This window comes from Caulobacter sp. BE264, from assembly GCF_031457805.1.
Taxonomy (GTDB): domain Bacteria; phylum Pseudomonadota; class Alphaproteobacteria; order Caulobacterales; family Caulobacteraceae; genus Caulobacter.
The window spans coordinates 115,344-168,289 of record NZ_JAVDXI010000003.1; the positions used below are offsets into that span (position 1 = coordinate 115,344).

Sequence of the window (52,946 nt, forward strand, 5' to 3'; positions counted from 1 at the left end):
GAACCAGCTGAGCGCCAGCAGGGTCAGCGGCGTGAACACCGACCAACCGACCAGCACCCCGGCCCAGAAGTCGGGGATCCGCATCAGACTTCCCCGATGGCCGACATGTAGAGGTCGAGGATGGCGTCCTCTTCCTGGCGCTTGGCGCGGTCGATCTTCCGAAGGCGAACCACCTTCTTCATGACCTTGGTGTCGAAACCCGAGCCCTTCGCTTCGAGGTAGATCTCGCCGATCTCCTCGCTGATCTGGGCCTTGTCCTTCTCCAGGCGCTCGATGCGCTCGATCAGGCTCTTCAGTCGGCCCTGGGCCTGACCGTTCAGGACGTCTTCGCCCGTGTGCTTGTCGTCGGCCATCAATGCAGCTCCCGCTTGCCGCCGCTGGCGGGCTGGGTCGGCGGATCGCCCGGCAGGACTTCCGCGTCGGGTTCGAGGAGGGCGAAGGCGGCTTGCACGCGGGCCAGGCGCTCGTCGCAGCAGTCACAGCGGCCCGGCTGATAGTCCTCGCCGCCGATGCTGTTGATGATGTCGCCGAGCAGCGTCTTGGCCGCGAGTTCGGCGCCGGCCGGGCTGGCGCCGTGGACGCTGTAGGCCGCGACGCCGTCGGGCTGCTCGTCGATGACGATGGCGACCATGGGCTTGCGGGTCTTGTCGGCCAGGGCGTGGGCGCCATCGCGCCAGCGGCTCAGCCAGGTCTTGGGAGCGCGGCCCATCAGGCGGCCCTCCGCAGCGGCTTGCCGGCGGCGCGGATCGCGGCCTGCAGCTGGGGGCCGTCAGCGTGGGGAAGGACGACGGTGGCGATCCAGTCGGTCGGCCCGCCGGCCCGGTCGCCGACCTTGATGTTGAAGCCTTGGAAGGTCTCGGACGTGTCGTAGGCGCCGACGCACGGCGCCACCGACAGGGCCTGCTTGCCGCGTAGAGCCTGGATGCGCAGCGCGACGGCTTCCAGCGACGGGTGTTCCTCGACGCCGACGCCGAGGCCCCGGATCAGGGTGAACGGAGGGATGGCTTCGCGAGGCATCAGGCGCGCCCCGCTTCCAACTGCGCCGCCTGGGCGAACGCGGCGGTGGCGGCGCGGGCCATCCGGCGGGCCGGATCCCGCAGCGGCTTCTGGCGCAGCGCGGTGGCGGCGTCGTTCAGCTGGCGCGCGGCGGTGCCGGCGGTGGCCGGGGCCAACGTCCAGCGGACGCCGCCGACGGCCACGTCGACAACAACCTGAGCCTTACGACCGGCTTTGACGTCGACGCGGTGTGAGATGGTCGCCGCCGCAGGGTGCGGCGACAACATGAGGCAGTCGACGAGCGTGTCGACGACGGATTGACTGGTGCGCATAGCGTCCTCTCCCGACTTCGGACCGAAGCAGGACGCTACGTAGTGGACTATTCGTCCTAATTGTCAATGTGGTGTCTAGGACTATCGAGGACCGATCGTCATGGACGGTTCGTTAGCATGGCCAATCAGTCATAGACGGCAGAACACCGTATGAAGGGCCTTCACGCTGGTCGCAGGGTAACGAAGTTCGCGGTCTTCGTTGTACTGGTGGGCGAAAACCTGGCCGTCGCGCTGGCCCTTATAGGTCTTCACCACGCCCGAACCGTCGTTGAACTCAATGAGCGCATCGCGGTCGCGGGTTGGCGGGACGTTACGCTGAATGACCAGCGACTCGCCGTCAAAGATGCGCGGCTCCATGCTGCTGCCCAGGGCGCGGACCACAAAGACCTCCCCGCGAGGAGCCATGCCCATGGGCAGCTCCATCCAGTCGATGATCTCGCCGGTATTGAAGGCGATGCGGTCTCCGCCGGACGCTGCTGCGTAGCCGTACACCGGTACTCGCAGGTGGGCCGGCTCGTCGCGAACGGCCCTGCTATCGGGCGTAAAGGTCATAGCCTCAGCGCTAGCAAAGGCCTCGTCCGGGCTGTCGAGAAACTCCTCGATCGCCTGACTTTCTTTGATGGTCAGGCCGCCACCTTTCCCGAGCTTGCGGGCTAGGTAGCTGGGATCCATCTTGAGGTGTTTCGCCAAGCGGTGCTTGGCCCCGCGCTTCATCTGCACGAGGCGGTCAGCAACGTCATGCCAGTCCGTAAGGTCGCTCATAAGAGCGACTATCGGCGGACGCATCGCAACGGCGCTATTGACGGATAGTCCCAAATCAGTCCAGCCCAATAGGACGACAAGTCATAGACGGATCGTCCTTATGCAGGAAGGCGCTACCTACGGCAATGCTTCGACAGCGGAATCACCTGTCGAGCGAGTGATGCGCGTGTTCGGCTCGGCGCGCGCCACGGCCATCGCAGGGCTCACCACGGGAGCCTTGATCAAATGGAACCGCGCCTTGAGCAAGGGCGGCGGCGGTGGCCTCGTGCCGGCGAAGTACCAGGGACGGTACCTCCGCGCGGCGCAAGAGGAAGGCCTTCCCCTCACGGCGGAAGACTTCATTGCGGAGCCGCGTCCATGACCCGCACGCCTCACGCCACGTCGGCGGATATCGCCAAGTGGAAGCGCCTGGCCAAGGAAGCGGCCCGCGCCAGTGGCGACGCCTCCGTGCCGCTGGGCGATCTGGAGAAGGCGACCGCCGCCGCCCGGCGCGCGATCGTGCCCGTTGGGGTGATCGACAAGAACAACCCGTTTGTCCGCCTGGTTCGCACCTCGCAGCGGTATCTCGCCAGTGACCGCGACCGGGTCGAGCTGGCTTCGGACTTGGCGGTGCTGTCGCAGACTTGCGAGGCCCAGCTGGTTCCTCCCCCCGATCCCTCGGCCCTGGCACGCGAACCGCGTTCGCGTCTGCCTTACGCTGACGAGTAAGCGCCATGACGGGGGGCGCTCACTTCAGCTGGACGGTCGGGGCGCTCGAAGATCTGCGCGCCTTCAACCGTATCGACGGCGATCTGAAGAAGCTCGCCCACATCATGGGCTGCACCTCGCAGGACGTGGACCAGGCGCTCTGGTTCCTCCTCGGCCGCAGCCCGGAAGAGGCCCTTGAGGCCATGCATCATCACAAAATGGGGGCCTGCGCGTGAGCTGGGGCAACGATCAAAACCTTCGCATCGAAGACCTGCCCGACTTCGCCACGCGCGCGCGGGGGATCCTCCGCCACTCTGGTGCCACCACGCTTGCGGACGTCGCCGCCAATCGTGGCGCTTGGCGAGACCATCCGCTGGCGACCAAGACGGTGATCGCCCATGTCGAGGACGTACTCGCCGAGTACGGCGCGCCGGCATGAAGGCCGCCCCGTCAGGAAGCACCGCGGTTATGGCCCGCCGGGTCGCCGGGGCCGATGACGAGGATGCGCAGCGGAAGCTGTGGCGCGCGCTGGACTTCTATCCGACCCCGCCCTGGGCGGCGCGCGCCGGCGCCGAGCTGATCAAGCGCATCGACCCGCAGGCGCAGTCGGCGTGGGAGCCGGCCTGCGGCGAAGGCCACATGGCCGAACCGCTGGGCGCCTACTTCGACACGGTACACGCCAGTGACATCCATCCGCACGGCTATGGCGCGGTGTACGACTTCCTGGCCGCCGGGCCGGGCGAGCGGTTCCCGGTCGATTGGGTAATCACGAACCCGCCCTTCCTGCTGGCCAGCGAGTTCCTGCAGCGCGGCCTGGAGGTGGCCTCGCGCGGCGTCGCCTTGCTCTGCCGCCTGGCGTTCCTGGAGTCCGAGACCCGGTATCAGTTGCTGTATGGCGACACGCCGGTGACGATCGTTGCCCCGTTCACCGAACGGGTGGCGATGCAGCTGGGCTCTTGGAACCCGAAAGGCGCGACGGCCACAGCCTACGCCTGGTTCATCTGGGTCAAAGGCTCGACGATGCGCGCCCAGCTGGATCCGATCCCGCCGGGCGCCAAGCGCCGGCTCAGCCGGACGGCCGACGTTCAGCGCTTCGCCCTGATGAGCGACGCGCCGCTGCTCGATGGCGGCGAAGCATGAGCCAGTTTCTGCGCGCCGCCATGGACTATGCCCGCAGGGGGATCGCGGTCTTTCCACTCCAGCCGCGCGACAAGGCGCCGTACGGCCGCACCATCGGCTTCAAGCAAGCCGCGCATATGCCGGGCCTAGTCGAGGACTGGTGGACCGGCCGGCGCTGTCTCGAGTTGAAGCCCGACGCCAAGAACAAGGCGCCGGTGCGCGCCCGCATCGACAGCAACATCGGCATCGCGACCGGCGCGATCTCGGGCTTCTGGGTTCTGGATCTCGATGGTCCCGAGGCCGAAGCGGCGATCGCCCGCCTGGAAGCCCTGCATGGCCCGCTGCCGAAGACCGTCCAGCAGGCGACGGGGCGCGGGCGTCACCTGTGCTTCGCCTGGAACCCGGCCTTTCCGGTGCGCAACATGAGCAAGCGCAGCCAGGAGCGGATCGGCGCGAAGATCGATGTGCGCGGCGACGGCGGCTACATCGTCGCGCCGCCGTCGGTACACCCAGGCAAGCCCGAGGAAGGAATTCCGCCGGGGCGGATCTACGCCTGGACGCCGGGCTGCTCGCCCCAGGAGCTGGCTTTCGCCGAGGCCCCGGCCTGGCTGCTGGAACTGGTCTGCCCGCCCCCGGAACCTGAACCCGTCCGCGCACCCATCAAACCTCGGGCGCCGGCGGCTGGTCGCGCGAGCGCCTATGGCGAGGCCGCTCTCGACGGCGCGGTCCGGACGATCCACGGCGCGCGCGTCGGAAGCCGCGACACGACCCTTTATCGCGCCAGCTGCTCGATCGGCTGTCTGATCGCCGGTGGCGAGATCGACCACGATTACGGCCGATCGGTGCTGATCGAGGCCGGGCGGGTCCACGTGCCCGACGCCATGACCGTCGCCCAGCTGGAGCGCCAAGTGGACCGCGCCCTGGCCTGGGGTGAGAGCCGCCCGCGATCGGCGGGCGAGCGCCCGCGCCAGCGCAGCGTCCAAACCGAACGGCAGGCGTCGGCGACCAAAGGGGTAGAAGCCATCCGGGAGGATGGGGCGACCGAAGCGGCGCGACTGTGGGACTCGGCGCGATCGGCCTGGTGCAAGGCGACGACGCACTGGTTCGAGGCGCGCGGCCTTGCAGGCACACCCTGCGGCGCGACAGAGGTGCTCAATCGCTTCCGCGTCCATCCGAACGCGCCGATCGGCGGCGGGCGCACCGGGCCGTCGCTGATCGCCCCGCTCGTGCGTCAGGACGGCGACCCGATCGAGGCCCTCGCGGTCCTGCCGTTCGAAGCCGACAGGATCACCCATCTCGTCGGCGACAGCGACGGGCGCGTCGTCATGCTGACGCCTCTGCGCCCCGGCCATGAGCCGGAAAGCCTGATCGTGGCCCTGGATCTCCAGGACGCTTGGTATCTGCTGACCCAGGCTTGGCGCGAGGAGATCTCGGCCGGCGCGGTGATCGCGCCGCGTCTCTCGACCTTCGCGGGCGGGGCGCTGGGTGACCGCTGGGGGCGTATCGACCCCGACGCGCCCGCCCATGACCCGACACGGCCGCCCTGGCGCGCGAGCGATCAGCGCAGCGTCTGGCTGGCCGTTCGCCGTGACATTCGCGGTCCCGAGATGCGGGCGCGCGCCTTCGGCGGCGGCTCTCGGCCGGTGCGCCTGGAAGGCGACGAGGCTAGCCGGTTCTACGGCGGCCTCGCGACCCAGGCCTGGCAGCGGCCGGCCGACGACTTCAATCCCGCGAACCGGGTTCGCGTGATCGGCCCGCTCGGAACGGGCGGCTTCAATGTGGGAGGACAGGTGTAGTGGCCGACGGTGAGTTTCCGGGCGCGGCGCCCATGAGCGCTGGCCCCTCGGCAGCTGAATTGAGCGGGTACCCGCTGAATGACTTCGGCAACGCCATGCGCTTCATTCGCCTGGTGGGCGGCGAGGTCGACAAGGACGGCGACGTCCGCGAGCTGTCGGCCGCGACGGTGCTTTACGTGCGCAACCATGGCTGGGTCGGCTTCAACGGCCGGCATTGGGATCTCAAGGCCGGCGAGGGCCTGGCCCGGAAATGGGCGGCGAAGGTCGCTCGCGGCATGCACGCCCAGGCCGAGATCCTCTCGCAGCAGATCTCGGCGACGGGCACGGCGTCCAAGAAGGACATCGAGGCGCCCTACGACTTCGCCGAGAGCTGCGGCAACAGCGGGCGCATGGACGCCATGCTGAAGGTGGCCAAGACGTACCTGGAAGTCGAGCTTGAGGCCTTCGATCGCGATCCGCTGGCGCTCAACGTCAGGAACGGGACGCTGTTCTTCCGTCGAAAGCGCGACGCCAAGGGCAAGGTGGTCGGCGCGGACTACGAGTTCCGCGAGCGCCACGACCCATCCGACCGCATCACCCGCATGGCAGAGGTCAGCTATGACCCGAAGGCCCAAGCCCCGACCTTCCAGGCGGTGCTAGCGACGTGGCAGCCGCAGGAAGCGCTGCGCCGCTATCTCCAGGTGCTGACCGGCTACGGCTTCACCGGCGACACGTCCGAGCAGATCTTCATCATCTTCCAGGGCCTGGGGCGCGACGGCAAATCGACCTTCATGAACATGCTGCGGAAGCTGGCCGGCAGTTACGCCGCGACCGCCGACGTGAAGACCTTCCTGGAGCAGTCGGCCAAAGGCGGCGGCGACGCCAGTCCCGACCTTGCGCGCCTGGCCGGTGACACGCGGCTGATCTCGACCGCAGAGCCGCCCAAGAACGCCAAGCTGTCGGACGATCGGATCAAGAGCTTCACCGGCGGCGGCAACATTACGGCCCGCCATCTGCGCGAGGGCATCTTCGAGTTCGAGCCGGTCGGCAAGGTCTTCATGGAGTGTAACGGCAGGCCCCAGCCCCAGGGCTCCGACGAGGGGATCTGGCGACGGCTGAAGCTGCTGCTCTGGGAAAACCAGATCCCCAAGGGGACCGAGGACAAGGAGCTGCCGGGCAAGCTGGCGGCCGAGTGGCCCGGCATCCTCAATTGGATCGTCGAGGGCATCGTCCGATGGCTGACCGAGGGCGTGAAGGATCCGCCGCGCGTGCTCGAAGCGATCGAGGATTACCGCAAGGGCTCGTCCAGCTTCGCCGAGTGGGTCAGCGACAGCCTGGTTCTGGACAAGCAGGCGGTGACGCCGGCCAAGGAGTTGTACGACAGCTACAAGACCTTCATCACCGACCGTGACGAGAAGCCGATGAGCCAGACGGCCTTCGGCCGGGCGCTCGCGGACCTTCAGGTCATCCGAGGCAAGCGTGACAGCGTCGGCCGCGTCATGCGCAGCGGTGGCCGTCTGAAGACCGACGCCGAGCGCGCGGCCGAGACAGCGGCCCTGTCGGAGGATGGCGCCGGCGGCTCTTCGGGTATGGGCCTTGGCGGCGCGTCGGGCTTCGACATCCCGCCAGACGAGGACGATGACGACGGCCCGTTCCCCGATGGATAGGCGGCGCGGGCTGAACAGTCCTGAACAGTTTGAACAGTTGAGCGCTGGGGCAGAGGCCCCGCCGAACAGTTCGAACCCTTCGGCGGCGGCGGACTGTTCAAATACTAAAGGACTGAAAAGACTGTGTTTCTGAACAGTCCGAACAGTCCGAGGAGTTTTCGCTAGCCGGGGCCTTGTGAGGCGAGTGCGGGCAGGCGTGGCGTTTGTGGGTGTGTGAGGCGGGTATCTGTTCGGCGTGTTCGGTGGGTGTGTCGAGGCGTCGTTTTTTGGGTCGGGAGAGGTTGAGGTGATCAAATCCATCAAGAAAGAAACCAAGGGTAAGGCTGGCCGGAAGGCCAGCGGGCTGCGCGACCTGTCGCCTGAAGCCGCTCGCTTGGCGATCAGCCGCGCCGCGCTGCGGGCGATCGAGACGCCGCTGCCCGCCGACCTGTCGGTGGCGGCGCAGCAGGCCCGCCGCGCGGAGATCGCTCGGGTTGGCCTGAAGCGCGAAGCGAACCTGGTTCGCGGCGCGGTCGCCCTGCAACAGACCGCCATCAAGGCCACGGGCATGTCGGGCGGCGTCCCGACCTTGGAGCGCCTGCTGCGCGACGACGTCTCGATGGCCAGCTTGCAGACGGTCGAGGACGGCGAGTTCGCTATCCGGCCGGTCATGCGCAGCAAGACGATGCAGGAAGTGCTCGTCGGCTGCGGCGTTGAACGGGCGGTCGCCTGGGCGGGCGAGGAATTCATCGCCGATGTCGAGCGCGCGACGATTGGACGCCTGACCGCCAGCTATGGCGAAGGCCTCGGCGGCGCGGCGACGGCCGAACCGCTGCGCGTACTTCAAGCCCTGGACCGTCTCGGCCGAGCGCAAGAGCGCTTGACCCGTAAGGAGCGCGTGGCGGTGTGGGGCTTCCTGGTGCTCGGCATGTCGGCGACCGACGTAGGCTGGGCCTTGGTGGGCAACGCGCTGGCCAAGCCGAAAGGCGGCGAGCGGGACATGCGCACGGCCACGGCCTTGGTCGTTGAAGCGGCCCTCGAACGGATGGCGGTCTTCTACAAGTCGGTGGCTTGACAAAAACGGCACTTTAATCGCATTGATTTCCTCACGCACAGAGTTGCGCCTGAAGCCCGCCCGGCCCCGAGCCCGGCGGGCTTTTTCGTGGCCCGACGCTGGCGCGTGCGTTCCCCTCCCAAGATCCTGCGGCGCTCGCCCTGATCCAGGGCGGGCGTCCTTCTTGGAGCGCCATGCCCTCTCAGCCCCGCATCTTCCGGCCTGGCGGCTCGCGCTCGCGGGCCGATGCTCGCCGCGCCTACGACGCCACGCGGCGGGATCGTCATGCCTGGCGCGCTTGGTACGGCCTCGCCCGCTGGCATCGCATCCGCGCCCGCCAGCTGCGCGACCATCCGCTCTGCGCCCTGTGCGAAGAGGACGGCCTCGTCGTCCCCGCCACGGTCTGCGACCACGTCGAGCAGCACGGTGGCGACGAGGAGAAGTTCTGGTCGGGTCCGTTTCAGTCGCTGTGCAAGCCCTGCCACGATCGCCGAAAGCAGGCCGAGGAGGCCGCCGCCCGGCGGGCCGCCCCCCGGCCGCGCGCCGGTGGGGGGGCATCGAAAGTCTGAGGCCGCCCGTCCCCCACACCGGCGTCCCAAGCACGCGCATTTCTCCGCGATATTCTGCAGAACATTTTTTTAGAGGGAGGGGCGCATGGGCCGACGCCCTGATCCCGCGAGCGTCCAGCACGCGAAAGGCAATCCCGGCAAGCGGCTCTCGAAGGCCGAGCGCCAACGTCTGGAGTCGGAGCGCCTGGCGGGCCTGATGGCCGCCGCCCCGGCGGCCGGCGCGGACCCGCTATCGCCGCCCGCGTTCCTGGACGAGCGCTTCGGCCCGGCCCTGGCGATCTGGCGCGAATATGCGCCGAAGCTGGCGGCCACGAACCGCCTGGGCGAGCTGCACCGCCATACCTTCGCGCTGTTCTGCGTCTACATGGGCGAGTGGGTGGCCGCGAACGAAGAGATCGTCACCAAGGGCGCGACCCAGCGGATCAAGAACGTCTCGGGCTCGTACCGCGAAGTCGACCGCCCGGCGGTCTCACGCCGCGCCACGGCGTTCGCCGCCGTCATGGAGCTGTCGGAACACTTCGGCTTCACGCCGCACGACGAGTACGCGCTGATGAAGGACCAGGTGGCGATGGGCCAGCTGGGGCTCTTCGGCAACGCGAAACCTGCCGCCGGCGCAGCGCCGCAACCCGAACAGCCTGCGGCGGCCACCCAGGCTGAAGACCCGATCGGCGCCCTCGGCCGCATGGACTCGGCGCCGCCGCGCCCGCACTGACCATGACGCGCGACGAGGCGTCGGCCGGCGCCTCGCCGGACGCGATCCAGTCCAGCCACGGCGAGGGACTGTGGCCTCTGCCCGACTGGCTGAAGTCGGTCGAGGAGGATCCGACCTACGCCTGGGTGATCACCCAGTGGAAGCGCGCGGCGGGGGTGCCTGGTGCGTGGTTCGACTACGCCAAGGCCCAGGGCGCGGTAGACCTCTGGCCGAAGATCTTCACGCTCACCGAGGACCGCTTCGCCGGGAAGCCCTTCCGGCTGGTGCTCTGGCAAGAGCTGATCGTCCGCATGCTCGTCGGCTGGAAGGTCCCGGTGGACCTGCTGGACGAGGAGACCGGCGAGCCCAAGGTCGAGCAGGTTCGGCTGTTCCGCCGGCTGATGCTCTGGATCCCGCGCAAGAACGGTAAGAGCGAGTTCCTGTCGGCGCTGGCCCTGCTGTTCTTCGTGCTGGACGGCACCGTCGCCGGCCAGGGCTTCGCCTTCGCCCGCGACGAGAAGCAGGCCAAGATCGTCTTCGACAAGATGAAGGCGATGGTCTTCGGCGAGCGGTCGGACGGCAAGCCGCCGCCGCTGGCCAAGGGCATCGTCGGCTTCAAGAAGTCGCTCTGGATCCCGAAGATCCGCGCTCTGTTCGAGTTGCTCACCGGCAAGGCCGAGGGCAAGCACGGCAGGTCGCCCACGGTCATCGTCGGCGACGAGATGCACGAATGGGAGAGCCTGGATCTCTCCACGACGCTGCGCCAGGGCACCGGCGCCCGCCTGCAGCCGATCGAGCTATACGCCTCGACCGCCGGCCTGAAGGACAAGGTTGTCGGCTACGGGCTCTGGGAAGAGAGCCGCGCTATCCTCGACGGTCGCATCGACGATCCGACCACCCTGGTCGTGATCTTCGCGGCCGATCCCGACGCCGATCCATTCGACGAGAAGAACTGGCCTGGCGCGAACCCGTCGCTGGGCCTGTCGCCAACGATGGCCTTCCTCCGCCGCGAGGCGGCGCTGGCCAAGGACAACCCGCGCGCCGAGGCGCATTTCCGCCGCTACCACCTCAACCAGTGGGTCGACAGCCTCGTCCGCTGGCTGAACATCAAGCGCTGGGACGCTTGCGCCAAGGACAAGAAGGCCTGGAAGCGGTTCCCCAAGGACCTGCTGGGCCGCAAGTGCTTCCTGACCATCGACGTGTCGTCGACCCAGGACGTTACCGCGCTGGTGCTGCTGTTCCCGCCCGTCGAGGCGGGCGAGCCCTGGAAGCTGGTCTGCCGCTTCTGGGTCCCTGAAGAGACACTGGCGAACCGGGTTCGCAACGATCGGGTCTCCTACGACAAGTGGCAGTCGATCGGCGCGCTGGAGACGACGGACGGCGACTACGTCGACCAAAACGCCGTTTATGAGGCGGTGCTGGAAGCGTTCAACGACTACGAGATCGAGCTGCTCGGCTACGATCCGTGGAATGCCCGCAAGCTGATCGGTGACCTGCAGAAAGCTGGCGTCGATCCCGAAAAGATGGTCGAGATCCGGCAGGGCATCCCCTCGCTGGGCGAGGGCACCAAGCACTTCGAGCGCCTGGTGTACGCCGGCCAGATGGACCACGGCGGCAACCCGATGCTGCGCTGGATGGCCGGCAACGCCGTCGTTCGCTTCGACGAAAACATGAACTTCGCCCCGGCGAAAAAGAAGTCGCGCGAGAAGATCGACGGCATCGTGGCTGCGGTCATGGGCTGCGTCCTGGCCTTCTATGAAGAGCCCGAGGACGAGACGATCGGCGGCGGCGTGGTGGAGGTCTGATGCTCGGATCCAAACCCAAGGCCTCCGCCGCGTACCGTCCGCTCGTCCTCGACGAACCGGTCGATCGCCCCCAGGCGGCCACCACCTTCCTGTCGTCGGATCTCGAAGCCTGGCAGGGCCTGTTCCCTGACCTGGGCGTCGGCGTCTCGCCCGACACGGCCATGCGTCACTCGACGGTCTATCGCTGCGTCTTCCTGATCGCCTCGGCGATCGCCAAGGCCCCGCTGCTGTCCTTCCGACGCGGTGAGGACGGCTTTGACGTCGAGCTGGTGGACCACCCGACGGCCCGTCTGCTGAAGGACCGGCCGAACCCGCGCATGACGCCAACGATCTTCTGGCGTCTGGTCGTGTCGCAGATGCTGCTGCGCGGCAACGGCATCGTCTGGATCGAGCGCAAGCGTTCGGGCGAGCCTGTGGCGCTGTGGCCGATCCCAATGGCGCGCACGACGATCAGCCTGCGGAATGGCCGGCTGCGCTACCAGCTCACGCTCGACGACGGCGCGATCGTCATCGCCGACCAGGACGACGTGTTGCACTTCCCCGGCTCGACCGAATGGGACGGCCTGAAGTGCAAGACCCCGATCCAGGCGATGGGCGCATCGGTCGGCATCGGCCTGGAAGCCGACCGCTACGCCCGCGCCTTCTTCGAGAACGACGCGACGCCGCCGAGCTACATCACCTATCCGAACCAGTTCAAGAACGCCTCGGGCCAGGCCGACGAGATCCGCCGCGTCTGGAAAGATCGCTTCGGCGGCGCCAACCGGCACTCGGGTCCGGCCGTCCTCGACCAGGGCGGCGAGGTCAAGCAGCTGGCCATCACGGCCGAAGACGCCCAGCTGCTGGAGACGCGCAAGTTTCAGGTCGAGGACATCGCCCGGCTGTTTGGCGTGCCCCGTCCGCTGCTGGCCATGGACGACACGACCTGGGGCTCGGGCGTCGACAGCCTGGGCCTGCTCTACCTCGTCCACACCCTGGACCCGCACTTCGTGGCCATCGCCCAGGAGTGCGGCTGGAAGCTCTACACGCCGTGGGCCGTCTACTGCGCCCACGATCCCGAGGCCTTGACGCAGTCCGACACGAAGGGCCGCTCCGAGGCCGATCGTGTGGCCCTCGGCGGCTCCGCCGGCCCTGGATACATGACCCAGAACGAGGTCCGTCGCCGTCGCCGCCTGCCCCGCAGCAGCGATCCCAACGCCGACAAGCTGACCGTCTGGACCCCCAAGCAACAAAAGGACACCGGCGATGCAAAAGCTGATCCAGCTGCTGGCCAGCAATAAGGACCGCGGTTCACGGCCGAAGGCCGAAGCCTCGGGCGACGAGGCCACGGTCTACCTGTACGACGCCATCGGGTACTGGGGCGTCGAGGCCTCCGACTTCGTGAAGGATCTGAAGGCGATCGACGCCAAGACGATCAACCTTCGCATCAACTCGCCGGGCGGCGACGTCTTCGACGCCCGCGCCATGAAGGTGGCGCTGGAGCAGCACCCGGCCAAGATCGTCGCCCACATCGACGGCCTGGCCGCCTCGGCCGCCTCGTTCATCATGCTGGCGGCCGACGAGATCCGCATCGCCGACGGCGCCTTCGTGATGATCCACAACGCCTGGGGCCTTGCCATCGGCAACGCGCAGGAGATGCGCGCCACGGCCGACCTGCTGGACAAGGTCGACGGCACGATCGTCAACGACTACGTGGCCAAGACCGGCAAGACCGCCGACGAGGTCAAGGCCTGGATGGCCGCCGAGACGTGGTTCACCTCGGCCGAGGCCGTCGAGCATGGCTTCGCCGACAGCATCGCCGACAAGCAGAAGGCCGACGCCTCGGCGGCCAACTTCGATCTTTCCGCCTACCGCAACGCGCCCAAGGCGCTGCGCGAGCCGGCGGCGAAAACCTTCGATGCGATGGCGAACGATCGCCAGCGCTACGAAGCCCGGCTCGGTCTCTACGAACGCGCCGCCTAAGCCCGCCCCCGCAAGGGCGTCACACCCAAGCCGCCAGGGACCTCCCGGCGGCTTTTTTCATGGAGACTACTGATGTCGAAAGGCATTCAGGCCCTGCGGGAACAGCGCACGGCCCACGCGAAGGAAGCTCGCAACATCCTGGACACCAAGACCGGGAAGGACTGGACGGCGGAAACGGCCGCCGAGGTCGACGCCCTCTACGCCAAGATCGACGATCTGGACGGCCAGATCGAACGCTTCGAGCGCGCCCTCCAGCTGGAAGACAGCCTCGACCAGCGCGGCCAGCAACGCGCCGAACGTTCGGGCCGCTCGGTCGACGAAGAAGCGCACAACGTCGCCACGGAAAAGGGCATCTTCGACGCTTGGTGCCGTGGTGGCATGGATCAACTGAGCGACGAGCAGCGCGAACACGTTCAGGCCCGCCGCAACGAAGCCCGACGCCTGTACGGCGCTCAATCGGTCGGCACCGGCTCGCAGGGCGGCTATCTCGTCCCGCGCGACTTCGCCGGCACGATGCTGGAGAAGATGGCGGCCTGCGGCGGCATGCGTGAAGTCGCCGACATCCTGCAGACGGATGGCGGCAACTCGATCGACTTCGCGACGGTCGACGAGACCGGCCAGGAGGGCGAGCTGGTCGCGGAAAGCACGGCGGCCAGCGGCGGCGACATCACCTTCGGCACCACGGCGATCGACGCCTACAAGTACGGCTCGAAGGTGGTGACCATCCCGATCGAGCTGCTGCAGGACGGCCGCGTCGATATCGAGGCCTACGTCAACCGCGCCCTGGCCGAGCGTATCGCCCGCATCACGAACCGCCACTTCACCGTGGGCGATGGCACGAACAAGCCGCGCGGCGCCGCTGTCGCCGCCGCCCAGGGCAAGGTCGGCGCGACGGGCCAGACCGCCGCCGTCACCTATGACGACTTCGTCGATCTCGAACACTCGGTGGACCCGGCCTATCGCCGGAACGGCTCGTGGATGTTCCACGACCAGACGCTGAAGGTGGTCAAGAAGCTGAAGGACAGCCAGGGCCGCCCGCTGTGGCGTCCGGGCGTCACCGGCGGCGATCCGGACGACATCCTGAACTACCGTTACACCATCAACCAGCACATGCCGCAGATGGCCGCGAACGCGAAGTCCATCCTGTTCGGCGACTTCAAGAAATACCTCATCCGCGACGTGATGGCGGTGACGCTCTTCCGCTTCGCTGACAGCAAGTACATGGAAAAGGGCCAGGTGGGCTTCCTGGCCTGGTCGCGCCACGACGGCGACCTGATCGACGCCTCGAACGAGTCGATCAAGCACTACGCCAACTCGGCCACCTAAGCCGACGCCGCCGGCCGGGCATCTTGCCCGGCCGGGGCTCTCTTCCCCTCTCGCGACAGGATCGGACGCCATGTTCGTCAAGATGCTCACGGCCATGGCCGGAGACTCGTTCTCGTATGACCACGGCGCCGTGGTCGAAGTCGAAGCCAAGACCGGCAAGGCCTGGCTCAAGGCCGGCATCGCCGAGGCGGCGCCCGACAGCGAGGCCCTGAAGACCCAACTGGCCACGGCCAGCGATACCGCCACCCAGGCCACGGCCCGCATCGCGGAGCTGGAAGCCGAGGTGGAGCGGCTAACGGCGGAACTCGAGGCCTTGAAGGCCCCGCCGGCCGACGAGACCCCCCCGGCCGAAGGCGGCGAGTGATGGCGGACCCGGTCGAAGTCCCGGCCGGGCCGCTCGTCACGCTGGACCTGGCCAAGCAGCACCTGGGCGTCTGGTCCGATGAGACCGACGCCCTGATCACCCTCTACATCAACGCCGCCAGCGACCGGATCCGCACCCGCCACGTCTTCGGCGATCCGGTCCCGGCCAACGTCCAGGCCGCCACGCTCCTCATGGTCGAAGACCTCTATGACCCGCCCGAAGCGGCGGCGGCCGAGCAGCGCCTGAAGACGATCGACAACCTGCTGCGTCCCTTCGAGACGCCCGAGGTCTAGGAGGCCGCGCCATGGCTTGGGTCGAGTTCACCGACAAATTCCGGTTCGTGCCGCCGGCTGATCGACGGGTCACCGTGCGCTATAGCGCCGGCCAACGCCTGTCGGTCACTGCGGAGTGCGCCCGCCAGGCCGTCGAGGCCGGCGTCGCCAAGCGGATCAAGGCGCCGGCGCGCGGCGAGGTCCCGGACGGCGCGCCTGAAGAGACCGCCGAGGCGAACCCGGTTCGCGAGGACTGAGATGCGGGCCGGCGAGTTCCCCGAGCGCATTCAGTTCCAGCAGCGCGGCGAGGACGAGAACGGCGACCGCCTGGGCGACTGGGAGGCCGAGGACCGCTTCAAGACCGCCGCGCGCTACACCTATCTGCGGGGCGGCGAGACCGTCATGCAGTCGCGCCTGACCGGCGTTCAACCCGTGGTCATCCGGGTGCGGACCTCGGCGACGATGCGCGAGGTGACCTCGGACTTCCGCATCCTCGATCTGCGGTCGGGGGAGGCCTTCAACATCCGGTCGGTGATGCCCGATCGGCGCCGGAAGATCATCGACTTCACCTGCGATACGGGCGTCGCCGATGGGTAAGACCCGCATCGAGGGACGGCTTGAGCTCAAGCGCAAGCTGAACCGCGTCGCAGCCGCGCCCCGTGAGCCGCTCGAAGCCGAGGTCGATTGGGAGGCGAAGGATCTGGTCAAGCGCATGAAGCGCATCGTCCAGCGCCGCACCGGCAATTTGGCGGCCTCGATCCGCGAAGAGCCTGGCCCGACCGACATGTCCCGCGACGTGAAGGCCGGCGGCCCCCTGACCACCAAGCCTGTCCGCAACTCCAAGAAGGGCAACGCCCCGCACTACGACTACGCCCTGGCCGATGAGTACGGACGCGAGGGCCAGGAAGCGGACCCGTTCTTCTGGACCACTGTCCGGTCGCGTCGGAAGACGTACCGGCGACGCCGGGCCACGGCGTTGAACAAGGCCGTGAAGGCGGCGGTGAAGTGATGAAGGATCCCGCCGGCCCTATCTGCAAGGCGATCGAGAACAGGCTTCGCGACGACGCTGCGGTCAAGGCCAGCATGGGCGGCAAGACCCGGTTCTACGACCGCGTGCCGCCCGAGCGCGTCTTCCCTTACATCGCCCTCGGCCCTGTCGAGGTCGACTTCGAGGACGAGACCGACTGCCTCAGCGGCGCGGAGACCGTCGTCCAGCTGGACGTCTATTCCCGCGAGGTGAAGTCCGACGAGATCCGCGCCGTCGCCGGCGCCGTGGTCGAGGCCCTCCGCGCCGAGCTGGCGCTGGTCGGGCACGACGTCATCGATCAGGCGGTCAGCGCCGCCCGATACCTGGGCGATCCGGACGGCCTCAGCCGTCACGCCGTCCTGACCATCCGGTTCGATACCGAACCTTCTTAACCATTGCCGCCCTGGCGCGGCCTTTCCCGGAGACAACCATGGCCTCGGTCAAGGGCATCAAGCTCGTGCTGAAGGTGGGCAACGGCGCCTCACCCGAAGTGTTCACCGCCCGTTGCAGCCTCAACGCTCAGCGCGGCATCAAATTCACCGCCGACCTGCAGGACACCGCCGAGGTGGACTGCACGGATCCCGAAAAGGTCGCCTGGCTCGTCCGCGACAAGGTCTCGGTCTCGGGCGAGGTCAACGCCTCGGGCGTCCTCGATAAGGCCGACCTGGCGTTCTTCTTCGACTGGGTGAAGGACAAGGACGCCAAGAACTGCGAGGTCGTGGTCGACATCGCGGGCGGCTACCTCTGGGAGGGCGCCTGGCACTGCTCGGACTTCGAGGTGACCGGGGATCGCGGCAAGCGCTGCGAGATCTCGATCAACCTCAAGTCCGAGGGTGAGATCGAAGGCTCGGCCGTCGACTGATGCGCTACGACGGCAGCATCCAGCTGTCGTTCGGGGGCGGGAGGTTCACCTTCCGCCTCGCGCTCGGCGAGCTTGAGGAGCTGGAGGAGGTTTGCGGCGACCGCAAGCCCGACGGCTCGATCCGCCGCGTGGGTCCGGGCCTGGTGCTCGATCGCCTCCGCACCAACCAATGGACCACGGGCGACGTCCTTCACACGATCCGCCTCGGCCTGATCGGCGGCGGCATGAACCAGTATGAAGCCCAGCGCATGGCCGATCGCTACGTCGCCCAGCGCCCGGCCTGGTTCGAGAATGCCCTGGTGGCCCTCGCCGTCCTCGATGCCGCCTTGGCGGAGCCGGACGAAAGCCTGGGGGAGCCAGTGGCGGGGGAGACGGGGACAGGCTCCCAGACGGCCGGATCTCCTTCGCCAGCATCTATCGAAACGCCGGCGCCCTAGGCTACGACATCGACCAGGTGCGCCGGATGAGCCTCTGGCAGTTCCGGGCCATCGTCGAGGGCTACCGTCGCGCCAACAGCGCTGAGGACGAGAAGCCGCCCGCGCCGACCGACGCGGAGCATGATGAACTCATGGCGAAGTACGGTTGAACGGCTTTCGCAGGCCGCCGGGCCTGATAGTGAATTGCGTTGCGCCGCTGGTCAGAAGGGGCAACTCGAACACGATCTGCCTCGCTGATGTCAGGTCGCGAAGCGCTTGGCCCACGTAGATTTGTGAACCAGATCGATCGTCCCACGGAATGCTGGGAAAGGCCGTAACGTCGGCCGCGTCGGCCTTCCAGTGGATCGTACAGTTGCTAGTGCTTTCGCAGCGGAGCTGATCGCCAACCACTCGGACGAAAACCGAGACGTCTTCAGATCCAGGAATGTCCTGAAGGCAAACGGCAGCTCGCGTCTCAGCGGCTGCCTGGGTTTGATCGACGTTAGGCGCTGCGCTCACGCATGCCTGGTGAGTGATCGTCTGCCTCATCGCGTCCCGCTGCTCGGTGTAGATCCAGCCGTCTGAAGCTGACGCCACCTCCGACTTGGTCGGGGGACCGGAGTTGGCACGTTGGTCGCAGCCGCACACCGCAAGCGCGCTGGCGGCCAAGATCACGCCCGTCCTGATCATCGCAGTCACTCCAGTTTCGTTGGTCAGGAGATGTTATGGCTGACATTGACGTCCAGCGCCTTTTAGTCCGTCTCGAAGCCCGGATCGACAAGTACGAACAGGCCCTGTCGAAGGCGAACGCCCAGACGGACCGCCGGGCTCGGGCGATCGAGGCGCGCTTCGATCAGTCCGTCCGCAAGCTAGACGACGCCGGCCGTAAGATGGGGCGGGTCTATGACCCGCTCCTCGCCGCGTCGAAGCGCATGGAAGGGCAACTGTCCGCCAGTAGCGGCAAGATCCGCGGTGCCCTTCTGGCCACCGCTGCGCCGCTGGGCGCAGGCTTGGTCGCCGGCCTTTCCGCCAACAAGATCAAGGACTACGCGGACGGTTATACCCGCTACACCAACCAGCTGAAGGTCGCGGGCCTTGAGGGCCAGAACCTGACGACTGTTCAGGATCGCCTGTACGCGTCGGCGCAGAAATACGGCGCGCCTTTAGAGCAGCTCGGCACCCTCTACGGCAGAACCGCGTCGGCGCAAAAAGAGCTCGGCGCGTCCACCGAAGACCTGCTCAGGTTCACGAACGGAACGGCGGCGGCGCTGAAGGTTCAAGGCGGCAGCGCCGAAGAAGCGCGCGGCGCTCTTCTGCAACTCACCCAGGGCCTCGGCAGCACGGTATTCCGCGCCGAGGAGTTCAACAGTGTCCTCGAAGGGGCGCGGCCGATCATCCAGGCCGTGGCGCGCGGGAGCGACCGCTGGGGCGGATCGATCGCGAAGCTTCGCGCCGACATCATCGCGGGGAGCGTCTCGAACAAGGAATTCTTCCAAGCGGGTCTGGTCGGTTTCCGCGAGACCGAGCGGGTTGCGGACAAATCCGTCCTGACGATCGCCGCCTCCTTCCAGATCCTGAATAACGCCCTGGGCAAGTACATTGGCGAAACGGATTCGTCGCTCAGCGCCACGGCTCGGTTGTCAGCTGGCATCCAAGGCGTCGCGAATAATCTCGAACTCATCGTACCGGCGCTTGGTGTGATCGGAGCCGCTTACGGGGTGCGCGTGGCGGGTGGTCTGATCAAGGCCAACGCCGCCCAAATCGAACTGGCACTCGCGGTCGCGAGCGGCAACGCGGTGATGATCGACGGGGCGCGTGCGGCTGTTCTGAAATCCGACGCTGCAGTAAAGGCGAACCAGGCAGAGATCGCGGCGATCCAGGCGAACATCGCTGCATTGCGCGAAGAGGCTGCGCAGTATCAAGCCAACCTCGCCTTAGCGACGGAACAGCGCCTGGCGGCCAAAGCAGCGCAAGCGCAAGCGGCGACCAACGCAGCAGCGGGTTTCGGGAACATTCGCGTCGGCGCCGGCGCGCTTTCCGCTCCCGTCAATGCAGCGGCTGCTGCGACCCAGTTTGGCGAGGCCGGGCAAAACGCAATTGCCGATCGTCGACGGCTTGCCGCCGTTACCAAGGAACTTGAAGTCGCGGAAGCCGCCCTCACTGTGGCCTCGGGACGCGCGGCAGCAGCGCAAGCAGCACACACGGCGGCGGTCAGTGCGGCTAGCATCGCTGCTCGTGCGGGCGCCGTCGCGACGCAGCTGTTCACCGGCGCGCTGACCCTCATCGGCGGCAGCGTCGTTGGCGGCGCTGTCGTCTTGGCCCTGGGCGCGATCGTCGGCGCCGTCATCCTGCACAATCGCCACGTCAAGCAGGCAGCGGAAGATCAGGCAAAGCTGCGGGCTGACTCGAAAGCTCTGGCCGAAAAGCTGAAAGAAACTGCCGCCTATGGGCGAGCCGCCGCCGAGGGGGTGAAGGGCCTAGGAAGCCAAGCGGCTACGGCAACGCCGAAGGTCACCGCCTTCGCCGGGGCCGTCGGTCAACTCGCCGACGAACTGTTCCGCGCGGCGGAGGCTCGCAAGGCGGAAGCGATCGCGGCGCTCGAAACTCAGAAGAGCAACGCCAAGGTCAACTTGGACAAGGCTATCGCCCGGCAGGCCGAGGAAACCCGCCCGGTACGGAACTCTGCGCTTGAGGAAGGCGGACGCGGCGCTGCCGGCGCGGCGGCCTCCGTTGGTCTCAACGCTACTGCGGCGCTGGCTAACAGCAATGCCGCCCAGGAAGTCGCTCGGGCGGCAGCTGATTTCAAGGCAGCGGACGCGGAGATCAAACGCCTACGCGGCCTTAAACCTGAGGCCTTCGTTCGGCCGTCGGACTTGACGGGCAAGCGCGACCTTCCGGCCGAGCTTGCCGATCTCCAAACCCGTCTGAAGATCGCCCAGGCGGCGCACAACGGCGCCGCGACCCGCGAGCTTCAGGCGCAGATCTACACGCTGAAGAAGACGTCGACCTACATGAAGGCCGGCCTGAAGTTCGACGAGGCATATGCGCTGGCCTCGAAGGAAGCCGCCGAAATCAAGTCTGCCGCCGAAGGCTACGCGGCGCAGCAGGCGGGCAAGAAGGGCGCTCGCACCGCACTTCAGGAGGACCGCGCGGACCTGCAGCACGACCGCCGCTACGCCGCCGACCTGGCGCGCGCCCAGGACGATCAGCTGCAAGCCCAGGCGGACCTCACGTCCTCGACGCAGGACCGTCTGAAGGTCGAGCTGGCCAGGATCGAGACCGCTCGCCAGGCGCGGGCCGACGAGCTGGCCGACCAGGCCAAGTCTGCGGCCAATCCGAGCGGCTATTCGCCCGCCGAGATCGAGCGGCTGACCAAGCTGGCGAACGATACTGCCGACAAGCAGAAGGCCCGCGCCCAGGCCGTCGCCGACCAGGAAGTCGCCGACCAGGCCGTCGCCCTGGCCGAGAACGACCTTCAGAACCGCACCGAACTGCTCCAGGCCCAGCAAGGCCTGGCGACCACGGTCGCCGAGCGTCGGGACCTGGAGCTGAAGATCCTCGACCTGCAGCAGCAGGAAGAGCGCGCCCGCACCGAGGCGATCATCGCCTCGAAGACGGCGACGGACGCGGAGAAGGCCATCGCCCGCCAGCGCCTCGCGGCCCTGCCGGCGATCGAGGCCCTGCAGCGCAAGGCGGTCGAACGCGCCAACGAAAGCCAGCTGGCCTCGTATCGCCGCTCGCTGATCGTGCCGGGCACGGAACAGGCCGACCAGGGCGTTGTCGAGGGCTTGCAGACCCTGCGGTCCTCGCTGGTGAGCGCGGCGCTGGAGTCGGGCAACTTCGCCAGCGTCCTGGCCAATGTCGGACGGACGATCGGCGAGCAGATCGTCGGGCGCCTCGTCGACCAGCTGCTGATCGCGCCGACGGCCGAAGCGGCGGAAAAGGCCCTGGACGCCCTCTTCGGCACGGCGAGCACGGCGGCCGACGCGGCCGGGACGACAGCGGCCAGCGCCAAGGCGGCGGCCGACGGCGCGGCGGCGGTGAGCGCGGGCGCACTGGCCACGGCGGCGGCATCGGCCACGGCGGCCCTGCTCACCCTGACGGCGGCGGCGACGTCTTCGGCCGGCGCCGAGGGCGCGGGCTTCGTCGCCGGTTTCCTTGGACTCCGCGGTGGCGGCGCCATCCCCGGCTATGCCGGCGGGGGCGGCCTGGTGCGCGGTCCCGGCGGCCCGAGGGATGACGCGATCCTGGCCCAGCTGGCCAGCGGCCGGTTCCTGAAGCTCTCCGACGAGGAGTTCGTGGTCAACGCCCAGGCCACGCGAGAGCATCGCGGCCTGCTCGAAGCGATCAACAGCGGCACGCTGCGCGGCTACGCGGGTGGCGGGTCGATCGCGACGGGCGGAGCGCTGTCGACGGTGCGGAAGGTCAACAGCCTGTCGTTCTCGTCGGGCCTGGCCAATGGCGGCCGGCAGTCGGTCTTCCAGTTCGATTTGCGCGGCGCGATCCTGACGGAGGATCTGATGCACGACATCAACGGCAAGATCTCCGCCGCCGAAAGCCGGGCCGCTATCCGTGGCGCCCAGGGCGGCGCGGCGATGGCCCAGGCCCAGATCCAGAAGGCGGCGGCAAGCCGCCTGGGCCGCTGACATGGCCTTTCTGCTGCCCGCCCTGCCGCGCGCCGCCGAGATCGAACCCGAGATCCCGGACGCCAGCGCCCGCGTATCGCCCACGACCGGCGCCGGCGCGTCCCAGACGATCCTGCGTCCCGGCCGATGCGCCGTCTCCGTGACGATCGGCGATCTCAGCGAAGCGGGAGCCGCCGCCTGGCTGGCCGCCCAGCTGCGCCACAAGACCGAGGGCGGCGCGGTTCGCCTGATCTGGCCTCGCCTGGGCGTCACCGGCCTGCCGGTGTCCGCCGTGGTCGACGGCGCGGGTCAGGCTGGCTCGCTGCTCGCGATCCGTGGCCTGACGCCAGGCTCGACCCTGCCGACCTTCACCCCGTTCAGCTTCATCAAGAACGGCGTGGTGTACATGCACCGGACAACGTCCGAGGTCGTGGCGGACGGCGCTGGCCGGGTCATCGTGACGATCGGCCCGATGTTGCGCGCATCCCCGGCCGACGGCGCGACCCTGGCCTTCACCGAGCCGATGATCGAGGGCGACCTCGACCCCGGCCCGATCAAGTGGTCGGTGAAGCGGCTGCGCTTCCACACCGTGACGTTCAAGATCTCGGAACGATAGCCGTCATGAGCTTCTCGCCCGAAAGGGACGCCGCGCTCAAGCAGCCGGCGATCATGCTGCCGTTCTGCCTGCAATGGGACCTGCCCGGGGGGCCGCTGCGCCTCAGCGAGGCCGGGTTCTTCTCGTTCGAAGTCGACGGCCAGGAAGTCACCTTCCAAGAGCGCGACGAGACCTTCGGCGTGCTGGGCGCGATCGGCCCGATCGCCGACGGCCTGATGACCGAGGCGCCGTCGACCTCGTTCGTGATCTTCCCGCCGACCAACGCCGCCATGGCCGCCCTGGCCGCGCCTGGCGTCCAAGGTTCGCGCGTGCGGATCTGGGAGGTCGTGCTGGATCCGATCACCGGCCAGGTCGTGGGCGAGGCCGACGAGCAGTTCGTCGGCGAAAGCGATGTGCTGACCAACACGGTCGACGAGAACATTCGCAGCCTGACGATCACCGCCAACTCGCGGATGGCGCGGTTCCTCCGCAAGAAGGAAGGCGCGCGGCTGAACAACGGCTTCCACCAGCGGTGCAAGCCCGGCGAGCTGGGCCTGCAATACATGCAGTCCGTCTCGCGCTCGATCCCCTGGGGCTCGGACACCCCGACCAGCGCGCTCAGCGCGGCCCAGGCGGCGGCCTACGCCCGCCTCTACGGCACGACCTACTTCGGGGCCTGACCATGACGCCGCTCGACGTCCGCGTCGCCGCCGCCCAGGCGACGCGCGAGGCCTTCTGTGACCAGACCTTCGAGTGGGGCGTGCGCGATTGCGTCCGCCTGGCGGCCCACGACCTGAAGGGCCTCGGCTATCGGCCGCGTCTGTCGCGGGGCGGTTACTACAAGACCGCCCTGTCGGCCCGGAAGGCGCTGAAGCGAACCGGGTTCGCCACTCTGGAGGCGGCCCTGGATGACCTGGGCCTGGCGCGCCTGCCGTGGGCCTATGCCTTGCCCGGCGACATCGTGGCCCTGCCGTCGGCCGAGGATTGGCCGGCTCTGGGCGTCGTCATGGATCAGACCCTCGTCCTGGCCTTCGCGCCGGACGGTGTCTGCCGCCTCGCCAAGCCCGCCGCCGCCGACATCCTGTGCCTGTGGAGCGCCGCCCCATGCCTCAAGCCGCGCTAGCCGCCGCAGTCTGGGTCGGCAGCCAGGTCGCCTTCGCCGCCGCCGCCGTCGGCGCCTCAACGGTCGTGGCCGCCGCCACTGGCTACGCGACGATCGGCGCGACGCTGGCGGCCGAGGTCTACGCGGTCAGCAAGGCCACCCAGGCCCTGACGCCGAAGATCAAGGGACCGGAGACGGTTCTCCAGTGGCAGGCGGATCCGCGCGCCGGCATCCCCTATGGCATCGGCCGCAGCGCCATCGCCGGCAGCATCGTCTTCAACCAGGCGGCCGGCGACACGAACAAGTTCCTCAACTTCGCGACCGTCTATTCGGGCGCGGGTCCGATCGACGGGTTCGAGGCCTTCCAGGCCAACGGCGTCACCGTGCCGTTCACCGCCGACGGCGGCGAAGGCGCGAGCGGCTACTACCTCAACCGCATGTGGCTCAAGACCCAGCTGGGTCAGGCCAACGAGCCCTATCTGCACTGGACGGCCACCGGCTCGAAGGACACGCCGGCCAATCACGGCGGCATGCCGTCGGAGTGGACCTCAGCGCACAAGCTGTCGGGCCTGGCCGCGTCGCTCTGGGCGCTGGAGTACGACCCGAAGAAATACGCCTCGGGTGTCCCGTCGCCGCGCATGATCGGCCGCTGGGTCAAGACCTACGACCCACGCCAGGACTCGACCTATCCCGGCGGCTCGGGCGCGCATCGTTGGAACGACGAGAGCACCTGGACCTGGTCGCGTTGCCCCTACCGTAACGCCATCACCTGGATCATCGGCCGCCGCTCTGGCGGCGTGCTGACCCACGGGCTGGGCGCCGACATCAGCGAGATCGACGTGCCCGCCTTCGTGCAGGGCGCGAACGTCTCGGACGCCAACAGCTGGTATGTCGACGGCGCGGTCGACAGCCTGGACGACGACTACGAAGTCCTGAAGGCCATGCTCCAGGCCGGCGCCGGCGTGCCGATCCTGGGCGGCTCCAAGATCTCGTGCATGGTCAACGCCCCGGCCGTCAGCCTGGCCACGATCACCGAGGCCGACATCGTCGGGACGATGACGGTTCCCGGCCAGGTCAGCGCGGCCGAGCGGATCAACACCGTCTGGCCCAGCTACACCGAAGAGGCCCTGGACTGGCAGGTCGTGACGCCGGACGCCCCGGTGCAGGTCGCCGAGTACGTGGCTGTCGACGGCGAGGAGCGCTCGATCGAGCTGGGCATGCCGCTGATCACCAGCGCGACCCAAGTCGGCCAGATCTGCCGCTACGCGATCGAGGACGCCCGCGAGCTGACGGGCATTGTCCTGACCCTGTTCCCGCGCTGGAAGTGGCTCCCGCCCGGCGCCTGCGTCACGGTGAACAGCCCGGAGGCGGGCCTAAACGGCCAGAAGGTGCGGATCCAGAAGCGGACCCGCGACCTCTCGACCAAGCTCCCGACGTACATCTGCCGCACCGAAACCGACGGCAAGCACGCCTACGCCCTTGGCCAGACGAACACGCCGCCGGCCGACCCGGCGCTGACGGGCGTGGACCCGACCGTCGTTCCGCTGCCGGGCGATGGCGCGTGGCAGATCGTGGACGGCGTGGTCGCCAATGACGACGGCTCGCTGCCGGCGATCGTGATCCGCGGTGCGGCCGATTACTACAACGCCGTGACGATCGTCGTGGACTTCCGCGAGATTCTCGGGCCGGTCGGCGGGCCGAACACCTTCGGCGAATGGCAATCCCAGTCGTTCCCGGCCACCGCCACCGAGCTGGTGGTGACCGGCGTAAAGCCGGGCTCGCGATATCAAGTCCGCGTCCGCTACATCACGGCGGCCGGGACCGAGAACCCGGACACCGGCACCGATCTGGGCAACGTAACCACGGGTCCGATCGTCAGCGCCGGGGTCAAGACCATCGCCGGCATGACTCCCTCGGCCTTGGTCGACGAGCTGCGCGCGAACACCGACGCCGGGCGCCAGCTGGCCCAGGCCAATCTAGAACTGGCGATGGGCGCGATCGACGAGCGCGGTCAGCTGATCAGCGAGACGTTCCACAAGGGCGTGCGGGTCAAGCGCATCCTGATCGACGAAGATCAGGAATGGGAGGAAGGCGACAAGACCTTCTGGTCGCGCATGGGCCTGATGGCGCTGCTGTCGCCGTCCGGCAACAGCATGATCATGCGGCACGACACGCTGATGTGGTCGACGACGGAAAGCCTGGCCGACCACGTCGAGGCGATCCGCACCCAGATCGGCACCGACATCGCGGCCTTCAACACCCAAATCCGAACCTGGGTGAACTCGTCCAGCGCCGGCGTCCTTTGGATCAACGCACTCGAGGCGAACTTCGGGAACAACTTCCGAGGATCGATCACCCAGACGGCCAGCGTCGTTTCGGGGATGGGCGCGAGTTACACGATCTCGACCGACGTCAACGGCCATGCCGCCGGTTTGCGCCTGGTCAACACGGGGGCGACCTCGGCGTTCGTGGTCTCGGCCGCTGAGATCGGATTTTCGAACGGGAGTACGACCCTCTATCCGCTGGCCATCGTCGGAGGGATCGTCAAGGCGACCAACTTCGAGGCCGACCGCGTCCGCGCCAACAGCATCTACGCGGTCAACATCGTCGCCGAGAATATCCAGACGACCCACATCGCGGGGCGGAACGTCACGGACTCCGTGGTCTCTTCGTCAGGCGTTTCGATCGACCTAGCGGTCGGCGTTTGGACGACGCTTCGGTCGATCAGCTACTACAGCCTCGGCGGCCGTCTGGAGATCTACACGCAGGCCACCCTCGGCAGCTATTCGACGGACAGCTACGCGGATCTGCGTGTCTTGGTCGACGGCGTCGTTCAGGACGACTGGCCGAAATACGTGAAGGGCGGGGCTTACGACCGCATCCCTTCTCTGACCGACGCCACGCCCGGCGCCGGATGGCACACGATCGAGTTCCAGGCGACGCTTCTGTCGGGGTCCGGCACCTGCCGCGCCGCGAACTATTCCGCCCGCATCACTGAACACAAGACGGAGCGCTGACCATGTCTCGCGTTGTGGCGATCTACTACCTCGGCGACCAGCCGGTCGCCGCCTTCGCGGGGCCTGCCGAGATCTTCGAGGCGAACAAGGAGCCGGAAAGCCTGCCGTACCGGCTGATGAACGGCACGCCGTGGGGCGAAATCGAGGGCTACCGCGCCGCCCCGACCCTGGCCGAGTTCGACGCCTGGCGAGCCGCCAATCCCGAGGCCGAACCGGCCGAGGGCGAACCTCAAGAATAGGGGAATTCGGCATGGCCGAAGCGACGACGGGCGACCCGCGCGAGGCGGCGTCGCGCGAGTACATGCACCTGCTCGAAGACTATTTTCAGACGCGCGAGACCGAAGACGCGCTGCGCGAAAAGCGCGTTCAGCTGGCCGTTCGACTGAAGGTGCTGGGGGCGGGGATCGACGCGGCCAAGAACGCGCGAACCGGATTCGCCAAACCTGAGGGGGGTGAAGCCTGATGTCGATCACGACGGACACTGTCGCTCTGCGCCTGGCGCAGCGCCTCGTCGCGCACGGCGTGGCGATCGACGACGTCGAAGCATTCGCCGCCGACTTCGCGCCGGATCTGGTGGATTGGGTCGGCGGCGAAGAGGCTGTCCCGGTCGCGCTGGCTTCCAAGGTAGCGACCACGGCCGGCGCGTGGAACGCCGACGTGATGCAACGTATCGACTGGTGGACGGGCACGGTCGACGGCGGGCCGAACGGCGATGGCATGTACCCCATGACCAACGCCGCCGGGGTGAAAACTATGTTCCCGTCCTTGGCGAAGATTTTCGCCACGGTCGGAACCGTGGGCGATCCGGCGGCTGTCATCTCCGAGGTGCAAGCGCTTGTAGACGACGCCGAGGGGGCTAAGAGCGTTGCGGAAGCGGCCCGAGATCAAGTGGTTGATCGGATCGATCCGGGGATCTCCCTTCGCGATACCGACTCCGCGAACTGGGCGCTTGTTGTTCTGGATAAGAATGACAAGTCGGCTGGCGGCTGGAAGTTGGACGGCACCTTCGCTCCGGTGAAGATCCTCCTGCCTGATGCCTCTCAGATCGCTGGGCGTAGCCTGACGTCTGGACTGATGGCGGAAGGGGTCAGCGACCAAGTCCGTAGCCTCGACGACTATTCTCCGTATGCCTTCGTTGTGCATGACGCCGCCGGCAACATGAAGTTGGCGGTGCCTAAAAACGGGCCTGTCATGGCGCGTGTGACCAAGGCCTTGCGGGTCGAAGCGCTTGACCCTGGCCAGGTCGGCTTCAACGCGCTCGCTGACGAGATCATTCTAGAGCCGATCGAGAACGACAGCGGTCAATACGCTCTCCTCGTCCTCGACCAGGCCAACAACATCAAGTTCGCGGTCCCAAAGTCGGGGCCTGTGATCGCCCGGGTAACGAAAGCTATTCGGGTCGAAACCATCGACGATGGGCAGGTTGGATTTAGCGCCCTGGCGTCCGAAATCCCGCTGTCAGCGGTGGATGCATCGGCTTCCGACCAGTATGCGCTGTTGGTTCTCGATCAGTCGAACAAGATCAAATTCGCTGTCCCGAAGTCTGGCCCGGTTATCGGCCGCGTTCAGCGCGCCGTGGTGGCCGAAAGCGTGACTGCCGGAAGCATCGGGCTGGCGGCGCTCGCTCCGGACGTCACTTCTCAGCTCGCCTCCAACCGCTACGTCGCGCAGCTCACCGGTAGTTCTCCGACTCGAAAGCTATTCGTCAGTGACCGAAAGACCGGTCGCCGCGTCCAGATTACCGCAACGGATCCGGCCGACCCGAAGATCCTGGACGGGTCTTATGTTGCTTTCGTGGATGGTGGAGAGGAGCGCTATCAATCAGTGATGGGCGGCGCGACCTGGCCGGTCTACCCGACCCGTCAGCTAACGCTCTTTGGGGACAGTCTGACAAACGCCGGTCTCGGCGTCAGCAATGTCGGCTCGGTGCTCGGGATCACTGCCGTCAACCGGGGCATCAGCGGCCAAGGGATCGCGGATATCGCGATCCGCCAGGGCGGCCTTCGTCCCGCAATCACTGTCTCGGGCAACACGATCCCGGCCTCGGGCGTGGTGGCAGTCACGGCGATCTCTCCTGCCACGGGGTACCGTGTCGGCTCCGGCTATTCCTTCGTCGGCACCCTGGCAGGCGTCGCTGGGACCCTCGCTCGCGACAACGCAAATGCCTGGACGTTCACCCGCACGGCCGACGGCGCCGACGTGGCGTGCCCGCCCGGCTCGCTCTTCGTGCACGACGCGCAATCTCTGCCGGCACAGAACGATGTGCAATCGATCTGGGTTGGCCGAAACAACGTGGGGGACGCAACGTTCCTTGCGGACCTGCAGAGCGGCGTAGCCCTGATGGTCGGCTTCCTGAAGCCCCTGGTGAAGCGCTACGCCATCATCTCCGTGACCAATGGTCAGAGCGAAGGCATCGGGACCTCGGCCTACCAAAAGATCGCCGACGCTAACGCCTACCTCGCCGCGACCTACGGCGACTTCTTCTACGACCTGAGGTCTGATTTCATCCAGCACGGCCTGACCGTGGTGGGCCTGACCGCGAGCTCGGACGACCTCGCCGCCATCGCGGCAGACAAGCCTCCGCCGTCGCTAATGGGCGACAGCATCCATCCCAACAATACCGGCTACGCCGCACAGAAACTTCTGTTCGCGGCCTGGCTTACTTCGAGAGGGTACTTCCTATGACGGGCCTTGCGATCCGCTTCAATTCCACCTTCACCGATACCGACCTGCCGAAGTTCAAGTACGACGAACTGCTAAGCGATGCCGCCGGCTCGCTCATGCTGCTGGACGTTCGCAATTGGTCCGCCGGCGTACCGGCCAATGCCGCGCTGCTGCCGAACCTGGCGCGCGAACAAGCCGCCCTCTCCGGCATCACCGGCGACACCTCGGCGGTCTTTAAGAAGGTCGGCAGCTTGGAAACGAGCGGCCAAGGCCTGCTCGAGCGAACCACGAAGGGAGGACTGCACGTCATTGTTCGTCAGTCGTCGCCGATCGCGATCGACAATGGCTATACGATCGATGTCCCGACGAACGTCCTGGCGTACATGCTCGCGAACCCGACGCACAATTTCTACTACTCGCAGTGGTCGAAGGTGACGCGCGTGGCCATCGCCAGCAACGGTGGTGCCCCCTCGACCATGAGCATCGAAAACGCGGCAAACGCGGGCTATGTGCGGTTCTCCCATATCTCCGGTCAGCAGATGCCTGTCGGCGGAAACGTCATTGGCAACCGCGAGAGCAATAGCTGGAATGTGACGGGAGACTCTTTCCGCAACCGCGCGGGCAAGAGCAGCGACACAACGCCAGTGGCCGCGAACTATTCAATCTCTAAATCGTTGGCCACGCTCGGCGCCGGCACTCGCCAAAATAACTATGGTCCGATCCTGGGATCGCTTTCGTCATGGGTCTTCTACAGGGCGTATATCGAGGACCTCACACTCTCCGGGCGCTCCTACGCGACGGTCGATGCGTTGGACTACGCCATGTACCAGGAGGCCTTCGGCGCTGCTGGCCGGTTCTATGGCGACACGTACACCGCGCCCAGCACGATCCCCTAGGAGCGGCTAGCTGCTCCCTACGCCAGATGTGGATCCTTGCCGTTCACAGTGATCATCAGGTCCGCCGAATGATCGCCGACAAGAGGCATTCCGTTCTCGGGTGTTCTGTTTTCGTGGGCCTTACGGTGGAAGTCTATGCCTAGGGCGGCGAGGGTGTCACATACAGCAGCGCCACGACCATCCGTGCGAACAGAGACCTCCAGGGGGTATTGGGCCCCGATGCTCAAAACACGGCACGGGGCCGCACGGACGATGGCGCCGCCTGACCGCATCGCTTCGATGATGTCGTTGGTGTAGCCGACGACCTCTTGGTCTGGCTGATAGAGCACGTGGACACGCAACCCGAACTGCTCTGCGACTTTCAGCGACAGCTCTCGTTTCGTATCTGAGGACAGGCGCCGCGGACCTAGTCGGCCCTCCAGCTTCTCGCGAGCGGCCCGTTCGCGCTCCAGCTGAAGAGTCGCCTCGGCAGCCTTCAGCTTGGCCTCTTCGGCGGCCTTATTGGCCTGACTGATTTCCTGCTGCGCCTTGGCCTTATAGGCCGCCAGTTCGCGGTCCTTCTGCTTGTCGCTCAAGTTGGTGAGGTAGAAAATGAGGCCGGACAATACGACCCCGAGCAATGTCACCGACAGTAGCGACACGTTCGATATCACGAGCAGCTTGTCGACGTTCATGCGCGAGGACCGCTGGTTTTTCTGGAGGACGGTGTTGCTCACGGCGAACCTGACCGCTGTGATTGTTACCCTGATTTTCGTAGGCGTGACGGTTTGGACAGAGGACCAAATGAAGGCCCACCATCCTTGCTCCGCTCCAGCCCTCACTTTTTCCGACGGCGCTTCTCGGCATTGGTGACGCCGGCTTTCAAGCCCTTGAGCTCATCATCGGTCAGGCTATCCAGCCAAGCGTCCAGCGCTGAGGAGCTGTGCGAGGGGTCGACGATCATCTTCGGCGGGTTGGGCGAGGAGATCTTCGCCTTCATATCCTGCAGGTAGTTGGCGCAGTTCGAAGCGACGTCGTTCTCTCGCCTCGGGTCGGCGAGCACGGCGGCAGCAAGTGCTTCCAGAGCCTTGTCGGTGAAATCGACATTCGCCCAGGCGCCGATGTCCTCGCAGTGCTTCCTTTGGAGCGTAAGCGCCTCCCAGGCCTCACAATCAACCTTCAGCATCTACCGTTCGCTCCGTGCTCGTTAGCAGCGAAAGCTAAAGCGTAAGCGTAGGCGAGAGTCGAGCCCCGGCCTTCCGTCAATCAGGTGGAAGCGGCTGAGGCGAGGTTGTGGGTGCCCAACTTTGTCTTCATCAGCATTGGCCTGACCCGCGCCCAAGCTGACGATGCACGATCGGCGAAGGCGAGATACGTTTTGCCCGTTGCCTCCCCGGCGCTGTCGAATCTGCGCCCAGTAACACACTCGAAGGCGTGGGCTCCGGTGTTCAGAAGAGGGAGGGTCAGCTCCTTTGCGATCTTTTCTTCCGAGTGGCCGGTCGTTTCATGGATGACGTTGGTTGAAACGGCTACGGTGAGCCTCATGCGATCGACTGGGTGAGGGTGTGTGGCACGAGTAGAGAGCCAGTCGGCGTCGTACAGCCTGTTCCTGCCGAGCGCCCCGAAGAAGGCAAAGGTAGCCAGGATTGCAAAACGGAGGTGGTCGTCAGCGTCCTTGCAAAGGTAATCGGCAACGCTGCGGGGCTGCACGGCGAAAAATCCAATCATCTCCTTTGCCGCGAAACAATCGGCATCGAACTCTAGCGCTCGCGCAATCTCCAAGTCCTCAAGACTGGATCCCCCCTGATCAGCGAATTCGAACACAGATCTTGTAGAGTTATAGCCGCAGTGTCCGTTGATGATGTGTCCGAGTTCGTGAAACGCTACGGCCATCAGCGTTCCGACAGAAAAGCCTTTAAAGCTTAATTCTGCAGGAAGATCTTCAACGCCCCGGGGAATTCCATCTTCACGAGGGATGGTGAGGATATTGTGGGCTTCAATTATTGGCTTGGCCTGAGGTTTGGGGAAAAGGGCGCAAACCGGCGCTGAGTGCTCAAACGCGAGGCCAAACAGGGCGGCTTTCACAAAGAGCGCCTGGGTCACCGCGATACAGTAAGAATTCTCCCTGACCCTAAACGCGACCGCGTTCTCGATGTCGCTATCCAGGATGCAGAAGCGAATATCCTGAGTTACGTTTCGACGTGCTGCCGAGTACGCAATAGCGGCATCGAGCAGATTTGCCATGATGCCAAATATTCCGTCGAACCTTACATTTTCTGGGTCTTCAATGACCGTGTTCGGCCATTTCCAATCGTATTGGATCAGGCTCTCCACTCTTCCGAAATCGGCGTAGTCCAAATATCGCACTACGTACGCACCCCAAGTTGTCGCGTTGAGCATGGGTTTGGCGCCACGTTGCTAGGGCGCGAGCGAAGTCAAGTCACCTTACATCGGGGGTCCACATGGACAAGAACCGCCTGCTGGGCGGCGTGGTCACGGCTGTGATCGTGTTTCTGCTCACTCTGCCCGAGCTGGTGGGCGTGCTGCTCGCCGAGCCGCCGCCGACCACGCGAAAGGCCTGGCGCTCGGTCATCGAAGCTGTCGCGTCGATGGGCGTGGCCTTCGCCGTCGGGATCCTGTGCGCCAACTGGTCGGCCGGGGTCATGACGGCGGTGATCCAGCACTTCCTCCATATCGAGCTGAAGGTTGATCCGCTGGCCACGGGCGTGGCGCTAGCGGTGCTGGTCATGCGCCTTGGTCCGACCATCGTCGCCCAGCTGGAGAAGCGCGCCAGCCGCAAGATCGACGGGGTGCTGCCGTGAGCGCCCTCGCCATCCTCGACCTCTCCCTGCTCTGGGCAGCGGCCTACGCCTTCCACTGGCGCGGTCATCTGCTGGGCCGGCGCGCGGAGGGATGGCCCCAGGCGCCGCGCAGTGTTCGTCGCGCTCTCGACCTGGCGGCCGGTGGGTGCTTCCTCGCGGGCCTCGCCGTCCTGATCTTCCGGGCCGCGCCGAACATGGCGCACCTGGCCGTCGATACCTCGATCGCCGTCTACGCGATCGTCATGGCGATCAACGTCGCCCGTCAGCGCGCCACGCGCGGCTGACCCACGCGAACCCGGTTCGCGTCTCCCGAAAACCTGAACCCTGAGGAGGCAGGCCATGAAGCCGAGCCCGCGATGCATCGCGTTCATCAAGAGCTTCGAGAAGTGCAAGCTCGTCGCCTACATGCCGACCAAGAACGATCGGCCGACCCTGGGCTGGGGCTCGACCGGCCGCGACATCAAGATGGGCATGACGTGGACTCAGGAGCAGGCCGACGCCCGCTTCGACCGCGACTTGGCCATGTTCGCCGCCGGCGTCGAGCACATGATAGGCGGTGCGCCGACCAACCAGGCGCAGTTCGACGCCATGGTCTCGTTCGCCTACAACGTGGGCCTCGATGACGACGCGGACGACATCGCCGAAGGTTTCGGCGACAGCACGCTGCTGAAGAAACACAAGGCTGGCGACTTCAAGGGCGCGGCCGACCAGTTCAAATTCTGGAACAAGCAGAAGGGCGTCGTCCTCGCCGGCCTTACCCGGCGCCGTGGCGCCGAGGCCGCCATGTATCGGGGCGAGCTGTGAGCGCCCTGGTCGTCTGGGCCATCCGTGCGGGCGGTTGGCTGAAGGCCTTCGCAAAGACCCGCCTTGGCCGCGCGGTGCTCGCGGTTCTGATCATCGCCCTCTTGGTCGCGCTGGCCTGTCGCCTGAGCTACGGCGCCGGCGTGGACCACGAAAAGGCCGCCGAGGCCAAGCGGCGCGCGGCGGCCGTCAAGGTCGTGCAGCGCGTGGTGATCCAGGGGCGCGAGATCTCGGCCGACGTCTCCCGCCAGCTCGACGCACGCAAGGTCGAGATCCGCACCGTCACCCATACCCTGACGAAGGAGGTCCCCGTCTATGTCCCTGTCCAAAGCGATCTGGCTTGCACTGTGCCTGTCGGCTTTGTGCGCCTGCACGACGCCGCAGCCCATGGCTCCACCCTTCCCGCCGCCCCCGACGGACCTGTCGAAACCCCTTCCGGAGTTCCGCTCTCTGCCGTCGCCGAAACGATCGCCGCCAACTACGGCGTCGCCTTCGAATGGCGGGCTGAGGCCCTAGCCTGGCGCGAGTGGTACGCGCGCCAGGCCGAAGCTTGGAGTGAGCTGGGGCGCCGGAACTCGGGTGAGAAGCAACTCAGCCGAAGCCAACCGTGACACAGTTGGACCTGTATATTTGGGCGTTGTTCATGTCGGTCCAGGTAACTGGCTCCCACACGTCTGCGCCCTCGTTGGTCCGATAGAGGTTCACCTCAAGCCTGTCATAGACGGCCTTCGTGATCCGCGTGGCGAAGTTGTGCGATAGTGCGCAGAGCTTCGCCGCGTGGTTAGCGGCCTTCCCGACCCAGATGAGGTCGTTAGCTCCCCTTATGCCGTCTTTCACCACTAGTATTCGCGAGCTGTCGATCCCGACGGTGTGGGCAGGAACGTAGGTAACGCTCGGATATTGCGCTTTCAGCGCGGGCCGAATGATTTCTGTGACAGCCTTCTGGATCCGGAAGGCCGTTCTCACGGCGCGGCTCTCTCGTGCGTCACCCATATAGACCGCCATCACGCGGTCGCCGTCGAACGCGGTGATATTGCCTGCGTGGGCTCTTATTATTCTCGAGGCGGAGTTTAGGAACGTCCCGTAGATCTCCGCCGAAAATTCTTGCGGGTAGGTATCAACCAAGACTGTGGAGTCCGCCAGATCAGCGTAGAGGATGGTGGCATCGATATAAATGCCGTCATTCCCCAGTTGGACGGAGGTTTCATCGGGGACGGTTCGACCTTCCCTGGTGGACCACGGCTCAGCAAACTTCCGAGTTACGGCCTCGCGAATATCGTCTTCCAGGGCCATTCAGCCAGCCTTCAGGATCGGCGTTGCGCCCGTCGATGCTACAATCGAGATGTAGACCAGCCATAGTGGTAGCGACAATCCAGTTGCACGGAAGGCGTACTTCACTCGATCGTATTTCTTTTTCAGGATCTCGGCGTTCCGCCATACCTGACACAGCGCGTCCTGTTCTAAGTCATCCTCGGTGTAGCGCTTAACTTTCTCAATGAAATCATCTGCGCTAACTTCAGCGATATCCTTGAAGTAAATGATGCCCTTGTGCTTTGCACCGTCGAGATGGGGGAAGAACGTTCCGTAGAGCCAAGCCGTGCTGAGGGCGAGAAGCGCGAGGCAGGCCCAGGCTGGAATCGTTGCATGGGTGAATGCCTTCTTCACTGGGACGTTGGCTGCCAGCACCCCGGCCATGCCTACGTTGAGCGCGAAGAGAAACGCCGCCTTGCCCTCGGCCCGTGGAAAAAAGCCCTGAAGGCGGTCGAATTGGGCCAGCGCGTATTCACGTGGGCTTGGAATTGCCACCTCGTTTCTCCGACAGGTAACTTAACCTTAGGCTGGGCACACTCGCCCATAACTCGTCACACGTGAACTGAATTTCTCAGCCTCGACCGCCCGGTCCGTAGCCGCGATAGGCGTTGTACGCGCGGTTCGCCCTGCGGCTCTTCCAGATCTCGATGTCCCGCGAGCTGGGCGCCTTCAGCTGAGTCCAAGACCCGCCCTTGGCCGTCCTGGCCGAGAAGGTCACGAACCCCTCGCATGGAAAGCGACCGTCGCTGACGACGGTGCAGCGCGGATGTCGGCCCCATCCGATCGTATCGGGGCCAAGCACCTGAACCATGACCTTCAGCGAGACCCGTTGGGTGACGCCGCAGCGTCCGCAGTGTGATCGCAGCTGCCAGCCTAGAACGTGCATCTCGCCCAGCGTTAGCGCCGTAAGCGGCATAGCCGGCGGACAGACGCGATCGGGGCTTGGTCCACCCATCTCCAGTTTCCAGCCTTCTTGCCCGGACCTCGGGCGGGACCGACGCGCGCCAACGCGTCGATCGACGAGTGCTCCCTCGTCACGCACCGCCGTCGATCGCCGACGGCACGTCCGCCCTGCCCAGGGCGGCGGACTCATAAGCGCCAAGAGGAGCTTCCCGCAAATGAAATGTTCCGTAAATGTTCACGTTCCGCCATGCGACCCGGTGACGCCTGCTGAACCGGCAGCGCCATGGATCGGCGGCAAGCGGCACCTAGCCAAACGCATCTGCCAGATCCTTGCCGCGACGCCTCACGATGCCTACTGCGAGCCGTTCATCGGCATGGGCGGCGTCTTCCTTCGTCGTGCCGTCCGGCCGGGCGTCGAGGTCATCAACGACGTGTCCGGCGACGTCGTGACCCTGTTCCGCGTCTTGCGGGCTCACCCTGAGGCGCTGCTCCGCGAGTTGCGCTGGCGGCCGGCTATGCGCGCGGAGTTCGATCGGCAGAAGGCCGTCGCCGCCCACGACCTAACCGACGTCGAGCGGGCCGCCAGGTTCCTCTACCTTCAGGTCTTGGCGTTCGGCGGGAAGGTGCGCGGGCGGAACTTCGGTGTGGATCCGTCCGCGCCGCACAACTTCGACATTCGCCGCCTTGAGCCGAGGCTGCGGCGGATCCACGACCGCCTTGCCGGCGTGACGATCGAGAACCTGGACTGGTCGGAGTTCATCCCGCGCTATGACCGCGCCGGCACGCTCTTTTATTTGGACCCGCCGTATTGGGGCAGCGAGGACGACTATGGCCGGGAGCTGTTCGCTAGGTCGGACTTCGAGCGCATGGCCGAGCTGCTGGCCTCGATCGAGGGCCGGTTCCTGCTCTCGATCAACGACGTGCCGGCGATGCGAACCGCGTTCGCCTGGGCGGACGTCGAGGCCGTGAACACCGTCTACTCGGTCGGCAACGCAGATCCCTCGGCGCCAGCGAAAGAGCTGCTGATCGGTCGGGGCGTGAACCTGGCCAGCGCGGCCCCGCCTCCGACCTTGTTCTGATGCGGCGACAGGCCGCAGCGGTTATCCCCCGCGCAACAATATGCCCCGGAAGCGTCTCCGCGCCCGTTTTAGCAGTCACAGCCGTTAGAAAGTTTTTAGGGTAAGATTGAGGGTACGAGAACGCGATCGGGTCGCAAGGCCAAGCGGCGTGGGCGTTCCTGAAAGGTCCTTGGTGGAGCCGAGGGGAATCGAACCCCTGACCTCCTCATTGCGAACGAGGCGCTCTACCATCTGAGCTACGGCCCCAAGGAGCGGCGGAGATACGGCCCCAAAGCGCGCTCGTCAAGCGGCTCCTTGCTTGCCAGCGCGCGCGTGGCGCGGCAAGAAGCGGAAAGTTCGGACGGGAAACCCATGACCGCCATCATTCAATTCGTCTTCTTCATCCTGGGCGGCCTGCTCAGCCTTCTCTGGTGGGCGATCGTGATCTCCGCGATCCTGAGCTGGCTGGTGGCGTTCGACGTCATCAATCGTCGGAACACCGCCGTGTACCAGGTGCTGGATTTCCTGGATCGCATCACCGGACCGGTTCTGCGCCCCTTCCAGCGTATGATCCCGTCGCTGGGCGGCGTCGACATCAGTCCGATCATCGTGTTGCTGATCATATCGGGCGTGCAGAACTACTTGCTGCCGGCGCTGCGCGGCACGTTGATCGGCCTTTTCGGCTGATCTGGTGGCCGTCACCCTCGTGGTGCGCCTCACCCCCCGAGGCGGCCGCGACGCCGCCGAGGGGTGGGCGCAAGATGGCGACGGCCGACCGTATCTGAAGGTGCGGGTGGCCAGCCCGCCCGTCGAGGGTGCGGCGAACGCTGCCCTGATCGCCTTTGTGGCTAAGACCCTGAGAGTTCCGCGGTCGGCCGTCCGCCTCGCGGCGGGCGAGACCTCGCGGCTGAAGCGTCTCGAGCTGGACGGCGTCGACCCCGCCGATCTTGCGCGCGTGTTCGGGACGCCGGCTTCCTAGAGGCCGCCGCGCCGCCTGAAGCGATCAACAGCACGTCGTTCATCTTGGAATATTATTCCACATATTCGCGCCGAGCGACGACTCGGCGCAAAAATGAACCCCAAGACGCGTTACTGACAAGCCATTGACGAAACGCCGGTCTTTCATTTCCTCTTAGCGCCTCACGGCTAGCGTGATCGAGTTCGGGATTGCTCGGCGATCTCCGGGGGGACAGAGCGCCCATGAGCGCCGCAACGAAGGACATCAACGTGGCCCGCGCCGTCGCCTCGCGACGCGCCAACACGTACCTGCGCCTTGTCTCGACCCTCGCGATCTCCGTGATCCTTCATGTCTTCATTGGCATGCGTTGGGTCTGGGTCTGGGCGGCGCTCTACACCGTAATCCAGCTCTTCGAGACCTGGCTGGCGATCCGGATCTTCGAACGCGCGGCAAGCTCAGGTGCTGTTTGGCGACGGGTGGCGACCACCGTCCCGCCCTTCCTGAACTCTGCCGTCTTCGGGTTCCTGGCGATTCCCTTGTTCGCCTCAGAAGCACGGTTCGCGCCGACCCTGGGCGGGATGCTTTTGGCCGGGGCGCTGATGAATGTCGTCGTCGTCAACGGGAGTCTGCGCTCGGCGACCATCGCTGCGGCCACGCCGCATATCCTCTATCTTCTGATCATCCCGATCGTGGCCAGGCAGGCCAATCCCGACGCGCCCCTGGCCAACGCCCTGTGGTTCGGCGCGCTGCTGCTGATCGCAGCGGTGGCTGTCGCGTCACGCACCCTCAGCGCCGCGCTCAAGGCCGAAGCGGACGCCAAGACCGAGGCCGAACGCCGCCGCCATGAGGCGGAAGAAGCCGTCGCGGCGAAATCGGCCTTCGTCGCCATGATCAGCCATGAGCTTCGGACCCCGATCAGCGCCATTCTCGCGGGGGCCGCCCGCCTGCACAGTGAGGTTCCCGAGGCCAGCTCCAAGGTCCACGCCCAGCTGATCGCCGACGCCGGCGGACTGATGCGGACGCTTCTCAACGACCTGCTGGACTTCTCGCGCCTGGAAGCAGGCCGAATGTCGGTGGAGAGGGCGCCGTTCAACCTTCGCCAGAGCCTGTCGGACACGTTGCGCCTGTGGCGACCGGAGCTGGCCCGTGAAGGCCTGAAGCTTCGTGTGACCGGCGCCTCGACCATCCCGCAGTGGGTGATCGGCGACGCCATGCGCCTGAAACAGGTGTTGAACAACCTGCTATCCAACGCTGCCAAGTTCACCTCGCACGGCGGGGTCTCGGTCGCCCTCGCGGCCGAGACCCTAGACGATCAGATATCTCTACGCATCGAGGTGGCGGACACCGGCCCAGGCATTCCAGAGGCCGCCCTGCCGCGGCTGTTTACGCCCTTCGACCAGCTCAACGCCTCCGTAGTTCGCCAACACGGCGGATCCGGCCTTGGCCTGGCCATCAGCCGCGAGCTGGCGCGGCTGATGGGCGGCGATCTGGTCGCCGTCAGTGTGCAGGGCCAGGGCGCGTGCTTCCGCCTGTCCGTCCTGCTGGAAGCCGCCGAAGCGCCCCAGGTTCCTGCTCACGGCCCCTCGATCAGCGGCCTGCGCGTGCTGGTCGTCGACGATCACGTCGTAAACCGACGCGCGGTCGAACTGATCCTGCAGCCCTTCGGCGTAGAGGCGACCCTGGCCGAATCGGGCGAGGAGGCCCTGGAACTTCTCCGCTCGGAGGTCTTCGACGCCGTCCTGATGGACGTCTACATGCCAGGGATGGACGGCCGCGAGGCCACGCGCGTGCTCCGCGCCGCCCAAGGCCCCAATCGCGACGCCCCGGTCATCGCGGTGACCGCGTCAGCTACGGTCAAGGATTGGGAGGCTTGCGCGGCGGCCGGCATGAACGCGCATGTCGCCAAACCCATCGATCCGGCGGAGCTGTTCTCGGCGCTCGCTCAGGTCATGGCCGCGCGCGACACTGACGGTCTTGTCGGCCCCGATGTGGCCTCGAGCAGCGCCTGAAGTCGGGCGCTTAACGCCGCTTCGTCTCTGAAGTCGCATTCCCAGACAATTTCGGCCCGCCATCCTGCATCAGACAGAGCCGCCAACACCCGCGCATCTCGCGCGACGTTTCGGGCGATCTTGGCCTGCCAATAGTCGCGATTAGCCTTCGGCGTGCGTGCGCCCCGGGCGCAGTCATGGCCATGCCAGAAGCAGCCGTGCACGAAGAAGACCAGCCTCCTTCCCGGCATGACCAGATCCGGCGAACCCGGCAGATCCTTGCGATGCAGGCGATAGCGGGCGCCCAGCCTCGTCAGCAATCGACGCAGACGAAGCTCAGGGCCAGTATCCCGACTCCGCACGCGCGCCATGACGGCCGAACGCTTGGCCTTGTCGTAGACGTCGGACAAGGCGCGCGACCGCTGGTCTAGAGCTCACGACCTGACCGAGTCAGGCCGTGAGCTCTAATCTTTTGTTTTGGCGCATTTTTCTTCACGCGAACCGGAACCACTTCGCTCGAAAAATACTCTAGAGCCCGTCGAACAGAGCCGTCGACAGGTAACGCTCGGCGAAGCTGGGGATGATCACGACGATCGTCTTGCCCTTGTAGGTGTCGCGCAGGGCCAGATCGAAGGCCGCCGTCAGGGCCGCGCCCGAGCTGATGCCCACGGGCAGCCCTTCGGTGGCCGCCGCGCGGCGGGCCATGGCGAAGGCGTCGTCATTGCTGACCTGGACGATGTCGTCGATGACGCCGCGATCCAGCACGCCCGGCACGAAGCCCGCGCCGATCCCCTGGATCTTGTGCGGGCCAGGCGCGCCGCCAGACAGCACCGGCGAGGCCTCGGGCTCGACCGCCACCATCTTCAGCGACGGCTTGCGCGCCTTCAGCGCCTGGCCAACGCCGGTGATCGTACCGCCGGTGCCGACGCCCGAGACCACCGCATCGACGGCGCCGGCGGTGTCATTCCAGATCTCCTCGGCGGTCGAGACGCGGTGGATCAGCGGATTAGCGCTGTTCTCGAACTGTTGCGGCATCACCGCGCCGGGCGTCGCCTCGATCAGCTCCTGGGCGCGCGAAACGGCGCCGCGCATGCCCTTCTCGGCGGGGGTCAGCTCCAGCTTGGCGCCTAACAGCAGCAGCATCTTGCGGCGCTCGATCGACATGCTCTCGGGCATGACCAGGGTGAGCTTGTAGCCCTTGGCGGCCGCCACGAAGGCCAGGGCGATGCCGGTGTTGCCCGAGGTCGGCTCGATGATCGTCGCGCCCGGCTTGAGGATCCCTTGCGCCTCCAGAGACTCGATCATCGAGACGCCGATCCGGTCCTTCACCGAGGCGATCGGGTTGAAGAACTCGAGCTTGGCCAACACCTCGGCCTTGGGATTGAGCTCGGCCGTCAGACGGGGCAGGCGCACCAGAGGCGTGTCGCCGATGGTGTCGATGATCGAGTCGTAGATCTTGCCGCGGCCGGCGCGCTTGAAGCGGGCGGCGTCGTAGAGGGAGGAAGCGTCGTCCATCGGAACACCCTGGGGCCTGTTGCGGGAAGGCGGCACCCTAGACCCGCCTCAGGCCGCTGTCAGGGGTCATTCGGCGGCGAGGCTTGCAGTTTTGCTATCAACGAGCGGAGCCAGAAGGGTTTCCGCCAACCAGCGCACGACAGGAACGGCGACGCCGTCGCCCATGACCTGCAGGCCGGCGGTCTGCGACCTGGGCAGTTGGTAGCTGTCGGGCAAGCCCATCAGGCGAGAGGCCTCACGCGGCGAGATGAGGCGGGAGCGAACCTCTCCGTTGTCGATCACCAGCAGGGTTTGGCGCGAGGAGCCGCCGCGCGGCGTACGCAGACATCCGGCCAGGCCGTCGAAGCGCACCTCGGCGCGCTGTTCCCCGCCCCGCATCCGCCGAAAGACTGCGCCCACGGCCCGCTCACGTCCGGCCCGGCGCGCCTCGACGGCGGCGCGATGCGTCGGCGCCATCAGCGCCAGCAGGGCTGCGGTGCGTTCGGGCGGGTTCCAGACAACTTTGTCGTCAGGCTCCAGCATCGTAGCGAGGTCCGTATTGCGGGCGGGCGGCGACGGCGCGCCCCACCAGGTCCAGGACGCCTGAAGTCGCGGCGGCAGCCGCGCCGCCGCCTCGCGGACCGCCCGCGTGTGGAAGGTGCTGGACCCGACAAGGTCACCGGGCGGGTTTCGCGTGGCGACCACGAAAACGCGGGGCCGGGACTGGGGCACGAAGGCGGCGGCGTCGATCTCCAGCGCGCCGAACCGATAGCCCTCCTCATGCAGGGCTTGGCACAGCGCGGCAAAGTCAGCGCCCCCGTGCGACGTCAGGAGGCCGACCACGTTCTCGATCACGATCACGGAGGGCGCGCGTCCTTGGGCGGAAAGGGACCGCATCAGGCTCCAGAAGCCGAAGAAGGCGGAAGACCGGCCGCCTGAGAGGCCCGCCCGGCCACCCGCCAAGCTGAAGTCCTGGCAAGGACTGGAGGCCCAGGCCAGGTCGGCGGTCGGCAAACGCTCGGCGCTGAGCGCGAAAACATCGCCTTCCTCAAAGTGCTCATCCGCGTCCGCGAAGTTGGCGCGATAGGTCGCCGCCTTGACCGGATCAAAGTCGTTGGCGAAGGCGCAAGACCAATCGGCGCCCAGCCCGAGGCGGGCCATGCCGCCGCCGGCGAAGAACTCCAGAAAGCGCCGTTGACCGTTCCGATTCATCACGGGGGAGTCTAGCCTTAAGCGACCTTTGGGGGATAGCCAGAGACATGCGTCACGCCCTGCTGATCACCGCCGCCCTGATGCTCGCCGCCTGCGGAGCGCCGATGGGGTCGTCCGAAGACGCCCCGCCGCCGGCCGACGCGCCCGTGACGGTCGGCCCCGACTACTCGGGCGATTTCGATGCGATCGGAACCGAGCCCTTCTGGGCGGTGAAGGTCCGGGCCGACCGCTTCAGCCTGACACGGCCGGACCATCCCGAAGTGACCACCGCCAACCCCGGCGTCCGCGCCGATGGCGAGCAGGGCGTCTGGGACGGAACGGCGGGCGAGCAGAGGCTGGTCCTGCGCCTCACGCCGGGCGAATGCTCCGACGGCATGTCGGACCGCCGCTACGGCTACGCCGCCGAGGTCTGGATCGACGGCGAGACGCTGCAGGGCTGCGCCGCCAAGACCGCAGCGCTGGCCGCCCAGCCCAAACCCTAATCGCCCTTCGGTCCCAGATAGTCTGAGCCATAGACCGCCGCGCGAAGGTCGCGGTGCAGGCTCCCGTCGAACGGCACGGTCTGCACGAAGAACACCGCGGTCAGTTGGTTGGCCGGATCGACCCAGAAGACCGTGCTGGCCATGCCGTCCCAGAAGTATTCGCTCACGGCTCCTCGATTTTCGTCCGGCGTCTGGGGCTGGCGCTTGCGAACGGCGACGTCGAAGCCAAAGCCGACGGCGCCCTTGCTGGGCAGCCAGCTCCGCGCCGTCACTCGGGGATCGAGATGGTCGGAAGCCATCAAGCGCACGGTCGAGGGCTTGAGAATCCGCACGCCGTCCAGAGCGCCCTCGCCCAGAAGCATGCGCGAAAAGCGCGCATAGTCGTCGATCGAAGCCACCAGCCCCGCGCCGCCCATGGTCAGGCGTCGGCTGGGGTCAAAGTTCATCCGCCGCGTGACGACGTCGTCCTGGCGCGCCAGCTTGCCGTCCGCACCCTTCTGATAGGTCGCGGCCAATCCGGCGAAGGCGGCCTCGGGCTGGGTCCAGGCGGTCGTCTTCATGCCCAGCGGCTCAAGGATGTTGGCCTTGACGTAGGCCTCGAACGGTTGGCCGGACAGCCTTTCCACCAGCAGCGCCTGGACGTCGACGGCGGCGCTGTAGTTCCATTGCTCGCCGGGATCGTGCAGCAGGGGCGCGCTCGCCAGACGGCGGCCGAACTCGGCGAGGTCGTTGTTCAGATTCAGCGGATCGGCGGCGCGGAAGGCCTCATCGGCGGGGCTGGCGCCCCAGCCATACGAAAAGCCCGCCGTATGCCGCAGGATGTCGCGGATCAGGATCGGTCGCGCCGCCGGCCGCACGCCGCCCTGACCGTCCGACACCTTCATGTCGGCGAACTCCGGCAGGTAGCGCGAGAGGGGGTCGTCCAGGCCGAACTTACCCTGCTCCCAAAGCTGCATCAGGGCCACGCCCGTGACCGGCTTGGTCATCGAGAAGATCTGGACCAGGGTGTCGCGGCGCATCGGCTTTGCGGCCTCGCGGTCGGCCATCCCGGCGGCGCCAAAATAGCGCTCCCGGCCGTCCTTCCAGACCAGGGCGGAAACGCCGACGGCGCGACCGCTGTCGACCATGGCCTTCAGCGCCGCGTCGATCCTGGCCTTGTCGATGTTGACGCTCGCTGGGGCTTCGACGGCGCGGGCGGGCGCGGCGACCGTCGGCGCCGCCCCGGCGCAGATCAGCGAAGCCGCCGCAACGGCGAGCACGAACTTCTTGGACACACAACCTCCCACGGCGCTTTTATGACAACGTTGGACTGTCGCTGAGCGCGCACGGCTTTTCCAGCGCGACGTGGTCTTAGCTACTTGGCGAGCCCCAGCCGCTGGCCCGCATAGCGCTCGCGCAGCGGTCCCCACCAAGCCTCGTTGTCGAGATACCACTGGACGGTCTTGCGCAGTCCGGTGTCGAAGGTCTCCTGCGCCCTCCAGCCAAGCTCGGTCTCCAGCTTGGTGGCGTCGATGGCGTAGCGCGCGTCGTGGCCCGGACGGTCGGTGACGAAGGTGATCAGGTCGCGGCGGCTCTGGCCCGCGATCGGACGCAGCTCATCGAGGATGTCGCAGATCGCCTCAACGACCTGCAGGTTGGTCCGCTCGTTGCGGCCGCCGACATTATAGCTTTCCCCCGGAACGCCCTTGGTCGCGATCAGGTGCAGGGCCCGAGCGTGGTCCTCCACATGCAGCCAGTCGCGGACATTGTCGCCCTTGCCGTAGACCGGCAGCGGCTTGCCCTCGAGGGCGTTCAACGTGACCAGCGGGATCAGCTTCTCGGGGAAGTGATAGGGTCCGTAGTTGTTGGAGCAGTTCGAGACCACCACCGGCAGGCCGTAGGTGTGACCCCACGCCCGCGCCAGGTGGTCGGACGAGGCCTTCGACGCCGAATAGGGCGAGCGCGGATCATAGGGCGTGGTCTCGCTGAACAGCCCCTCGGCGCCCAGGCTGCCGAACACCTCGTCAGTCGAGATGTGGTGGAAGCGGAAGCGGTCCTTGTCCTCGCCTTCCAAACCACGCCAGTGCTCAAGGGCCGCCTGCAACATGACATATGTGCCGACGATGTTGGTCTGGATGAACTCGCCCGGGCCGGTGATCGAGCGATCAACGTGGCTCTCGGCGGCCAGATGCATCACCACATCCGGCCGGAACGCCTTGATCGTGGCCGAAACCAACGCCGCATCGGCGACGTCGCCCTGCACGAACTGGTAATCGGCCTTGCCTTCCAGCATGGCCAGGCTGGCCTGCGAAGCGGCGTAGGTCAGCTTGTCGTAGTTGAGGATCGCGACATTGTTCTGGCCGGCCAGATGGCGACATACGGCCGAGCCGATGAAGCCCGACCCGCCGGTCACCATCACGCGGAGATTTTGCTGCGACATGCGCTGGACGGCTCTTGCCTCTTCACGGAGCACGCCCCGTATCCAGTTTTTAGTGTACGCGCAACTCCGCCCGCCTAGTCGGTGAACACCACCGTCTTGCGGCCATTCAGCAGAACGCGGTCCTCAAGCCGGTAGCGCAGCGCCCGGGCCAGGACCCGGCGCTCGATGTCGCGGCCCTTGCGGACCAGGTCTTCCGGCGTGTCGCGGTGGCTGATGCGCTCGACGTCCTGCTCGATGATCGGGCCTTCATCGAGGTCGCCGGTCACATAGTGCGCCGAGGCGCCGATCAGCTTCACGCCGCGCGCATGGGCCTGGTGGTAGGGCTTAGCGCCCTTGAAGCCCGGCAGGAACGAGTGGTGGATGTTGATGCAGCGGCCCTGCAGCTTGGCCGACAGGCCGTCGGACAGCACCTGCATGTAGCGGGCGAGCACGACGATATCGGTCCTGGTTTCCTGGATCAGCTTCCAGAGTTCGGCTTCCTGCTCGAACTTGGTCTCCTTGGTCACAGGCAGGTGATGGAAATCCAGACCCGACAGATCGACGTGGGCGTAGGTCTCGGCCGGGTGGTTGGAGACCACGCCGGTGATATCCATAGGCAACTCGCCGATGCGCCAGCGATAGACGAGATCGGCCAGGCAGTGGTCGAACTTGCTGGCCAGCAGCAGCACCCGATAGCGGTCGGCGCGGTTGCGCAGGGTCCACTTCATCTTGAAGCCGTCGGCGAGGTCGCCGAAGTCGCCGCGAAGCGCCTCGCGGTCGGCGCCGTCGGCGTCGAAGACCACCCGCATGAAGAACTGGCCGGTCTCCTGGTCGTCGAACTGCTGGGCGTCGAGAATGTTGCAGCCGCGCTCGAACAGGAAGGCGGAGACCTTGGCGACGATGCCGCGCTGGTCGGGGCAGGAAAGGGTCAGGATCATGGTCCGCTCCCTCTAGAGAAGCCGGCGCGCAAAGAAAAGCGCTTCATCCTTGCGCGCGAGCACGAAATCACCCAGCACGCGGCGCAATGATTGTCACAAAGGCATGTCCTTGCATCGGCAGGCCCTGAGGGGCGCTGGGGTGGCAGAGACCCCTCAAACAGGTCTAGGCTCGCTCGCATGGTCGCCTCCTCCGAAGCCCTGTCCGCCCGCGCCATCGACATCCTGGCCAAGCTGGTGGCGTTCGACACCACCTCGCGCCGCTCGAACCTCGCGCTGATCGAATGGGTCGAGCGGTATCTGGCCGACCTGAACGTCCCGACCCGTCGCGTGCCGAACGCGGACGGGACGAAATCGAATCTGATGGCGATGATCGGCCCGGCGGTCGAGGGCGGGGTCGTGCTCTCGGGCCATACCGACGTGGTCCCGGTCGACGGCCAGCCCTGGTCCACTGATCCCTGGGTGCTGACCGAGCGCGATGGCCGGCTGTATGGGCGCGGAACCTGCGACATGAAGGGCTTTCTGGCCCTGGCCTTGGCCGCCGCGCCGGACCTGGCCCAGGCGAACCTCCGCAAGCCGGTGCACCTGGCGTTCTCCTACGACGAGGAAGTCGGATGCCTGGGCGCGCCCGACATGATCGAGGTGATCGCCCGCGAAACGCCTCGGCCCGCCCTGGTGGTGGTGGGCGAGCCGACCGACATGGTGGCGGTTCGCGCCCACAAGGGCATCGCCAGCTTCAAGGTCACCGTCACCGGCCGCGAGGCCCACTCCAGCCTGACCCATCTCGGGGTCTCGGCGAACATGATGGCGATCAAGCTGATGGCCATGCTCGTCGGTCTCTCCGAAAAGCTCGAGCGCGAGGCTGACCCCAACTCGCCGTTCACGCCCAAGGGCGCGACCCTGACGATCGGCCAGGTGAACGGCGGCACCGCAGTCAATATCCTGGCGCGCGAATGCGTGTTCATCTTCGACCTGCGCACGCCCGCCGGGATGGACCCGGTCGCGCTGCTGTCGGACTTCTTCGCCGCGGCCAACGCCATGGACGCCGAGATCAAGGCCAAGGCGCCCGAGGGCGGCGTCAAGGTCGAGCGCCGGTCGCTGACCCCGGCTTTCGCGCCGGAAGAGGATGGCGTCGCCGAGGCCTTCGCCCGCAAGCTGGCCGGCGATAACGGCCCGGCGCGCGTCGTGCCCTACGCCGCCGAGGCCGGACAGTTCCAGGGCGCGGGCTTCTCGACGGTGATCTGCGGCCCCGGCTCGATCGACCAAGCCCACCAGCCCAACGAGTATGTCGAACTCAGCCAGATGCAGCGCGGCGCGGCGTTCATGCGCCGGTTGGTCGAGGATCTTTCAACCTAACGCCGTTTCCCCGGCGAATCCCGGGGCCCAGATGGAAGAGCGGTGGGGTGAAAGCTATGAGCTCAGCGTCAATCCCGTCAGCCCAAGCGCTTCGAGATCTGGATCGCGGCATTCGCCGGGAAGATCGGGGGTAAGGTTACGCGCCCCGCCACTTCCTGATCACAAATCGCCGGCCGATGAACGCCGCCGGATCGAGCGACATCACCCGAAGGATCGATCCCGGCGAAGCCTTGCGTTTGGCCTGGATCGCCCGGCGGTCGGCCATCACCTGGTCTAGGTCCTCGCGCTTCAAAGCCGCCCGGATGCCCCGGATCGCCGGGGCGACATCCCCGCGCCGCCAGTGCAGCAGCAGCAGACCGGCCGTGACCGCCACATGCAGCGGCAGCGTGACCGGCAACAGCCAGCCAGGCGTGTTCTTCAGGAAGGTCCACACGCGGTTGCGCGAACCGTGGAAGATCGAGAAGTCCGACCGGACGCCGGTGCTCGCCGAGCCCACATGGGCGACCTTGGCCTTGGGCAAGAGCAGCGTCGGCTCGCCATAGAGCCGCAGGCGATAGCCGAGATCGACGTCCTCGCAGTAGCAGAAGTAGCGCTCGTCAAAGCCCCCCACGCTCAGGAACAGGTCCCGATCGATCAGCATCGCCGCGCCGCAGGCCGAGAACACCTCGCCCTCGGGTAATACCGACGGGACCTTGCGGCCATACCCGCCGCGGAACGGTATGCCCGCGCTGGTGACATTGTCCCCCGCGCCGTCCAGCAGGCCAGGCCGGTCGGCCGAGAGTTGCAGGGAGGCGAAGCTCTTCACGCTCGGATGGCGCGCCGCGCCCGCCATCAGCTCCGCGAGCCAGTCGGGTTCGGCGTAGGCGTCAGGATTCAGCAGCGCCAGCCACCGCCCTTTGGCGCGGCGGGCGGCCAGATTGTTGCCGGCGGCGAAGCCGAGGTTCGCGCCCGCCTCGACGAAATCGACCCACGGATGGACCTGGGCGGCGGCCTGGGGGGCGCCGTCGGTCGAGGCGTTGTCGACCAGGATCGTCTCGAAGTCGCGAAAGGTCTGGGCCGCGAGCGTGGCCAGGCAAGGCTCAAGCGTCGACCCGCTCTGGTAGGAGACGATGACGACGGTTACCGCCGGGCCGGTCTTGTGTTCGGTCGTTTCAGGCGGCATCGGTGGTGAACAGGTTCCAGAACAAAGTATCGCGTCATGAAGATCACGCCGCTGGCGATCCCCGAAGTGCTGCTTATCACGCCCGCGCGCCATGGCGACGAGCGCGGCTGGTTTTCCGAGACTTTCCGCCAGTCGGCGCTGGAGGAGGCCGGGTTCAACGCGGCGTTCGTCCAGGACAACCATGTGCGCTCGACGACGCGCGGCATCCAGCGCGGCCTGCACTACCAGAAGCCGCCGCACGCCCAGGACAAGCTGCTGCGCTGCGTGGTCGGGTCGATCTTCGACGTGGCGGTCGATATCCGCAACGGCTCACCAACCTATGGCCAATGGGTCGGGGCCGAGCTGTCGGCGGAGAATCGGCAACAACTGCTGGTGCCCAAGGGTTTCGCCCACGGCTACGTGACCCTCACCGACGCCTGCGAGGTGCTCTACAAGGTCACCGACTACTACGCGCCTCAGGCCGAAGGCGGCGTGCGCTGGAGCGACCCCGCCATCGGGATTGATTGGCCGATCCCAGTGGCGGACATCACCGCCAACGATCGCGATAACGCAGCGCCGCTGCTGGCCGAGATCGAGTCGCCGTTCGTGTACTGAGCGGCCGCCGCCGCAGGCCCCCACCTGACCTGCTCCGCAGGTCGTCCGCCCCCGAAAGCGGGCAGAAGGAACGCGCTCCTTCTTCCCCCTCCGGGGGAGGAGCGCCGGAGGCGCGGAGGGGGCAAGTGACGGGAAACAGCATATGACCGCCTTCACCGACATCTTCTGGACCGCCCACGACGGCCTGCGGCTGCACGCCCGCGACTATGCGCCCATCGGCGAGGCGCGCGGCCTGCCGGTGATCTGCATCCACGGCCTGACCCGCAACGCCCGGGACTTCGAAGACCTGGCGCCAAAGATCGCCGCCCAGGGCCGCCGCGTGCTGGCCGTCGACGTCCGGGGTCGGGGGCTGTCGGCGCGCGACCCGCAGCCGCTGAACTATCACCCCGGGACCTACGCGGCTGACGTTATCAGCCTACTGGCGGCGACCGGGATCGAGCGGGCGGTGTTCGTCGGCACCAGCATGGGCGGCCTGATCACCATGGTGCTCACCTCGCTGAAGCCCGAAGCCATCGCGGCGGCGGTGCTCAACGATGTCGGTCCCGAGCTGTCGCCCGTGGGTCTGGCGCGCATCGCCGGCTACACGGGCCTAGCCAGTCAGTTCGAGAGCTGGGACGCGGCCGTCGCCTACGCCAAGGCGATCAATGCGGCGGCCTTCCCAGGCTATGGCGCGCAGGATTGGGACATCTTCGCCCGCCGCCTGTTCGACCAGGACGGCGACGGCTTCGTGCTGGCCTACGACCCCGACATCTCCGCGCCGATCAAGGCCGCCGCTCAGGCTGCGGCCAAGACCCAGGCCGAGGGAGGCCAGGCCCTCGCGCCGCCCGACATGTATCCGCTGTTCCGAGCCCTGGCCAAGGATCGCCCGTTGCTGTTGGTGCGCGGCGAAATCTCGGACCTGATCGATGTCGAGATCGCCGCACGCATGCGCGCCGCGGCGCCGCACATGGCTTATGCCGAGGTCCCCGGGATCGGCCATGCGCCCATGCTGACCGAGCCGGAAGCCTGGGCGGCGATAGAAAAGCTGCTGGCCGAAGCGCCGTAAGGGGCGTGAACGGAAGGCCTCGCCGTGCTAGAGGCCCCGCCACGGCGCTTTTTCGCCGCGACAGAAGTGGACGACATGACCCTCGACCTCGCCGCCATCCAGGCCGCCGCCGGCCGTCTCCAAGGGCAGATCGAGCGCACGCCGTGCCGCCACTCCAAGACCCTCTCGAAGATCACCGGCGCCGAGGTGTGGGTGAAGTTCGAGAACCTGCAGTTCACCGCCGCCTACAAGGAGCGCGGCGCGCTCAACAAGCTGATGCTGCTGTCGGAGACCGAGAAGCAGCGCGGGGTCATCGCCGCCAGCGCCGGCAACCACGCCCAGGGCCTGGCCTATCATGGCGCGCGGCTGGGCGTGCCGGTCACCATCGTCATGCCCAAGACCACGCCCTTCGTGAAGGTGCAGCACACCCGCGACTTCGGTGCGACCGTGGTCATCGAGGGCGAGACCTATGACGACGCTAACGCCCATGCGCGCAAGCTGCGCGACGAGCAGGGCCTGACCTTCGTCCATCCCTTCGACGACTACGACATCATGGCCGGCCAGGGCACGATCGCCCTCGAGATGCTGGAAGACGCGCCCGACCTCGAGGTCCTGCCCGTGCCGATCGGCGGCGGCGGCCTGATCAGCGGCGTGGCGACAGCGGCCAAGGCCCTGAAGCCGGATATCCGCATCATCGGCTGCGAGCCGGCCATGTATCCGTCCTTCACGGCCCGGATGCGCGGCGTGGCGGCCCATTGCGGCGGCCAGACCATCGCCGAGGGCGTGGCGGTCAAGCAGGTCGGCGACCTGACCTATGGCGTCGTGCGTCCCTTGATCGACGACGTGCTGCTGCTGGAAGAGCCGCATCTGGAGCAGGCCGTCTCGCTGTACTGCAACGTCGAGAAGACCATCGCCGAGGGCGCGGGCGCGGCCTCGCTGGCCGCCCTGCTGGCCTATCCGGAACGCTTCCGGGGCAAGAAGTGCGGCCTGATCCTGTGCGGCGGCAATATCGACACCCGCCTGCTGGCGTCGGTGCTGACCCGTGAGCTGGTGCGCGCCCAGCGCCTGGTGTCCTTGCGGATCATCGGCGACGATCGGCCGGGCCTGCTGTCGACCGTCGCCTCGGTGATCGGGACCATGGGCGCCAACATCATCGAGGTGAACCACAACCGCCTGGCCCTCGACGTGCCGGCCAAGGGCGCGGAGTTCGACATCACCATCGAGACCCGCGACGCCCAGCACACCCAGGAGGTCATGGAGGCCCTGCGCGAGAGCGGCTACCCGCCCCGCGCAGTCTAGCCCTTGGGATTATCGGGCCCGATCCGGTTCACATCGAGCAGTTCGATCCGGAAGATCATCACGCTGTTGGCGGGGATCGGACCCTTGTCCTGCGCGCCGTAGCCCAGCGCCGGCGGCACATAGAGGATCCACTCGTCGCCCGCCTTCATGCGCTGCAGGGCGATAACCCAGGCCGGCACCAGCCCGTCCAGCGGAAACACGGCCGGCACGCCGCGCTCGTAGCTGGAGTCAAAAACCGTGCCGTCGATCAGCTTGCCCTCGTAGTGAACCTTGACCTCATCGGCCTTGTTGGGATGCATGCCGCCGTTCGGCCCCTCGCGCACCACCTTGTATTGCAGGCCCTGAGGCAAGGTGACGACGCCCGGCTCCTTGGCGTTCTTGGCCATGAACGCGTCGGCGACGGCGAGATTCTCCTGGGCCTTCTTGCTGGGCCCGCAGGCGGCGAGCGTCAAACCAGCGACAGCGAAAGCGGCGAGCAGGGCGCGGCGATACATGGGAACCTCGATCGAAACAGGCCGTCCAGCTAGCACGGCCTGCTTGAAATTCCACGCCTCGACCTCCCTAAGGGCCCGCGCGCTGACGATTTCACGGAACAGTGGTGGCGCTCGT

The 52,946-nt window shown here is 66.7% G+C and carries 64 protein-coding genes and 1 tRNA gene; 45 read left to right on the forward strand and 20 right to left on the reverse strand.

All coding sequences use genetic code 11. The features are described 5' to 3' along the window. Positions 1–83 precede the first annotated feature (83 nt). The 5 genes from J2X45_RS08725 to J2X45_RS08745 all read right to left on the reverse strand — a co-directional run bounded on the left by J2X45_RS08725 (position 84) and on the right by J2X45_RS08745 (position 2,090). Complete coding sequence (locus J2X45_RS08725) at positions 84–353, reverse strand: DUF2312 domain-containing protein (RefSeq protein WP_310213796.1); 270 nt, start codon at positions 351–353, stop codon at positions 84–86. Then, entirely contained in the window at positions 353–709 is a 357-nt protein-coding gene (locus tag J2X45_RS08730; protein ID WP_310213797.1) for a hypothetical protein, read from the reverse strand. Before J2X45_RS08730 ends, J2X45_RS08725 begins: the two co-directional genes overlap by 1 nt. Beyond that, positions 709–1,017 (reverse strand): hypothetical protein, encoded by a 309-nt coding sequence (locus J2X45_RS08735; protein WP_310213799.1) that lies wholly within the window; start codon positions 1,015–1,017, stop codon positions 709–711. The genes J2X45_RS08730 and J2X45_RS08735 overlap by 1 nt, the downstream gene beginning before the upstream one ends. Then, on the reverse strand, positions 1,017–1,328 hold the full coding sequence (locus J2X45_RS08740; RefSeq protein WP_310213800.1) for a hypothetical protein: 312 nt from the start codon (positions 1,326–1,328) through the stop codon (positions 1,017–1,019). Before J2X45_RS08740 ends, J2X45_RS08735 begins: the two co-directional genes overlap by 1 nt. Positions 1,329–1,457: 129 nt before the next feature. Beyond that, a complete protein-coding gene (locus J2X45_RS08745) occupies positions 1,458–2,090 on the reverse strand; it encodes a S24 family peptidase (RefSeq protein WP_310213802.1) in 633 nt (210 codons plus the stop codon). A 100-nt stretch (positions 2,091–2,190) separates the two neighbouring features. On the opposite strand from J2X45_RS08745, the gene J2X45_RS08750 reads away from it, so the two are divergent. The 32 genes from J2X45_RS08750 to J2X45_RS08905 all read left to right on the forward strand — a co-directional run bounded on the left by J2X45_RS08750 (position 2,191) and on the right by J2X45_RS08905 (position 30,561). After that, positions 2,191–2,451, forward strand: coding sequence for a hypothetical protein (locus tag J2X45_RS08750; protein WP_310213804.1), 261 nt, complete (start codon positions 2,191–2,193; stop codon positions 2,449–2,451). Next, positions 2,448–2,798: a hypothetical protein gene (locus J2X45_RS08755; protein WP_310213806.1), complete on the forward strand. Its 351-nt coding sequence runs from the start codon at positions 2,448–2,450 to the stop codon at positions 2,796–2,798. Before J2X45_RS08750 ends, J2X45_RS08755 begins: the two co-directional genes overlap by 4 nt. A 5-nt stretch (positions 2,799–2,803) precedes the next feature. After that, entirely contained in the window at positions 2,804–3,013 is a 210-nt protein-coding gene (locus J2X45_RS08760) for a hypothetical protein (RefSeq protein WP_310213807.1), read from the forward strand. After that, complete coding sequence (locus J2X45_RS08765) at positions 3,010–3,216, forward strand: hypothetical protein (RefSeq protein ID WP_310213809.1); 207 nt, start codon at positions 3,010–3,012, stop codon at positions 3,214–3,216. The genes J2X45_RS08760 and J2X45_RS08765 overlap by 4 nt, the downstream gene beginning before the upstream one ends. Positions 3,217–3,245: 29 nt before the next feature. Then, positions 3,246–3,917 (forward strand): hypothetical protein, encoded by a 672-nt coding sequence (locus tag J2X45_RS08770; protein ID WP_310213811.1) that lies wholly within the window; start codon positions 3,246–3,248, stop codon positions 3,915–3,917. Further along, positions 3,914–5,692: a bifunctional DNA primase/polymerase gene (locus tag J2X45_RS08775; RefSeq protein WP_310213813.1), complete on the forward strand. Its 1,779-nt coding sequence runs from the start codon at positions 3,914–3,916 to the stop codon at positions 5,690–5,692. The genes J2X45_RS08770 and J2X45_RS08775 overlap by 4 nt, the downstream gene beginning before the upstream one ends. Before the next feature lie 32 nt (positions 5,693–5,724). Continuing rightward, complete coding sequence (locus tag J2X45_RS08780) at positions 5,725–7,338, forward strand: phage/plasmid primase, P4 family (protein ID WP_310213814.1); 1,614 nt, start codon at positions 5,725–5,727, stop codon at positions 7,336–7,338. A 286-nt stretch (positions 7,339–7,624) separates the two neighbouring features. Continuing rightward, on the forward strand, positions 7,625–8,392 hold the full coding sequence (locus J2X45_RS08785) for a hypothetical protein (RefSeq protein WP_310213815.1): 768 nt from the start codon (positions 7,625–7,627) through the stop codon (positions 8,390–8,392). A gap of 173 nt (positions 8,393–8,565) precedes the next feature. Continuing rightward, entirely contained in the window at positions 8,566–8,940 is a 375-nt protein-coding gene (locus tag J2X45_RS08790; RefSeq protein WP_310213817.1) for a hypothetical protein, read from the forward strand. A gap of 85 nt (positions 8,941–9,025) precedes the next feature. Next, positions 9,026–9,652, forward strand: a complete 627-nt coding sequence (locus J2X45_RS08795; protein ID WP_310213818.1) for a P27 family phage terminase small subunit — start codon at positions 9,026–9,028, stop codon at positions 9,650–9,652. 2 nt (positions 9,653–9,654) lie between these two features. Continuing rightward, the gene (locus tag J2X45_RS08800; protein WP_310213819.1) at positions 9,655–11,436 is read left to right on the forward strand and encodes a terminase TerL endonuclease subunit; all 1,782 of its coding nucleotides are present in this window, start codon (positions 9,655–9,657) and stop codon (positions 11,434–11,436) included. Beyond that, the gene (locus J2X45_RS08805) at positions 11,436–12,713 is read left to right on the forward strand and encodes a phage portal protein (RefSeq protein ID WP_310213820.1); all 1,278 of its coding nucleotides are present in this window, start codon (positions 11,436–11,438) and stop codon (positions 12,711–12,713) included. Before J2X45_RS08800 ends, J2X45_RS08805 begins: the two co-directional genes overlap by 1 nt. Beyond that, positions 12,679–13,395 (forward strand): head maturation protease, ClpP-related, encoded by a 717-nt coding sequence (locus J2X45_RS08810; RefSeq protein ID WP_310213822.1) that lies wholly within the window; start codon positions 12,679–12,681, stop codon positions 13,393–13,395. The genes J2X45_RS08805 and J2X45_RS08810 overlap by 35 nt, the downstream gene beginning before the upstream one ends. Positions 13,396–13,467: 72 nt before the next feature. Next, on the forward strand, positions 13,468–14,721 hold the full coding sequence (locus J2X45_RS08815; RefSeq protein WP_310213824.1) for a phage major capsid protein: 1,254 nt from the start codon (positions 13,468–13,470) through the stop codon (positions 14,719–14,721). Positions 14,722–14,791: 70 nt separating this feature from the next. Next, complete coding sequence (locus J2X45_RS08820) at positions 14,792–15,085, forward strand: hypothetical protein (RefSeq protein WP_310213826.1); 294 nt, start codon at positions 14,792–14,794, stop codon at positions 15,083–15,085. Next, positions 15,085–15,378 (forward strand): head-tail connector protein, encoded by a 294-nt coding sequence (locus J2X45_RS08825; RefSeq protein ID WP_310213828.1) that lies wholly within the window; start codon positions 15,085–15,087, stop codon positions 15,376–15,378. Before J2X45_RS08820 ends, J2X45_RS08825 begins: the two co-directional genes overlap by 1 nt. An 11-nt stretch (positions 15,379–15,389) precedes the next feature. Next, the gene (locus tag J2X45_RS08830; protein WP_310213829.1) at positions 15,390–15,614 is read left to right on the forward strand and encodes a hypothetical protein; all 225 of its coding nucleotides are present in this window, start codon (positions 15,390–15,392) and stop codon (positions 15,612–15,614) included. Between the two features lies 1 nt (position 15,615). Continuing rightward, positions 15,616–15,954 carry a head-tail adaptor protein gene (locus J2X45_RS08835; protein ID WP_310213831.1) on the forward strand — a complete coding sequence of 113 codons (339 nt, stop codon included), beginning with the start codon at positions 15,616–15,618 and terminating at the stop codon, positions 15,952–15,954. After that, positions 15,947–16,366: a hypothetical protein gene (locus tag J2X45_RS08840; protein WP_310213832.1), complete on the forward strand. Its 420-nt coding sequence runs from the start codon at positions 15,947–15,949 to the stop codon at positions 16,364–16,366. Before J2X45_RS08835 ends, J2X45_RS08840 begins: the two co-directional genes overlap by 8 nt. After that, complete coding sequence (locus J2X45_RS08845; protein ID WP_310213834.1) at positions 16,366–16,776, forward strand: DUF3168 domain-containing protein; 411 nt, start codon at positions 16,366–16,368, stop codon at positions 16,774–16,776. The genes J2X45_RS08840 and J2X45_RS08845 overlap by 1 nt, the downstream gene beginning before the upstream one ends. Before the next feature lie 38 nt (positions 16,777–16,814). Next, positions 16,815–17,246 carry a phage tail tube protein gene (locus J2X45_RS08850; protein ID WP_310213835.1) on the forward strand — a complete coding sequence of 144 codons (432 nt, stop codon included), beginning with the start codon at positions 16,815–16,817 and terminating at the stop codon, positions 17,244–17,246. Then, positions 17,246–17,683, forward strand: a complete 438-nt coding sequence (locus tag J2X45_RS08855; RefSeq protein WP_310213836.1) for a GTA-gp10 family protein — start codon at positions 17,246–17,248, stop codon at positions 17,681–17,683. Before J2X45_RS08850 ends, J2X45_RS08855 begins: the two co-directional genes overlap by 1 nt. A gap of 26 nt (positions 17,684–17,709) precedes the next feature. Then, on the forward strand, positions 17,710–17,832 hold the full coding sequence (locus J2X45_RS08860; protein WP_310213838.1) for a hypothetical protein: 123 nt from the start codon (positions 17,710–17,712) through the stop codon (positions 17,830–17,832). Between the two features lie 555 nt (positions 17,833–18,387). Beyond that, positions 18,388–22,308: a tape measure protein gene (locus J2X45_RS08865; protein WP_310213840.1), complete on the forward strand. Its 3,921-nt coding sequence runs from the start codon at positions 18,388–18,390 to the stop codon at positions 22,306–22,308. 1 nt (position 22,309) lies between these two features. Further along, positions 22,310–22,903, forward strand: a complete 594-nt coding sequence (locus tag J2X45_RS08870) for a hypothetical protein (protein WP_310213842.1) — start codon at positions 22,310–22,312, stop codon at positions 22,901–22,903. Between the two features lie 5 nt (positions 22,904–22,908). Continuing rightward, the gene (locus J2X45_RS08875) at positions 22,909–23,562 is read left to right on the forward strand and encodes a hypothetical protein (protein ID WP_310213844.1); all 654 of its coding nucleotides are present in this window, start codon (positions 22,909–22,911) and stop codon (positions 23,560–23,562) included. 2 nt (positions 23,563–23,564) lie between these two features. Continuing rightward, positions 23,565–24,005 (forward strand): DUF6950 family protein, encoded by a 441-nt coding sequence (locus tag J2X45_RS08880; RefSeq protein WP_310213846.1) that lies wholly within the window; start codon positions 23,565–23,567, stop codon positions 24,003–24,005. Then, positions 23,987–27,001: a hypothetical protein gene (locus tag J2X45_RS08885; RefSeq protein ID WP_310213847.1), complete on the forward strand. Its 3,015-nt coding sequence runs from the start codon at positions 23,987–23,989 to the stop codon at positions 26,999–27,001. Before J2X45_RS08880 ends, J2X45_RS08885 begins: the two co-directional genes overlap by 19 nt. A 2-nt stretch (positions 27,002–27,003) precedes the next feature. Next, entirely contained in the window at positions 27,004–27,240 is a 237-nt protein-coding gene (locus J2X45_RS08890; protein ID WP_310213849.1) for a hypothetical protein, read from the forward strand. An 11-nt stretch (positions 27,241–27,251) separates the two neighbouring features. Continuing rightward, positions 27,252–27,464 (forward strand): hypothetical protein, encoded by a 213-nt coding sequence (locus J2X45_RS08895; protein WP_310213850.1) that lies wholly within the window; start codon positions 27,252–27,254, stop codon positions 27,462–27,464. Further along, entirely contained in the window at positions 27,464–29,686 is a 2,223-nt protein-coding gene (locus tag J2X45_RS08900; protein WP_310213852.1) for a hypothetical protein, read from the forward strand. The genes J2X45_RS08895 and J2X45_RS08900 overlap by 1 nt, the downstream gene beginning before the upstream one ends. Further along, complete coding sequence (locus J2X45_RS08905) at positions 29,683–30,561, forward strand: hypothetical protein (protein WP_310213853.1); 879 nt, start codon at positions 29,683–29,685, stop codon at positions 30,559–30,561. The genes J2X45_RS08900 and J2X45_RS08905 overlap by 4 nt, the downstream gene beginning before the upstream one ends. A 17-nt stretch (positions 30,562–30,578) precedes the next feature. Here the strand turns inward: J2X45_RS08905 and J2X45_RS08910 are convergent, their stop codons facing one another. From J2X45_RS08910 to J2X45_RS08920, 3 genes are all read right to left on the reverse strand, one after another. Continuing rightward, positions 30,579–31,277 (reverse strand): hypothetical protein, encoded by a 699-nt coding sequence (locus J2X45_RS08910; protein ID WP_310213856.1) that lies wholly within the window; start codon positions 31,275–31,277, stop codon positions 30,579–30,581. 101 nt (positions 31,278–31,378) lie between these two features. Then, the gene (locus tag J2X45_RS08915; RefSeq protein ID WP_310213858.1) at positions 31,379–31,726 is read right to left on the reverse strand and encodes a hypothetical protein; all 348 of its coding nucleotides are present in this window, start codon (positions 31,724–31,726) and stop codon (positions 31,379–31,381) included. Between the two features lie 80 nt (positions 31,727–31,806). Further along, a complete protein-coding gene (locus J2X45_RS08920; RefSeq protein ID WP_310213860.1) occupies positions 31,807–32,898 on the reverse strand; it encodes a hypothetical protein in 1,092 nt (363 codons plus the stop codon). A gap of 104 nt (positions 32,899–33,002) precedes the next feature. Between J2X45_RS08920 and J2X45_RS08925 the strand changes: the two genes are divergently transcribed. The 4 genes from J2X45_RS08925 to J2X45_RS08940 are packed head-to-tail and all read left to right on the forward strand — an operon-like array spanning position 33,003 to position 34,774. Further along, positions 33,003–33,362 carry a hypothetical protein gene (locus J2X45_RS08925; protein ID WP_310213862.1) on the forward strand — a complete coding sequence of 120 codons (360 nt, stop codon included), beginning with the start codon at positions 33,003–33,005 and terminating at the stop codon, positions 33,360–33,362. Then, the gene (locus J2X45_RS08930) at positions 33,359–33,646 is read left to right on the forward strand and encodes a hypothetical protein (RefSeq protein WP_310213863.1); all 288 of its coding nucleotides are present in this window, start codon (positions 33,359–33,361) and stop codon (positions 33,644–33,646) included. Before J2X45_RS08925 ends, J2X45_RS08930 begins: the two co-directional genes overlap by 4 nt. A gap of 55 nt (positions 33,647–33,701) precedes the next feature. Next, positions 33,702–34,166, forward strand: coding sequence for a lysozyme (locus J2X45_RS08935; protein WP_310213865.1), 465 nt, complete (start codon positions 33,702–33,704; stop codon positions 34,164–34,166). Then, entirely contained in the window at positions 34,163–34,774 is a 612-nt protein-coding gene (locus J2X45_RS08940) for a hypothetical protein (protein WP_310213867.1), read from the forward strand. The genes J2X45_RS08935 and J2X45_RS08940 overlap by 4 nt, the downstream gene beginning before the upstream one ends. Here the strand turns inward: J2X45_RS08940 and J2X45_RS08945 are convergent. The 3 genes from J2X45_RS08945 to J2X45_RS08955 all read right to left on the reverse strand — a co-directional run bounded on the left by J2X45_RS08945 (position 34,755) and on the right by J2X45_RS08955 (position 36,429). Continuing rightward, entirely contained in the window at positions 34,755–35,456 is a 702-nt protein-coding gene (locus J2X45_RS08945) for an adenylate/guanylate cyclase domain-containing protein (protein WP_310213869.1), read from the reverse strand. The two genes, J2X45_RS08940 and J2X45_RS08945, sit on opposite strands and share 20 nt — an antisense overlap. Continuing rightward, on the reverse strand, positions 35,457–35,969 hold the full coding sequence (locus tag J2X45_RS08950; protein WP_310213871.1) for a Pycsar system effector family protein: 513 nt from the start codon (positions 35,967–35,969) through the stop codon (positions 35,457–35,459). 76 nt (positions 35,970–36,045) lie between these two features. Beyond that, complete coding sequence (locus J2X45_RS08955) at positions 36,046–36,429, reverse strand: hypothetical protein (RefSeq protein WP_310213873.1); 384 nt, start codon at positions 36,427–36,429, stop codon at positions 36,046–36,048. 205 nt (positions 36,430–36,634) lie between these two features. Between J2X45_RS08955 and J2X45_RS08960 the strand changes: the two genes are divergently transcribed. After that, a complete protein-coding gene (locus J2X45_RS08960) occupies positions 36,635–37,456 on the forward strand; it encodes a DNA adenine methylase (RefSeq protein WP_310213876.1) in 822 nt (273 codons plus the stop codon). A gap of 170 nt (positions 37,457–37,626) precedes the next feature. Here the strand turns inward: J2X45_RS08960 and J2X45_RS08965 are convergent. After that, a tRNA-Ala gene (locus J2X45_RS08965) sits at positions 37,627–37,702 on the reverse strand. A 105-nt stretch (positions 37,703–37,807) separates the two neighbouring features. Between J2X45_RS08965 and J2X45_RS08970 the strand changes: the two genes are divergently transcribed. The 3 genes from J2X45_RS08970 to J2X45_RS08980 all read left to right on the forward strand — a co-directional run bounded on the left by J2X45_RS08970 (position 37,808) and on the right by J2X45_RS08980 (position 40,402). Next, on the forward strand, positions 37,808–38,122 hold the full coding sequence (locus J2X45_RS08970; protein ID WP_310213877.1) for a YggT family protein: 315 nt from the start codon (positions 37,808–37,810) through the stop codon (positions 38,120–38,122). Between the two features lies 1 nt (position 38,123). Continuing rightward, a complete protein-coding gene (locus J2X45_RS08975) occupies positions 38,124–38,414 on the forward strand; it encodes a DUF167 domain-containing protein (protein WP_310214399.1) in 291 nt (96 codons plus the stop codon). A 221-nt stretch (positions 38,415–38,635) separates the two neighbouring features. After that, positions 38,636–40,402 (forward strand): ATP-binding protein, encoded by a 1,767-nt coding sequence (locus tag J2X45_RS08980; protein ID WP_310213880.1) that lies wholly within the window; start codon positions 38,636–38,638, stop codon positions 40,400–40,402. Here J2X45_RS08980 and J2X45_RS08985 read toward each other — a convergent pair. The 3 genes from J2X45_RS08985 to J2X45_RS08995 form a co-directional block, all read right to left on the reverse strand. Then, positions 40,336–40,791 (reverse strand): DNA mismatch endonuclease Vsr, encoded by a 456-nt coding sequence (locus J2X45_RS08985; RefSeq protein WP_310213882.1) that lies wholly within the window; start codon positions 40,789–40,791, stop codon positions 40,336–40,338. The two genes, J2X45_RS08980 and J2X45_RS08985, sit on opposite strands and share 67 nt — an antisense overlap. A gap of 118 nt (positions 40,792–40,909) precedes the next feature. Then, positions 40,910–41,896: a cysteine synthase A gene (gene cysK, locus J2X45_RS08990; protein WP_310213884.1), complete on the reverse strand. Its 987-nt coding sequence runs from the start codon at positions 41,894–41,896 to the stop codon at positions 40,910–40,912. Between the two features lie 66 nt (positions 41,897–41,962). Further along, positions 41,963–43,087: a DNA cytosine methyltransferase gene (locus J2X45_RS08995; protein ID WP_310214402.1), complete on the reverse strand. Its 1,125-nt coding sequence runs from the start codon at positions 43,085–43,087 to the stop codon at positions 41,963–41,965. Between the two features lie 47 nt (positions 43,088–43,134). Between J2X45_RS08995 and J2X45_RS09000 the strand changes: the two genes are divergently transcribed. After that, positions 43,135–43,569 carry a COG3650 family protein gene (locus tag J2X45_RS09000; protein ID WP_310213886.1) on the forward strand — a complete coding sequence of 145 codons (435 nt, stop codon included), beginning with the start codon at positions 43,135–43,137 and terminating at the stop codon, positions 43,567–43,569. Here J2X45_RS09000 and J2X45_RS09005 read toward each other — a convergent pair. The 3 genes from J2X45_RS09005 to purU form a co-directional block, all read right to left on the reverse strand. Next, positions 43,566–44,843, reverse strand: a complete 1,278-nt coding sequence (locus tag J2X45_RS09005) for a serine hydrolase domain-containing protein (RefSeq protein ID WP_310213889.1) — start codon at positions 44,841–44,843, stop codon at positions 43,566–43,568. The two genes, J2X45_RS09000 and J2X45_RS09005, sit on opposite strands and share 4 nt — an antisense overlap. 80 nt (positions 44,844–44,923) lie before the next feature. Next, positions 44,924–45,988, reverse strand: a complete 1,065-nt coding sequence (rfbB, locus tag J2X45_RS09010; RefSeq protein WP_310213891.1) for a dTDP-glucose 4,6-dehydratase — start codon at positions 45,986–45,988, stop codon at positions 44,924–44,926. A 74-nt stretch (positions 45,989–46,062) separates the two neighbouring features. Continuing rightward, on the reverse strand, positions 46,063–46,905 hold the full coding sequence (purU, locus tag J2X45_RS09015) for a formyltetrahydrofolate deformylase (protein ID WP_310213893.1): 843 nt from the start codon (positions 46,903–46,905) through the stop codon (positions 46,063–46,065). A 177-nt stretch (positions 46,906–47,082) separates the two neighbouring features. Here purU and argE point away from each other — a divergent pair, with 177 nt between their 5' ends. Further along, entirely contained in the window at positions 47,083–48,258 is a 1,176-nt protein-coding gene (argE, locus tag J2X45_RS09020) for an acetylornithine deacetylase (RefSeq protein ID WP_310213894.1), read from the forward strand. 136 nt (positions 48,259–48,394) lie between these two features. Here argE and J2X45_RS09025 read toward each other — a convergent pair whose 3' ends face one another. Then, a complete protein-coding gene (locus J2X45_RS09025) occupies positions 48,395–49,420 on the reverse strand; it encodes a glycosyltransferase family 2 protein (protein WP_310213895.1) in 1,026 nt (341 codons plus the stop codon). Between the two features lie 36 nt (positions 49,421–49,456). Between J2X45_RS09025 and rfbC the strand changes: the two genes are divergently transcribed. From rfbC to J2X45_RS09040, 3 genes are all read left to right on the forward strand, one after another. Beyond that, positions 49,457–50,014: a dTDP-4-dehydrorhamnose 3,5-epimerase gene (gene rfbC, locus J2X45_RS09030; protein WP_310213896.1), complete on the forward strand. Its 558-nt coding sequence runs from the start codon at positions 49,457–49,459 to the stop codon at positions 50,012–50,014. Between the two features lie 142 nt (positions 50,015–50,156). Further along, a complete protein-coding gene (locus J2X45_RS09035) occupies positions 50,157–51,059 on the forward strand; it encodes an alpha/beta hydrolase (protein ID WP_310213897.1) in 903 nt (300 codons plus the stop codon). Between the two features lie 75 nt (positions 51,060–51,134). Beyond that, a complete protein-coding gene (locus tag J2X45_RS09040) occupies positions 51,135–52,337 on the forward strand; it encodes a threonine ammonia-lyase (RefSeq protein ID WP_062096987.1) in 1,203 nt (400 codons plus the stop codon). Here the strand turns inward: J2X45_RS09040 and J2X45_RS09045 are convergent. Beyond that, positions 52,334–52,831 carry an FKBP-type peptidyl-prolyl cis-trans isomerase gene (locus J2X45_RS09045; protein ID WP_310213899.1) on the reverse strand — a complete coding sequence of 166 codons (498 nt, stop codon included), beginning with the start codon at positions 52,829–52,831 and terminating at the stop codon, positions 52,334–52,336. The two genes, J2X45_RS09040 and J2X45_RS09045, sit on opposite strands and share 4 nt — an antisense overlap. Positions 52,832–52,946 lie beyond the last annotated feature (115 nt).

What these genes read in the sequence shown, in the direction of transcription:
- J2X45_RS08725 (WP_310213796.1), bottom strand. Translation starts at nt 353, where the DNA reads ATGGCCGACGACAAGCACACGGGCGAAGACGTCCTGAACGGTCAGGCC.
- J2X45_RS08730 (WP_310213797.1), bottom strand. Translation starts at nt 709, where the DNA reads ATGGGCCGCGCTCCCAAGACCTGGCTGAGCCGCTGGCGCGATGGCGCC.
- J2X45_RS08735 (WP_310213799.1), bottom strand. Translation starts at nt 1,017, where the DNA reads ATGCCTCGCGAAGCCATCCCTCCGTTCACCCTGATCCGGGGCCTCGGC.
- J2X45_RS08740 (WP_310213800.1), bottom strand. Translation starts at nt 1,328, where the DNA reads ATGCGCACCAGTCAATCCGTCGTCGACACGCTCGTCGACTGCCTCATG.
- J2X45_RS08745 (WP_310213802.1), bottom strand. Translation starts at nt 2,090, where the DNA reads ATGAGCGACCTTACGGACTGGCATGACGTTGCTGACCGCCTCGTGCAG.
- J2X45_RS08750 (WP_310213804.1), top strand. Translation starts at nt 2,191, where the DNA reads ATGCAGGAAGGCGCTACCTACGGCAATGCTTCGACAGCGGAATCACCT.
- J2X45_RS08755 (WP_310213806.1), top strand. Translation starts at nt 2,448, where the DNA reads ATGACCCGCACGCCTCACGCCACGTCGGCGGATATCGCCAAGTGGAAG.
- J2X45_RS08760 (WP_310213807.1), top strand. Translation starts at nt 2,804, where the DNA reads ATGACGGGGGGCGCTCACTTCAGCTGGACGGTCGGGGCGCTCGAAGAT.
- J2X45_RS08770 (WP_310213811.1), top strand. Translation starts at nt 3,246, where the DNA reads ATGGCCCGCCGGGTCGCCGGGGCCGATGACGAGGATGCGCAGCGGAAG.
- J2X45_RS08775 (WP_310213813.1), top strand. Translation starts at nt 3,914, where the DNA reads ATGAGCCAGTTTCTGCGCGCCGCCATGGACTATGCCCGCAGGGGGATC.
- J2X45_RS08780 (WP_310213814.1), top strand. Translation starts at nt 5,725, where the DNA reads ATGAGCGCTGGCCCCTCGGCAGCTGAATTGAGCGGGTACCCGCTGAAT.
- J2X45_RS08790 (WP_310213817.1), top strand. Translation starts at nt 8,566, where the DNA reads ATGCCCTCTCAGCCCCGCATCTTCCGGCCTGGCGGCTCGCGCTCGCGG.
- J2X45_RS08795 (WP_310213818.1), top strand. Translation starts at nt 9,026, where the DNA reads ATGGGCCGACGCCCTGATCCCGCGAGCGTCCAGCACGCGAAAGGCAAT.
- J2X45_RS08800 (WP_310213819.1), top strand. Translation starts at nt 9,655, where the DNA reads ATGACGCGCGACGAGGCGTCGGCCGGCGCCTCGCCGGACGCGATCCAG.
- J2X45_RS08805 (WP_310213820.1), top strand. Translation starts at nt 11,436, where the DNA reads ATGCTCGGATCCAAACCCAAGGCCTCCGCCGCGTACCGTCCGCTCGTC.
- J2X45_RS08810 (WP_310213822.1), top strand. Translation starts at nt 12,679, where the DNA reads ATGCAAAAGCTGATCCAGCTGCTGGCCAGCAATAAGGACCGCGGTTCA.
- J2X45_RS08815 (WP_310213824.1), top strand. Translation starts at nt 13,468, where the DNA reads ATGTCGAAAGGCATTCAGGCCCTGCGGGAACAGCGCACGGCCCACGCG.
- J2X45_RS08820 (WP_310213826.1), top strand. Translation starts at nt 14,792, where the DNA reads ATGTTCGTCAAGATGCTCACGGCCATGGCCGGAGACTCGTTCTCGTAT.
- J2X45_RS08825 (WP_310213828.1), top strand. Translation starts at nt 15,085, where the DNA reads ATGGCGGACCCGGTCGAAGTCCCGGCCGGGCCGCTCGTCACGCTGGAC.
- J2X45_RS08830 (WP_310213829.1), top strand. Translation starts at nt 15,390, where the DNA reads ATGGCTTGGGTCGAGTTCACCGACAAATTCCGGTTCGTGCCGCCGGCT.
- J2X45_RS08835 (WP_310213831.1), top strand. Translation starts at nt 15,616, where the DNA reads ATGCGGGCCGGCGAGTTCCCCGAGCGCATTCAGTTCCAGCAGCGCGGC.
- J2X45_RS08840 (WP_310213832.1), top strand. Translation starts at nt 15,947, where the DNA reads ATGGGTAAGACCCGCATCGAGGGACGGCTTGAGCTCAAGCGCAAGCTG.
- J2X45_RS08845 (WP_310213834.1), top strand. Translation starts at nt 16,366, where the DNA reads ATGAAGGATCCCGCCGGCCCTATCTGCAAGGCGATCGAGAACAGGCTT.
- J2X45_RS08850 (WP_310213835.1), top strand. Translation starts at nt 16,815, where the DNA reads ATGGCCTCGGTCAAGGGCATCAAGCTCGTGCTGAAGGTGGGCAACGGC.
- J2X45_RS08855 (WP_310213836.1), top strand. Translation starts at nt 17,246, where the DNA reads ATGCGCTACGACGGCAGCATCCAGCTGTCGTTCGGGGGCGGGAGGTTC.
- J2X45_RS08860 (WP_310213838.1), top strand. Translation starts at nt 17,710, where the DNA reads ATGAGCCTCTGGCAGTTCCGGGCCATCGTCGAGGGCTACCGTCGCGCC.
- J2X45_RS08865 (WP_310213840.1), top strand. Translation starts at nt 18,388, where the DNA reads ATGGCTGACATTGACGTCCAGCGCCTTTTAGTCCGTCTCGAAGCCCGG.
- J2X45_RS08870 (WP_310213842.1), top strand. Translation starts at nt 22,310, where the DNA reads ATGGCCTTTCTGCTGCCCGCCCTGCCGCGCGCCGCCGAGATCGAACCC.
- J2X45_RS08875 (WP_310213844.1), top strand. Translation starts at nt 22,909, where the DNA reads ATGAGCTTCTCGCCCGAAAGGGACGCCGCGCTCAAGCAGCCGGCGATC.
- J2X45_RS08880 (WP_310213846.1), top strand. Translation starts at nt 23,565, where the DNA reads ATGACGCCGCTCGACGTCCGCGTCGCCGCCGCCCAGGCGACGCGCGAG.
- J2X45_RS08885 (WP_310213847.1), top strand. Translation starts at nt 23,987, where the DNA reads ATGCCTCAAGCCGCGCTAGCCGCCGCAGTCTGGGTCGGCAGCCAGGTC.
- J2X45_RS08890 (WP_310213849.1), top strand. Translation starts at nt 27,004, where the DNA reads ATGTCTCGCGTTGTGGCGATCTACTACCTCGGCGACCAGCCGGTCGCC.
- J2X45_RS08895 (WP_310213850.1), top strand. Translation starts at nt 27,252, where the DNA reads ATGGCCGAAGCGACGACGGGCGACCCGCGCGAGGCGGCGTCGCGCGAG.
- J2X45_RS08900 (WP_310213852.1), top strand. Translation starts at nt 27,464, where the DNA reads ATGTCGATCACGACGGACACTGTCGCTCTGCGCCTGGCGCAGCGCCTC.
- J2X45_RS08905 (WP_310213853.1), top strand. Translation starts at nt 29,683, where the DNA reads ATGACGGGCCTTGCGATCCGCTTCAATTCCACCTTCACCGATACCGAC.
- J2X45_RS08915 (WP_310213858.1), bottom strand. Translation starts at nt 31,726, where the DNA reads ATGCTGAAGGTTGATTGTGAGGCCTGGGAGGCGCTTACGCTCCAAAGG.
- J2X45_RS08925 (WP_310213862.1), top strand. Translation starts at nt 33,003, where the DNA reads ATGGACAAGAACCGCCTGCTGGGCGGCGTGGTCACGGCTGTGATCGTG.
- J2X45_RS08935 (WP_310213865.1), top strand. Translation starts at nt 33,702, where the DNA reads ATGAAGCCGAGCCCGCGATGCATCGCGTTCATCAAGAGCTTCGAGAAG.
- J2X45_RS08945 (WP_310213869.1), bottom strand. Translation starts at nt 35,456, where the DNA reads ATGGCCCTGGAAGACGATATTCGCGAGGCCGTAACTCGGAAGTTTGCT.
- J2X45_RS08955 (WP_310213873.1), bottom strand. Translation starts at nt 36,429, where the DNA reads ATGGGTGGACCAAGCCCCGATCGCGTCTGTCCGCCGGCTATGCCGCTT.
- J2X45_RS08970 (WP_310213877.1), top strand. Translation starts at nt 37,808, where the DNA reads ATGACCGCCATCATTCAATTCGTCTTCTTCATCCTGGGCGGCCTGCTC.
- J2X45_RS08980 (WP_310213880.1), top strand. Translation starts at nt 38,636, where the DNA reads ATGAGCGCCGCAACGAAGGACATCAACGTGGCCCGCGCCGTCGCCTCG.
- cysK (WP_310213884.1), bottom strand. Translation starts at nt 41,896, where the DNA reads ATGGACGACGCTTCCTCCCTCTACGACGCCGCCCGCTTCAAGCGCGCC.
- J2X45_RS08995 (WP_310214402.1), bottom strand. Translation starts at nt 43,087, where the DNA reads ATGAATCGGAACGGTCAACGGCGCTTTCTGGAGTTCTTCGCCGGCGGC.
- J2X45_RS09000 (WP_310213886.1), top strand. Translation starts at nt 43,135, where the DNA reads ATGCGTCACGCCCTGCTGATCACCGCCGCCCTGATGCTCGCCGCCTGC.
- rfbB (WP_310213891.1), bottom strand. Translation starts at nt 45,988, where the DNA reads ATGTCGCAGCAAAATCTCCGCGTGATGGTGACCGGCGGGTCGGGCTTC.
- purU (WP_310213893.1), bottom strand. Translation starts at nt 46,905, where the DNA reads ATGATCCTGACCCTTTCCTGCCCCGACCAGCGCGGCATCGTCGCCAAG.
- argE (WP_310213894.1), top strand. Translation starts at nt 47,083, where the DNA reads ATGGTCGCCTCCTCCGAAGCCCTGTCCGCCCGCGCCATCGACATCCTG.
- J2X45_RS09025 (WP_310213895.1), bottom strand. Translation starts at nt 49,420, where the DNA reads ATGCCGCCTGAAACGACCGAACACAAGACCGGCCCGGCGGTAACCGTC.
- rfbC (WP_310213896.1), top strand. Translation starts at nt 49,457, where the DNA reads ATGAAGATCACGCCGCTGGCGATCCCCGAAGTGCTGCTTATCACGCCC.
- J2X45_RS09035 (WP_310213897.1), top strand. Translation starts at nt 50,157, where the DNA reads ATGACCGCCTTCACCGACATCTTCTGGACCGCCCACGACGGCCTGCGG.
- J2X45_RS09040 (WP_062096987.1), top strand. Translation starts at nt 51,135, where the DNA reads ATGACCCTCGACCTCGCCGCCATCCAGGCCGCCGCCGGCCGTCTCCAA.
- J2X45_RS09045 (WP_310213899.1), bottom strand. Translation starts at nt 52,831, where the DNA reads ATGTATCGCCGCGCCCTGCTCGCCGCTTTCGCTGTCGCTGGTTTGACG.